Below are 57,671 nucleotides of genomic sequence, written 5' to 3' on the forward strand. Positions count from 1 at the left end.
TAATCGGATCCAATGAGTAACATAAAAAATATTTCTATTATCGGCGCTCGTGAACACAATCTTCAAAATGTCAGCATAGAATTACCACGAAACAAATTAATCGTCATAACTGGTGTTTCTGGGTCAGGGAAATCTTCTCTCGCTTTTGATACAATTCATGCCGAAGGACAAAGACGTTATGTAGAAAGTCTCTCTACATATGCACGACAATTTTTAGGAAACATCAAAAAACCAGATGTAGAACAAATCAATGGGTTGTCTCCTACTATATCTATTGAACAAAAAAATACATCTCACAATCCTCGTTCTACCGTTGGCACTATAACTGAAATACATGATTATTTGCGGTTACTCTTTGCACGCATAGGCATACCTTACTCTCCCACAACAGGACTACCTATAGAGAGCCAAACTGTTAGCCAAATGACAGATCGTATTCTTTCGTTCAAACAAGGAACGCGCATGCACTTACTGGCTCCTATAGTACAAAATCGCAAAGGAGAATTTAAAAAAGAACTCGCAGAAAATACTCAAAAAAGGATTTCAAAGAATACAAGTTGATGGCATAGTTTATCATATATCAGATGTCCCTGACCTTGATAAGAAATATAAACACAATATTGAGGTTGTTGTAGACCGTATTGTCGTTCATGAAAATATCCGAGAAAGAATCTTCAATAGCCTTAAAACTTGCTTACAACTAACGAATGGCTTAGCTATTGCCACCAATGTTGATTTTACTCCTGCTGATGATAGAACAACACCCGTAGAACCATCTAATAACCATTGTCAGAACATTGTTTTTTCTGAAAATCTTGCATGTCCTGTCTCAGGATTTAGCATTGCAGAAATAGAACCTCGTATTTTTTCTTTCAATAATCCAGCAGGCGCTTGTTACCATTGCGATGGGTTAGGAATAAAACAAAACATCGATGAAAAACTGGTCATACCCAATCCAAAATTAGCGTTAAATAATGGCGCTATCGCTCCTTGGCCCAATCCTTTATCCGAATATTATATAAACACTCTTACTTCTCTGGGGAAAGAGTTAGGATTTTCCATTCACGATAGTTGGGATAATCTTTCTGATGAAAACCAAAAAATACTTCTTTATGGAACAAAGAATAATAAAATTAGTCCATCTCGCAATCAGAAATTTTCCTCTACCAGTGTATCTTTCAGAGGGATAATTCCAAAATTAGAAAAACGTTGGAATGAAACGGATTCTGCGATTCTTCAAGAAATGATTCAACGGTATATGTCTTCATCTCCTTGTATAAATTGTCATGGATATCGTCTTAAAAATGAATCACTTGCAGTCAAAATTTCTGGCAAACATATCGGAGAAATTGCCGATATGTCGATTAAAAACGCACAAATATGGTTTGAGCAACTCCCAACCCGAATCACCCCAAAAGCCAACAAAATATCAGAATCTATTCTGAAGGAAATTCAAAAAAGAATTCATTTTCTCGTAGAAATAGGACTTGGTTATTTAACCTTATCACGTAACTCTAACATGTTATCAAACGGAGAAAGTCAACGCATACGCCTCGCATCCCAAATAGGATCTGGATTAACAGGCGTGCTTTATGTATTAGACGAACCCTCTATAGGGTTACACCAACGCGATAATAGCAAATTGATTAATACCCTCAAACATCTTCGCGATACGGGAAATACGGTCATTGTAGTAGAACATGATGAAGAAACCATGCTCGCTGCTGATCATATTGTAGATATAGGACCAGAAGCTGGCGTTAAAGGAGGAAAAATCATAGCAGAAGGATCTCCTTCTCAAATTATGGCACATCCGACTTCTTTAACTGGAAAGTATATGTCTGGTAAAATGAGTATCAAAATACCAGAAAAAAGACGCAAGCGTGATATAAACCGTATGATTCATGTTATCAATGCACGAAGCAATAACTTGAAAAATATTACAGCATCTATTCCCCTTGGATTATTTACCGCCATTACTGGAATATCTGGAGGAGGAAAATCTACTTTTCTGATCTCTACCCTATACAAAGCAGCAGCCCGCTGTATTATGGGATCTAAATATCATCCCGGAACATATGACCGTATCGATGGACTTGAGTATATTGATAAAGTTGTTAGCATAAATCAATGTCCGATTGGCCATACACCTCGTTCTAATCCCGCAACTTATGTTGGAGCATTCACACCAATTCGTGATTGGTTTAGTAATCTCCCCGAATCAAAAGAGTGCGGATATAAATCTGGATGCTTTTCTTTTAACGTCAAAGGAGGAAGATGTGAGGTTTGCGAAGGAAATGGCGTCATAAAAATTGCAATGCACTTCCTTCCAGACGTATACATCACATGTGATGTATGCCAAGGACAGCGCTATAATCCCGAAACATTAAAAATACACTATAAAGATAAATCAATTGCTGATATTCTCTCTATGACCGTTGAAGAATGTTTGGATTTTTTTACGAATATTCCAGCGATACGTAATAAATTAAAGAGCCTTAAAGAAGTAGGTCTCGGATATATTAAAATTGGACAATCAGCAAATACGCTATCTGGAGGAGAATCGCAACGCGTAAAACTTGCTAAAGAACTATCCAAACAAGCTACAGGAAATACCCTGTACATATTAGATGAACCAACGACCGGACTTCATTATCATGACATAGCAAAACTATTGGATATTTTGCATACACTCGTTGAAAGAGGAAATTCAGTTGTTGTAATTGAACATAATCTAGAGGTCATAAAAACAGCTGATTGGATTTTAGATTTTGGACCAGAAGGAGGAGATAATGGTGGAAAAATCATCGCATCTGGAACTCCAGAAGAAATTACCAAAGAACCCCTCTCCTATACGGGAAAATTTCTCCAATCCATCTTAAATAATAAGTGATTATGAGAATAATAGTTTACTGTCACTAAAGATAATGATACCCGAAAATGCGCATAGGGAATATCCACGGTATTATAACATAATAGCAAAAAACACAAAATATAAACCATTTGGATTTTAGATTTTGGACCAGAAGGAAGAGATAGTGGAAAAATCATCGCATCTGGAACTCCAGAAGAAATTACCAAAGAACCCCTCTCCTATACGGGAAAATTTCTCCAATCCATCTTAAATAATAAGTGATTATGAGAATAATAGTTTACTGTCATTAAAAATAATGATACCCGAAAAATGCGCATAGGGAATATCCGCGGTATTGTAACATAATAGCAAAAAACACAAAATATAAACCATTTAAAAAATGCGATCAAAAAGGATATAATCTAGAAAATTTAAAATATACCAATTTAAAATATACCAAAGATTATTTACCCATAGCATGAGAAAAAAGGAGAGTATAAAATGGTTGATGAGGCAGCTACCATCATCCAAAAGATTGAACAAGAAAAAACGAAGTTTATCGACTTGCGTTTTACCGATTTGCAAGGAAAGTTTCTCCATATATCAATCAGCACCCCCTTATTCAATGAGGATACACTTTTGAATGGAATCATCTTAGATAGTTCTTCTATTCCTGGATGGGATTCTCAACATCTCAAATTACTCCTCATTCCTGACATGAAAACAATGCACATAGATCCATTCTATGCGCAATCAACAATAGCCTTTATTTGTAACGTCTACGATCCTGTAAGCCTTAAACCTTATAACCGTGATCCCCGCTATACTGCACAAAAAGCCATAGACTATCTCCAGTTAGTAGGTATAGGCGATACATTACTACTCGGCATAACTGCCGAGTTTTTTATATTTGATAGCGCTCATTGTACAATGTCACCTATCAAATCAGGATTTTCATTGGAATCCACAGAGTTGTCAAAAAATGAAACTAATAAAGGATATATACCCAATACAAAAAGCGGCTATACACTTTCCCCAGAAGATAAATCACATGATTTGCGATCTGAAATTGTAAGCGCTTTAAATAACATAGACGTTCAAATCACAAAATATCAAAACCAAGCACATGATGCTCAGCATTCATTTAGCTTACAATTAGAATCACTATTACAGGCTTCTGATAATCTTCAAAAATATAAGTATTCTGTTCATCAAGTCGCCAATTCATATTGTAAAACTGCTACTTTCATGCCAAAACCTCTCGCTTATCATAATGGTTCAAGCATGTATTTAAATATGTCAATTCATAAAGGAGGTAAAGAAGTTTTTGCAGGCAATCAATACGAAGGACTATCAGAAACATGCCTTTATTATCTAGGAGGCATCATCAAACATGCAAAAGCCTTAAACGCCTTCACAAATCCTTCCACTAATTCCTATAAACGTTTACTTTCTGATCACCAATCTCCCATAAAACTTTCTTATTCAATGCATAACAATGCATCTTCTTGTCGTATTCCATTGAACAATCAATTAGAACACAAAAATATCGAAATAAGATTTGCTGATCCTAGCGCCAATCCTTACCTTGCTTCCACAGCCATCCTCATGGCAGGATTAGATGGAATTGCCAAAAAAATTCATCCTGGAAAAAATTTTGATGAACTCTCTTTAAAAGAACAAATGAAAGTACCGAAAATATCCTCTTCTCTACGCGAATCCTTAAAAAATCTCAATAGTGATAGGGAGTTCCTAAAAGTAGGAAATGTTTTTGACGACGATCAAATTGATGCATTTATCAATTTAAAAAACAATGAAGTATTAAGGCTAGAACAAACACCTTGTCCTATTGAATTTGAAATGTATTATTCAATATAAAAACAACTTGTTGCAAACTATACTTAATATTTATTATTAGGCCATTTAACTTTATTTTGCCTGATATGAGAACGAACTCCTTGTTTTTTACCGCAGTTGATCTTCGAATCCTATCTGATAAAATTTATTGTAATTCATTTAATCACCCTAATCTTGAGCGTTTATTTTATAGGTTTATTTAGGGTAATACGCACTTTTTCATCATTAAATTCGTATTGATTTTTCCACACCTCCCTTCAACACCTCTTATTTCTATCATCATTAATAGCTTTATTCCCTTAGAAAATCTCTGTATTTACAATATCTTTCTCATAATTACCCCCTGATATATTTTAATACATGCTCTTATCACTTGACTAATTTAAAGTAACGAAACTTAAAAAAAAACGATCTATCGTTTACCATCTACCACATAAAAAAAAGCATCTCCTTAATACCGATATCTTCATGTCTTCAAATACAATGAACGAACTCAACAAAGATACAATATTTCAATGATTGATTATAATTTTTTTGATAAGGATTGAGGTCTTAAAATTAAAGGCCTGTTATAGTAAATTATACTTCAATAAAATTATTTTATACAAAATATTTATTTTAAACAAAATAACAATAAATACAAAAACAATATTAAAGTAAATCAAAAATATAAAATACATTTTTTATTATCTTATAAAGTATAGGCTATAAAAAATAATTTGAAATATACTATTCTATACAAGATATATATTTAAAATATATTATCAATAAAAATTATTAAAATAAATTTTAAGGTGAAAAATGAAGAATAAATTTAATAAAATTGCCATTTTATCAACAACATCAATATTAGCAACAACATCAATATTAGCTAGTTGTGGCTCATCTGAAAGTGAGAATGCTCAAAAAGGTATAGAAAACATCCAAGAACTCACTACCCAAATTGCAAACAATCCAACTCCAGACACAGGTAATAATGAACCTGCAAATCCAGCACCAGACAAAGGTAATAATGAACCTGCAAATCCAGCACCAGAACAAGAAAACAATGAACCTGCAAATCCAGCTCTAGAACAAGGAAACAATGAACCTGCAAATCCATCTCTAGAACAAGAAAACAATGAACCTGCACCAGCTCTAGAACAAGACATATCTGGTGCTGTTACAGCTAATGGGCCAATTGCGGGGCCAGTTGATCCGATAACAACCGATCCTATTGATCCTGATATTAAGCAATATTATGGTTCAAATGATTATACTGCTCCTGATATTAAGCAATATTATGGTTCAAATGATTATACTGCTCCTGATATTGAGCAATATTATGATTCAAATGATTATATTGCTACTGATGTTAAGCGATATTATGTTTCAGATGATTACATTGCCACTGATATTGAGCAATTAGCTGATTATGCTGATATTTAACCAACTTATTTCCCATATCTCAATCTAGTTGATAATATCAAACTTCTTTAAAAGTATAAATGATTTTTTTAAAAGTATAACTTATGAAATACTTCATAAGTTACTAAATTATACAAAAAATATATTTAAAAATATATTATTAGCAAAAATTATTAAAATAAATTTTAAGGTGAAAAATGAAGAATAAATTTAATAAAATTGCCATGCTATCAACAACATCAATATTAGCAACAACATCAATATTAGCTAGTTGCAGCTTATTTGAAAGCGAGAATAATCAAAAAGTTATAGAAAAAATCGAACTATCTAATAAACAAACTGAAAATAACTCACCTACGCCACCAAATACTAATACTCCGCAAAATACTAATACTCCACCAAATACTAATACTACGCAAAATACACCTACAAATGATAATGTAAAAGTTGCCGATACAAATGATAATGCAGAAGTTACCGCTACAAATGATAATGTAAAAGTTGCCGATACAAATGATAATGCAAAAGTTAACGAGCCAGTTGATTTTTTAGCTACAAAAGTGAATAATACTAATTATACGGCAGTTACCGCGCCAATTGATATTCCAGCCGCAGAAGTGAACAATATTAATAATGATCGATTCGCTACTCCAGATAATACTGCGAAAGTTGCCGCGCCAGTTGATTTTCTATCTGCAGAAGTGAAAAATACTATTATAGAAAAAGAAAAAATCAACCTATTTAACAACCAAACTGTAAATAATTCACACACGCCGCCAACTACTAATACTCCACCAACTACACATACAAAGGAAAATTCAACACCAACTAAAAAAATAGATAACACTGAACCAGCCACAGAAGTGAATGATGAAGATAAAATTTTGCTTACCAAGGTGCTTTATCCTTCAACAAGCAAAACTAATCCCAACTATAAAATTAAAACAGAAGTATTGAGAAAACATGATTTACCTAAAGGCACCAGTATTATTAGTTTTAATAAAGTGATAAATAAACTCATATTTCGCAGATCTAAGGTTACCAAGCAAGATGCTGGAATAATAAATGTGGTCAATAAATTTATAGATTAAGAATAATTCTCTAATCCTTTCTCTTCTACACAATTTTATCTATATACTAAAATGCGACAATCCCTTGTGTAGAAGAGAATTATTCAAGTCATTCGTTATTCATACCTTTTCACACTCTATCAAACAAATACAGATGCGCAATAATCCAAAAAACAAACACAACTTCATATCCCTATTTTTAAATATTAACACGCATGCTTGCATACCATCAAAGAATACGGAAATAATTTTTTGATAATTGCTTACAACCAATATTTTTTTCTCTATCTATCTCATTTAGAAAACTTATTGAGAAAAAGATTCCCCCACCTTATTGGCGCAGAGTGGAAAAAATGGATTAAAACAATAATTGCAATAAATTCTAAATCTCATGAATATTGATAGATAATCAAAAAATAGGAATAGTCATGATCTTTAATAAAAGGAATAAACGATCAAAAAATAACGTATAAAACAAACACAACTTCATATCCCTATTTTTAAACATTAAAACGCATGCTTGCATGCCATCAAAGAATACGGAAATAATTTTTTGATAATTGCTTACAACCAATATTTTTTTCTCTATCTATCTCATTTAGAAAACTTATTGAGAAAAAGATTCCCCCACCTTATTGGCGCAGAGTGGAAAAAATGGATTAAAACAATAATTGCAATAAATTCTAAATCTCATGAATATTGATAGATAATCAAAAAATAGGAATAGTCACGATCTTTAATAAAAGGAATAAACGATCAAAAAATAACGTATAAAACAACCACAACGATAAATCATAATCAATGTATAAAAAAAGTTCCTGATCTTTATATATCAGAACCACAATTTAGTTTTACATAAATCTACGACACTTATTTAGCAAAAGTTTCTTACTACAAAAACTATGCTTTAGTACGATTAAGTTTTATCATTGGTTATATTTTCAAAGGAGTCTTCCAATTTATAAGTCACTATTAATAACGATCTTTTTAAGCGCTATATCCTAAGGTACCATTTTAGCTAACAGTGATACGAGTGTGGAAAAATCACTAGTATTAAAGTTCATATCCCTGAGAGAGCCAAATACAACAGAAACTAGACCTGCTGATCCTACACCTGTTAAACCTAATCCACCAGCCACAAAAAAACCAGTTAAACGTAAGATGGGTGACTATAGCCCACAAGAAATTCTCATGCTTTTTGGGCACATAAACAGCTAATTTAATTACATCCGCAGTTTTTTTATAATTACTTGATACATCTCTTCACTATGAGTATGAGTATGAGTATGAGTATGAGTATGAGTGATCTGCGGTTTAATTTTTTTATCTCTCTATAAGACTTAATTCAATATTTTTCATAAATATATTATATCACTAACTCTTAAATATCTGATGATACAATGTTTTTACACCTATCTTTCACACCAAAAATACGGTGTGATAATAGTATAATAATAAAATTATTTATATGAGCAGAGGATCAAATATTGACCAACCTGTACGAACAGCCAAAAGTTCTAGTGCCTTGGCCCCTAATAAAGAATTGCCAAAATTATTCAAACCGGGAGACCAAACAGCTATCGATGCCTTAGAAGGCACAATAGCAAGAATCCCTCCACCAACACCACTTTTCCCAGGGAAGCCAACACGATACGCAAAATCCCCAGAATTATCATAATGACCACATGTAAGCATTACTGCATTTACGCAACGGGACTGAAGAGGAGAAATTATATTTTTACTTGTTAAAGGATTGTATCCTCGACATGCAAGATATAAACCCGATTTTGCAAGCTGTAAACAGCTCATCATAAGAGAACACTGATAAAAATAAAACTTCAAAACATCTGAAATTTCGCATTTTATATTACCATATGAACGAATAAAATTCGCAAGCGCAAAATTACGATAGCCAGTTTCAATCTCTGAATTAGCTACAACAGAATCAATATAAACCGATGGATCATGCGCTATATCACGCACAAAATCCAAGAAACTATTTATTTCATGATCAACAGAACTATTTTCCAGAACCGCATCAGTCACCACTATAGCGCCAGCATTAACAAAAGGATTGCGGGGAATACCATTATCATGCTCAAGTTGCACTATTGAATCAAAGGAAGAGCCCGAAGGTTCTCTACCGACACGTTTCCAAATATCTTCATCAATCTTTTGCAAAGCTATCGTTAGCAGAAAAACTTTAGAAATACTTTGAATTGAAAAAGGAATTCCCGAGTCACCAGAAGAATAGACACTACCATCTTCTAAAGCGATAGACATACCAAAAAAACCAGGATTTACCTTAGCCAATTCGGGAATATAGTCTGCTACACGACCCTGACCAATTTGGTATTTTATATCCTCATAGATACCGTTGACAACTTTCCTCAAATTCAAATATGTATCTCCAAATATTCCATAATCAATATTTTAACGGGAATAAAATTCAATAACAAGATTAGGCTGCATAACAACAGGATATGGCACATCACTGAGAGACGAGGGAATCCTAACAAAAGTAGCAACCATTTTCTCGTGATCAGCTTTGATATATTCTGGAACATCACGTTCAGCAAGTTGTACGGACTCTAAAACAGAAACTAATTGCTTGGATTTTTCCTTTACCTCTATGACATCGCCTTCCTTACAGCAATATGATCCGATGTTAACAGAAACACCATTAACAAGAACATGACGGTGATTAACAAATTGACGCGCAGCAAAAATAGTAGGAACAAATTTAGAGCGATAAACTATAGTATCCAAGCGAGATTCTAAAAGTGAAATGAGATTATGAGAAGTATCTCCTTTACTGCGATCTGCCTTTTTAAAAATAGAACAAAATTGCTTTTCACTGATATCGCCATAATACTTTTTCATCTTCTGTTTGGCGCGCAATTGCAATCCAAAATAAGAAGGTTTTGACCTGCGACGTTGACCATGTAAACCAGGACCATATGAACGCGTATTGACTGGTGACTTTGGACGCCCCCATAAATTTTCACCTATACGACGATCAATCTTATGCTTAGACGACTCACGCTTACTCATCTTATTCCTTTCAAATTACCGTTCCCACATCCTCTATCCTCTAGAAGAACGACGGGAAACGCACCCTCCTCTAACTTTGTTCTACAAAATTTGACAGGTCATAAAAAACACACACACGCTGCAAAACCACGACCATGGGATCCGTTTTAATGAATAAAGTAATAGTATAAAAAAACCACACCATCACTCTTGATTCTGATATCTCTAAGCGTAATTACCATGAAGGTCAATCCTAAAAATACCACCTTGTTACTTATTGAATAGATTTTTAGTACAAAACCCATAATTTTATCTTCAAAAATCATTGTACCTCTATTAATGAAGAACTGCGAGTAGATTGTTCTCATTAAAATTAAAAAAATCAGTGGTATTATTTCAATAAAATATTAATATTTTAGACCAAATTCTTGCATTAAACTTCGCATGGACATATCTCGTTTTTCTGACAAGAAAAATACATGATCCTCAGATAATTCAATATGACGATCATTTATTTTTGGCAATATAGTGCGAGCACGAAGAGCGATTGAATCAGAATTATCCACCCACTCCACTAACCAAGGAGACACTCTTCGAAAAACATGGGTTATTAACGGATAATGTGTACAAGCCAGCACAATAACATCTGTTTTTTTGCCTTCTTTTTCAACAAAACATTTTTCTATTTCTCTTTTTATTTCGTCGTCTTTAATGTTTTCCCCACAAGCATATCCCTCTATTTTAGAAGCGAGTGTTGTAGAAGAAACGAGATTAATTTGACATTTTGATGCATAAGTATCGATCAAATGACCAGTATATGCACGTCTCAGTGTCGCAGGCGTAGATAAAATAGAAACCAAACCACTTTGTGTAACCTCCACCGCTTTTTTAATATCAGGAACCGCACCAAGGAACGTCATGGATGGAAAGGTTGAGCGCAATTCATCTTTAATCAAAGTAAAAGCAGTATTACATGCTACTATTGATAATACGGGTCTATACTTATCTAGTATATCTGAAAAAATAAACATAAGACGTTTTTTCAACGCACGATCTTCCCAATTTCCATAAGGGAAACCAATATCATCAGCCACATAAATAAAATTATAGTCAGGCATTAAAAGACGTGTTTTCTGCAAAACAACAAGCCCGCCGATACCACTATCAAATATAAGAATACAATTATTAATTTTTTTTGTCACGAAGATAACTATGTTTTTATTCTGATGTTTCTGTTTTTTTAGGACACATAACACTCCCGCGCGGATACTTTCTAGAAAATCGATCTAATGCAGAAATAATTCCCCGCAACAAAAAAATCTCTTGTTGCATCAATTCAGCGCGAATGAATACGGAACGTAAATCATCTAACATCTTTTCTCTTTTCTCCACAGGACGAAAATACCCCCGTTCTTCCAAAGAATTTTCAAGGTAATCTAAAAAACTTAATAGTTCACCTTTTGTAGCAGGCTTATTATGCTCTTTTACAATCTTTTCTGATATTAATACACTATTTTCCATATATTCCCATACCATCAACAAAACGGCGTGGGAAATATTCAATGAAGAAAAAGCAGGATTGACTGGAAAACTAATAATGGCATTAGACAAAGAAATTTCCTCATTGGTCAATCCCCGACTCTCACGGCCAAAGATTATCCCTACATTTTGTTCAGAGGCAATCCTTTCATTCAATACGATGGCTGCTTCTTTGGGAGAAAAAACGGATTTAAAATTATTACGACTTCGAGCAGTTGTAGCATAGACAAAATGAAGGTCGGCTATTGCTTCTCTAAGACTGGAAAAAACACACACAGAATCTATTACACGATCTGCATTAGCCGAAGAAGAACGTGCTTTTTCATTCGGCCAGCCATCCCTAGGATTTACTAAACGTAATTGAGTCAAATTATAATTCCACATCGCACGAGCAACCATGCCGATATTTTCTCCTAACTGCGGATCTACCAGAACGATAACAGGACCTTTGGTATAATTTTGTAATCTAGGGGAACATTGCGTCATGAAATACCTTGTGTTGCCAGAAACGAGGTTTTGTAAATACCTAATATTTCTATATTTATCTTCCGTACATTATAGAAAACAACTACTAAATTTATAGATAACATTAAAATATTTTAACTTTTTAACAAAAAACTTATTTTTTCTATAGACAAAAAGAAATGCCTTTGATTCATTACAAGTGATTCGGAAAATATAATAATCCTTATTCTCATTTTTATAGACTAATTTACAGGGCAAATGTAATGGAAAATGTGCATAATATATCAGCAAATTGTGGCTTATATTATTCAATAACCCAACAAAAAATCCCCTTTTCTTTAAAAAATATATTCAAAAAATTGCATATATCGAGAATATTCTCTATTATTTCGTCATTTCATAAAACAATACCAATGGTCAGTATGGTATTTATTGTGTTGATAGCCATCACCAGTACTATCAAAGTTATAACAAGATATACACAACAAGAGAAGATGATTCATCAAACATCTCTTTTTCTTGAAGAAACCATAGAAACTATTTTTAAAAACAACAATATAAAATTCGATATAGCATTTCAACAAAAAGCAGAATCGATACTAGAACAACTTCCTATCAGACATATTTCCCCCAAAAGTTTTGTGCTTCTTGTCCAACCAAACGGGGTAGTTTTTGCATCATCTAAAAAACAATCCCCTCATATAGGCAAAAGAATAGAAGAAGTTATTCCTGGATTTAATCATGTGAACAATATGGTTAAAAAAACGCAAAATTTAGAAATTACTCTTTCTCAACAACCATATCATGTGTCATCAATACATCATCTTCATAATGATGGATTGATTCTGATTGCCAATTCTAAATTACCCTTATTACGTTTTTGGAGAGAAGAAGTAACATTAGAATTAATGTTTTTTTCCAGTATTTCAGCAGTTATTTTACTTGTCCTCTTTAATTATTACAAACAAGCAAAAAACACCAAAGATAGTAATAATCTTTTATTCGATTCCAGTACATACGTTGAAACAGCTTTATCGCGTGGGAGATGTGGAATATGGAATTTTAATTTTGATGAGAAGAAATTTTACTTGTCACAGTCTATGCATGAAATTTTTGGAATTCCTTGTGAAAATCAACCTTTATCATTTCGTGCAATAGCACGCCTCATTCATGGTAATGATACAACAATTTATGATATAGCGCGATCAATAATCAAAAATCGTATCACACAGTTAGATCAGATATTTCACATGCGACATTCTAGCGGAGCTGACATCTGGATAAAAGTGCGAGCTCAAGTGATGCGCACAATATCAGGAAGCATTAATATTATTGGCATAGCAATAGATATTACAGAACAATATTACTTAGAAAAACGTTTTGCAGAAGCAGATAAACGATTATCAAAAGCGATAGAGTGTACTTCTGAAGCCTTTGTTTTATGGGATAAAGATGATCGACTTGTTATGTGTAATGTTCATTATCAAAAAGCTTATGGATTACCTGATCACGTTATTTTCCCTGGCAATTCCCGTTCAATTATTCAAGAGGCCCAAATTCATCCTATTATTGAATATCACACTTCCGATCCCACACGTTCGCAAGATATCAGCAAAGAAATCAAACTGGCCGATTCAAGATGGTTACAGATTAACGAATGGCGCACAAAAGACGGCGACACCATTGCAGTTGGAACGGACATCACAAAGCTTAAACGCAGTCAAAAGAAATTGCGAGAATCTGAACGTCGCCTCAAGGCAACTATTAATGATTTGTCTACATCACGTCAAATATTGGAACGTCAAAAAACCGAACTTTCAATAGCTAACACCAAATATCAAGTTGAAAAAGAACGTGCTGAAATAGCCAATAAGGCTAAATCAGAATTTCTAGCTAAAATGTCTCATGAATTACGAACTCCTCTTAATGCTATTCTCGGTTTTTCTGAAATTATCAAAAGAGAAATATTTGGAGAACTAGGATCTGTTAAATACTATGAATATGCAAAAGATATTCATGATAGTGGGCAACACCTGCTGAATCTAATAAACGATATTCTGGAAATGTCTAAAATAGAAACAGAGCAAATTCCAATCGAAAAACAAAACACCAATTTAATGCCTATAATTGATGGAATCCTTCAGTTGATTTCTCCTTTAGCACAAAATAAAAATATCAAAATTGAAAAGAATATATCTCCAGAACTATTTTTTCATGCTGATAAACGAATAATAAAGAAGATTCTTATCCCTATTATTTCTAACTCAATTAAATTCACCAATGATGGTGGAAAAATGATTATTCGAGCCTCTCAGATAGATCAACGTATGATCATAACCATAGCTGATACAGGTATTGGTATCCCTAAATCAGCTTTAGAAAGAATCGGACAACCTTTTGAACAATTAAACAATCAACATGATAAAAGCCTAGGAGGATCTGGACTTGGGTTATCTATATCATACGCTTTAACTCATCTCCATGGAGGAAGATTGAAAATTATTTCTCAGGAAGGAAAAGGAACAATCGTAACAATTTGCATGCCACAACAAAACAATCATGCGTTGATTGCTTAAGCCTTCCCATTCTTTCCTCAATATATTTCATAGTTTTTTGACCACTTGATAATAATTTACTATACTTTTCTTTGTCTTTATTAGATATTGTAATTTCTTTGTCTTTATTAGATATTGTAATTTGGAATGTCGCAAAAAATATTAAATATTCACCATAGGAAAAATTTCGTGAAAAAAATAAAAGTTACAAAACCTGTTGTCAGCTTAGATGGTGATGAGATGACAAGAATTATATGGAAATTAATCCAAGAAAAACTCATCAATCCTTATCTTGACATTAAAATTGAATATTTTGATCTTTCTATTCAAAATAGAGATATGACAGATGATCAGGTGACTGTTGACGCTGCCAATGCAATAAAAAATTGTGGCGTTGGTATTAAATGTGCAACCATTACAGCCGATCGTGCACGCGTCAAAGAATTTAATTTAAAAGAGATGTGGAAATCACCAAATGGTACTATCCGCAATATTCTTGGCGGCATTATCTTTCGAGAACCAATTATTTGCAATAACGTCCCACGGCTTGTTCCTGGATGGAAAAAACCAATTATCATTGGACGACATGCTTTTGGAGATCAATATCGTGCAACAGATTTTCAATTTCCCGGAAAAGGAAAATTGATTTTAAAATTTGTCGGCAATGATGGTCAAACAATTGAAAAAGAAGTTTATAATTCTCCTGGAAGTGGCATTGCTATGGCAATGTATAATCTAGACGATTCAATACGAAACTTTGCACGTGCTGCAATGCAGTACGCATTATCCCGTCAACTCCCATTATACCTCTCCACAAAAGATACCATTCTCAAATCTTATGATGGACGATTTAAAAGTATTTTCGATGAAATATTTGAAAATGAGTTTAAAAACAAATTTGATGAACTCAATATTACATATGCACATCGTCTCATTGATGATATGGTTGCTTCATCCATAAAATGGTCTGGAGGTTATGTCTGGGCTTGCAAGAATTATGATGGTGATGTGCAATCAGATATAATAGCACAAGGATTTGGATCTCTTGGCCTGATGACTTCAGTTTTAGTCACAGCCGATGGAAAAACGATGGAAACTGAAGCCGCCCATGGAACAGTAACAAGACATTATCGTCAATATCAACAAGGTAAGGAAACATCAACTAATTCAATCGCTTCTATTTTTGCTTGGACACGCGGTTTGCTTCACCGAGCTAAACTCGACGACAATATTGACCTGAAAAATTTTGCTGAAAGTTTAGAGCATGTATGCGTTAAAACAGTAGAAGACGGCTTTATGACAAAGGATTTAGCTTTACTTATCGGCCCTCAACAAGATTGGTTATCTACTACTGATTTTATTGAAAAAATAAGCAGCAATCTTCGAGACAAATTACAGATAGAGAGTTAATCGTTATTATAAAAAATTGTCATCATTAATCTCATTCAATTCCTTTGAAGGATTATGGCTATATGACAGAGCAGCTTGAATAAAACTAGTAAAAAGTGGATGGGGATCCAAAGGACGACTCTTCAATTCAGGATGATACTGAACTCCTATAAACCAAGGATGATTTGTATATTCTACAACTTCTGGAAGATTCTGATCTATAGAAAATCCCGAGAATTTCAAACCACAATCTTCTAATTTTTCTTGATAGTTTAAATTAACTTCATAACGGTGTCGATGACGCTCTGAAATTACATTAACGCCATATATCTTTGAAATTAAGGTTTTCTCTTTCAAAGAAACATCATATGCTCCCAATCTCATTGTTGCTCCTAAATCGTCCGATACCAAACGCTTTTCCCGCTTATCTCCTTTGATCCATTCACGCATAAGCGCAACAACCGGCTCTCCTGCATCAGAAAATTCAGTAGAACAAGCATTTGATATTCCTATAAGATTACGCGCAACCTCAATAACAGCCATTTGCATACCAAAACAAATACCTAAAAAGGGTATTTTATTCTCACGAGCAAATCTTATAGCAACAATTTTTCCTTCAGAACCACGTTTATCAAATCCTCCTGGAATAATAATTCCATGAACACCATACAAATGTTTTACAGGATCTTCTTTTTCCAACACCTCCGCGTCAACCCACGATAATTGCACTTTTGTATAACTACTAACGCCACCATGACGCAGTGCTTCTATCAAAGATCTATAAGCATCCTTAAGATGAATATACTTTCCAACAATCGCAACTTTCACCTCATGTTTAAACAACGAAGTACTATCACAAAAACTCTTCCAATTATCTATTTGAGGAGGTTGAACATTTTCAATGCCAAAAGAACTTAAAACGACACTATCCATTCCTGCACGGTGATATGTAAGAGGTACTTTATAGATATCATCAACATCAAGCGCTTGGATCACTGCCGAAATTGGTACGTTACAAAACAACGAAAGCTTCCGCCGTTCCATCTCAGGGATATCACGATCAACACGTATTAATAAAATATCTGGATGTACACCAAGAGCTTGTAATTCTTTAACAGAATGTTGAATAGGTTTGGTTTTCAGTTCACCAGAAGACTTGATATACGGCATAAGAGTCAAATGAATATATAAAGCTTTACTACCATGATATAATAAATCATTTCCAAGCTGACGAATAGCCTCTACAAAAGGCATCGCCTCGATATCACCAACAGTTCCACCAATCTCACAAATAACGAAATCAACGTCTTCATTTCCTCTAGTAATAAACTCTTTTATCTCATTTGTAACATGAGGAATAACTTGCACAGTTGCACCGAGATAATATCCCCGACGCTCTTTTTCAATGACATTCTTATAAATCCGTCCAGTAGTAATATTATCTGTTTTGGTAGAACAAACACCCATGAAACGTTCATAATGGCCAAGATCTAAATCAGCTTCAGCACCATCATCAGTAACAAAAACCTCACCATGTTGCATCGGACTCATTGTTCCAGGATCAGCATTAAGATAAGGATCAAGCTTACGCACTCGAACTTTATATTGACGAGCCTGCAATAATGCACCCAACGAAGCTGCTGCCACTCCCTTCCCTAAAGAAGAAACCACTCCACCAGTGATAAAAATATATCTAACCACAAATACTCCTTAAAATATACCTCATCCCATCTCCCTTATCATAAATACAAATCCATGTTTATCTAACTATATCAAAATACGCAATTTAATCTACTTTTTACTAGAGGAAGAATTATTTGGAGGCACAGCAGAGGAAAGAGATTTTTTAGATTTAGAAGAAGATTTTGTATGAGAATTAGCATCAGAAGAATTATCAACCACTTGTTTATGATAATTAGCATCAGAAGAATTATCAACCACTTGATTCTTTGTCAAATCAATCAAAGATTGATTCAAAGCTTCCTTATTTTTTAAAGAAAAATATCGCGATGTTATTCCCAATGCAAGAGAAGTTGCAAAGAAGAAGAAGGCAATAATTGCAGTAAAACGCCATAACGAATGCGCAGAACTGCGAACCGACGTAAAATTAGAAGAAGAAGAAGAAGAGCCAAAAGCGCTACTATCAGACGACTGGATCAAAATTACGGAAACCAAGATAAAAACCACAATCAAGTGCGCAACTATAAGAAATATCTGCATTAAAATTTTCCATTCATAAAGTTTAAAAAAAGCCCCTATGTTGTCTATAATGATACATTTTTAAAGAAATAATCAACGTATCCGCGCTCAAAAATTTCAATAATTTTTAAAAATGATTCATCTTGAAGACTAGCCCCACCAACTAACAACCCATCTATATTTTCAATCAATGAAAAATCTTTTACATTTGCAATGCTCACTGACCCTCCATACAAGATGCGCATCTTCTGCCCTTCTTCAGGGAAACGATCTAACAGAACACGACGCACAAAAGAATGAGTTTTATCAAGCTCGGCAATAGAAGGGAAATTACCTGTGCCGATAGCCCAAACGGGCTCATAGGCAACAATCGGCCGAGAGGATTTAAAATCATCCGGGAAACTACAATCTAATTGCCTCTGTAAAACCTCAAAGGTCTTACCAGAACGATATTCCTCGCCTGTTTCACCGATGCATATTATTGGATCCAATCCTGCATTACAAGCAGATTTTACCTTACATTGCACAATTTTACTGCTTTCTTGATGACCTATACGCCGTTCAGAATGCCCTAAAATTACACATTGAGCACCACAATCCGCTAACATACTCGCCGAAATATCCCCTGTGTATGCACCAAATTCATTCATATGACAATCTTGTGCACCAATGATCAGAGAATATTTGTCACAAAGACGCGAAGCTGCATCCATTAGGGTTGCTGGCGGACATATAACAACATCTATATGACAACTATTTATTTCAATTCCTTGCGCAATTTTCTCTATTTTTTCAAGAGATGCCCGCAACCCGTTCATTTTCCAATTTCCGACTACAAGTGGCCGAATGCTTTTTTTTATCATCATACCCTATAAAAAAACATGAACTGGTTCAGTTTCACAATACTCTCACGACTTTGCATAATAGCATATTTTAAATATTTTACTCAATTTATCGTATAAAGATATCCACTTAAAGACAGTTAAAATATAAAAGAATTTACTTGATACAATGATACCTAGTCTGTTCAAATTAATATTTTTAATAAAATCATTTTTCGTATTGATATTTTCAGCGCTATCTTCCAATAAATTATTGCATTATTGTAAAGAACGACTAGAATGTCCGATGTATAACCTTTTATAGGGAGATCAATGAAGGAAATGAATAATCATCTTTGGATAGCAGTTGATGTATTCGTAATAGTAGCTACAGTTATAACATGTTTTTTTATGAACAAACAGTTTTCTTGGTGGCTTAGAATATTTTTACCTTTTCTACTAATAATCATCATGATAGTTCACATCGCTTGTCTTATCGGATATATGAGGATTTTTGCATTTCCTCCTTTTTAGTAATGTTTGAATAATTTTTTTATGCAAAGATCACGTTTTGATGAAAAGGAATAATTTCATTTTAAGAGCGTCATAATGTGCGGTGGTATGAAGTGTGTCTTCTTTTTAGTTCGCAAAAAAATTAATGAGAAGTGTTGTAAGATAATTAAGGAGATTGTCATAAAAATGCGAACTCATATCCTTTTTACTTTATTACCGATTTTTTCCTTTATATCTGTAGCTTCTTGTAGTTCTATAAAAAGAATCGGTGTTGATAATAGTCTAACAGAGCAAGTAATGAATATAGAAGGCTATTGGGAAGATGATAACGGAATTATCTCTTTATTTCAAAAAGATGGAACATTCAAAACCATCTCTACAGATGGATCTAATAGTGTTCTAGCAATCGGTTCCTATCGCATTAAATCTGCTCAAGAAATCGAGATGAAATTTACATCTTTAATCCGCAATACTTCAGAAAATATTCAATGTAACTTGTTAGATCCAGATAAAATCAACTGTATCTCAAAAAATCAGACACAGTTCTATCTACGACGCACACATCTAACAGAAGCACCCACCTCTAAACCACAGGGAGATATCCCTGCTACTCCTAGTGAACCCACCCCACCTACTTCACCATCAGTCATTGTTTATAAATAAATAGGAATAGTATAGAGTTTTATTTTAACATATAATCAGCACAATATTTTTTATGACGATATTTTATACGTCGTGTAACATTGACAAGATAAAGTGCTAACTTATACGTTATCGATAAAAATAACTATGTATCAAGAAACGTAAACAATGAAAATATCATCCTCTGCCCCACAAAATCATCCTAAAATTAAATTTGGTAAAATTGGTATTTTGATAGTCAACCTTGGAACGCCGGATGGTTATGATTTCTTTTCCCTTCGTCGTTATTTGAGGGAATTTCTCCTTGATAAGCGTGTTATAGAAATATCATCTTGGATATGGCGGCCAATTCTCTTTGGATACATCCTCAATTTTCGTCCTCACAAAATAAGACATGGCTATGCTAAAATTTGGAATACTTCAAAAGACGAGAGTATACTTCGAACTCATACGCGTGATCAAGCCAATGACCTAGCCAAAAGATTAAAAAACATCCCTCATGTAATTGTTGATTGGGCTATGCGATACGGCAAACCATCAATCAACGAAACCATCAATCGGCTCAAAAAAGAAGGCTGTGATCGTCTCCTTATATTCCCTTTATACCCACAATATTCGGCAGCTACAACAGCAACTGTACAAGATAAAGTTTTCCAAAAACTAATGAAAATGCGTTGGATGCCTGCTTTAAGAACAACCCCCCCTTATTATGACGATCAAAGTTATATTAGTGCACTAGCCAATTCCGTAAGTGAACATTTTGAATCTCTCAAGTGGGATCCTGAAATGCTTCTGGTTTCATTTCATCAAATGCCCGTTTCGTATCTTGTAAAAGGAGATCCATATGGTTGTCACTGCTATAAAACCGCACGCCTTCTTAAAGAGGCTTTAGGTTGGCCAGACGATCGTTTTAAAATATGTTTCCAGTCACGTTTTGGAAAAGTTAAATGCCTAGAACCTTATACGGATAAAACAGTTGAAGAACTAGCACGTAATGGAGTGAAGCGCATGGCGGTTATCACTCCTGGATTTTCTTCAGATTGCCTTGAAACAAGTTATGAAATTGCACATGAAGCAGAAGAAATCTTTATCAACTGTGGTGGAGAGCAATTTACGCAGGTTCCCTGCCTTAATAGCAGCAATTTAGGTATGGATCTTTTAGAAAAAATAACACGCCGCGAATTAATGGGTTGGATTTGATAGTCATCTGCAGATCATTTATTTTATAACAATTATCCCATCCCTAATCTAATGCAAATACAGAAATAGATCTTATTTGTTTTTCATAACCAGGCATAATTACAAAAATATGTCCTACAGGAATCGAAGAACGAATTACTTAACTGGTCAATCTTCCGGAAAAGATTCAAACAGATCCGTCCCTGCAGATCATCTTGTTTATTATAAAATAGGAATTTCATGCGAATGAACATAATCCTTTTATGACCGTGAATATCAGGAACCTCTTTAATATTCTTTTTTATTCAATGTATTTTCAAAAACATTGCAATACGTATTGAAACGTATTGCAATAATCCTACTTTATTAGTGAGAACATTAGATTCTTGTATTGTTATAGTATTATCCTTTGTAAGTATAACTTTTATTGTTATAGTATTATCCTTTGTAAGTATAAAAAGAGGTTTTGGGATGAACAAGCTTGATTTCAGTGATGTCATCATCGGGGAAAATCCTGTATTCACCAGAGAAGATGCTGAAATACTCTTGTTTTATCATCTTTATCCAGTTGTGCAGTATTTGTTGCCTAACGGGACAAGGGAAAATGGCAAATACAAAACCTCTGATCTTCAAGGCGGTAAAGGCAATAGCTTAAATGTTGAGTTAGACGGTGATAATCGTGGTCTTTGGCATGATTTTGCTACAGGTGATAAAGGAGATATTTTTGATCTTTGGGCAATCAGTAAAGGCTTGGATGTTAAAACAGATTTCCCCAAAGTTTTACAATCAATTGCTCAATGGTTTGGGAAAGATTTTAAAGTAAATCATAACAATGTTATTCATCGCAAAGAATGGATTTACACAGATGCTCAAGGCAATCCCATTGTTAGGATATCACGCCGAGACATCGATGGTAAAAAAACATATCTTCCTTTTGATTTTACGACACAGAATACGGGTATGCCCTCAACTAATCGTCCTTTGTACAATCAAGTTGAATTGTTAAAATCCAAAAAGATTTTTGTCGTTGAAGGGGAAAAATGCGCTGAGGCTTTGATCAAAAGTGGATTTATGGCAACAACAGCAATGCAAGGAGCTAACACTGATCCTGCGAAAACCGATTGGACACCATTACGAGACAAACAAATCTGTATTTGGCCAGACAATGATGAAGTAGGTTTTAAATACGCTGAAAAACTAAACAATTTTCTTATAGATTCACAGATACCGAAGTCTGTTGCATTGCTCAATATCCCAAAAGACAAACCTCCTAAATGGGATGCCTATGATGCGATTGTTGAAGGTGTTGATATACTGGAATTCCTTCGCACTTGCCCGAAAGAAAAGAAAGATTGCAAGTCTGTTATTTTGGGTTTACCCTTCGAAGATATTAAGAATGATAAAACACCTAAACCACTCGATATTATTTCCTCAGGTTTTTTGGTTCAAGGGGGTCTTGCTGTTTTGGCTGGAGCACCTAAAGTCGGGAAAAGCCATTTTTTATTTTCTCTATTATCTCATTTCGCAGCAGGAATTCCTTTTTTAGGTTTGAAGCCTGCTCATCCCTTAAAGGTCTGTTACATACAAGCAGAAAACGACTTTTTTAATATACGTGATCGATCGCAACAAATAGCTAATAACCTCACACGCGAGCAACTAGCCCTTGTTGATAAAAATCTTGTTGTAACTCCTCATCGTATGGAGAAGAGGTTTAACGAACAGGTCGTTAATGAGTTTGCTCATAATGCAAACAAATTTCAAAAAGGACAAACAGATCTCATTGCTGTTGACCCTTTGTATTTTGTATTTGATGCTGGAGATAAAAAAGGTGGAGAAAATGACAACGATGCCATGTATTTCTTTCTCACAGAGCGAATTAAAGTTCTATTGAACAAAATTAATCCAAAAGCAGGTCTAATTCTTGTCCATCATACTAAAAAGATGCGTAAAAAAAACGTTGAAGAAAACCCTTTTGATGCACTTGCTGGGGCAAGTGGTCTAAGACGCTATTATAGTTCAGCAATGGTTTTGTTCAGGCCAGATGAAAATGTCAATGACATAGAAATTTTTTTGAGTCTAGAGATGGTGAAAGAATACCGAAGAAAAATGCTTATATAGATGTTAAAACAGGAGAATGGAAGGAAACCCCATCTACCAGTATACGATTGACGAATCAAGCTTATAGGCAAAATGCAGAACGAGATCGCAAACAAAATGTTATCTTGGAGATCATTCGATCGGAAGCCTTAAAAGGAAAGGTTTATAGCGCTCGCCAATTTAGAGAAGTCTTCGAAGGTGAAGCAGGACTGGGTAGTGAATCTTCTATTCAAAGAATATTAAAAGTCTTGATGACCCAAGGACGCATCAAGATATTTAAAAATATCAAAGACTATAGCCTCCCTACTCGTCGCAGTTTTAAGGGATTCATGTGTGTCAAGGACATGAACTTACTAATTGATAATGATAAATTAGTGCGAGTTACCCCAACAGATTATAAATGTAAACAAACAGGGAAAATTCTACCAGTAGAAAACTCTGATGTTTGGGTAGAACATGATTAAGCACTAATAAAAATGATAAGGAAAGGAAAAAAACTATGATTCTAAGTAAATATGATTTAAATAAAATAGCAGATGTTTCCATTAAAAAAAATGTGATGATTGAAATCTCTAAAGATGGGCAATGCATTCGAATATACCCAGAATTCGACTCAAATAAAAATGAAGAACCGGACTATATCCTTTAAATGATAAAACGTAGATATCCATATTTATCCCATGAAACTACAAGGCATGGGAAAAAAGTATGGTATTTCAAAAAAGATGGTAAACGTATAAGGTTACCTAATGTTTACGGCACAAGAGAATTTACGGAAGCGTATGCTGATGCTCTTGCAGGACGGATTAGGCCTAAAGGGAATCATGGAAGTGAAAAAACTCTTAAGTAGCTCATTGAACAATATAGATTAAGCGGTCATTTCCTATCTTTATGTCATAGAACTAGAAACGCAAGGGATAGTATTTTTTATCATATTATCAAGAACTCAGGTGATATTCCTTTTGCTCATATAACTCGAAGACATATACAAAGTGCTGTAGATCGCAGATCAAATAAGCCATCAGTGGCTATATCATTCTTAAAAGCCATATCTCCCATGTTTAAATGGGCAGAGACATGCGAGTTGATCAAAAAGAATCCCGTAATCGGAGTGCAACGCCCTTCTATGCAAACAAAAGGATCGCATACGTGGACAATAGAACAAGTAGAAGTTTATCGCAAACATCATCCCATTGATACCATGGCGAGGCTGGCTTTAGAGCTTATGTTGTTTCTGGGCTTAAGGCGATCCGATGTCATAAGAATAGGCAAAGAGCATGTTAAAGATAATGTTTTATCAATTCGTACACAGAAAACAGGAAAGATGGTTCATGTTCCTATTTTCGAATCTTTACAAAAATGTCTGGATGCGGTCGGCAAGGACCACAATACTTTTTTAACAACTACCCTTGGTAAAAAATTATCCTCTTCATGTTCTTTCGGTCACTGGTTTAGAGGTAGATGTAAAGAACCAGGATTACCTGATGAATGCAGAGCTCATGGGCTACGAAAAACAGTAGCAACACTGGCCGCAATGCAGGAGCTAGTCCTCACGAACTCATGGCTATGTATGGATGGTCGAAGGCCGATATGGCTGAGTTATATACAAGAGAAGTTAACATAAAGAAACTAGCCTACAAGACCGCTAAAATGATCGCGGATTCCGTATAAAAAGTAAGACAAAAAGTTTTCTAAGCTATTGATTCTTCATGATTATGATTTGATCTTATTTTTACATAAGCTATTGATTTTACTATAGTTTATTAGTCTTGTTTGTGAAAACGATAATAATAACATTTATGCCGAAAAATTTAGAATATAATTCTAGTTCATTTCTTTGCTTGCAAAAATCAGTTGACATATTTCATATGTCTGAATCTTCAAAAGAAGATACAATATATTTTTATCGTTTTTACATGAGATATTCTGGAAACAATATTGCAATGTTATCCACAAACTATCCGCAAGTTATTCACAGATTATCCACAGATTATCCGGGAGTTATTCACAAATTATCCACATCTTAAATCAACGAGAAAACACCCGATCAACTATGACAATAGTTTCTCATATCCCAGAACACCATCAACTGATACTTGAGATATTCTGGAAACAATATTGCAATGTTATCTACAAACTATCCGCAAGTTATTCACAGATTATCCACAGATTATCCGGGAGTTATTCACAAATTATCCACATCTTAAATCAACGAGAAAACACCCGATCAACTATGACAATAGTTTCTCATATCCAAGAATACCCTCAACTGATTCTTGAGATATTATGGAAACAATATTGCAATGTTATCTACAAATTATCCGCAAGTTATTCACAGATTATCCACAGATTATCCGGGAGTTATTCACAAATTATCCACATCTTAAATAAACGAGAAAACACCCGATCAACTATGACAATAGTTTCTCATATCCCAGAATACCCTCAACTGATTCTTGAGATATTATGGAAACAATATTGCAATGTTTCCACAAACTATCCGCAAGTTATTCACAGATTATCCACAGATTATCCGGGAGTTATTCACAAATTATCCACATCTTAAATCAACGAGAAAACACCCGATCAACTATGACAATAGTTTCTCATATTCCAGAATACTATCAACTGATTCTACAGAAAATCCCGTACTCCGCACAGAAAAAGGGAAAAAACGTTCAACAGCATGTTCAAGCGCCCCATCTTTAAGATTGCACTCTTCTTCAAATTCTCCTGTAAGACGCAGATTTTTAAAGGGCTCTAAACACTCTGGCCTGACCCAAAACATCGTTCCATTAAAGAAATCCAAATCCATGTTCTCAGTAAAAAAACCCGCTCTTCTAACAAGATTTATAACTCTCTGATATACCATGCTTCTTTTTGTCAAAATAGAATATTTCTTATATCGTCTATATCTTCCAGAACCAATCATACCAATGCTAGGATTTTGTTCAAATTTATTGATAATTCGCATAGCAATATCAGAAAATCCTAAAAGATCAAAAAACAACCAGCGTCTCCAAATAATTCCTTCGATAGGATGATAACCATCTCTTGCCGATTTTTTGCCATGAATCTTACAAATATAGTCATAACCATCCAAAACCCCTTTTTCTAATAAATGTAAAAAAGGAAGAACATCTCTCCCTTTGTTTTCCATGACATAGATTTTGGCTAAAGGAAAATATTTTAAAACATCTCGTTCAAAATCCTTGTTGTTTTTAACTACGGTAATAAATAAAGTAAAATCGAAATTTATTTTTAGTAAAATAGAAGCAATTTCAGTCCACGTATCTTGATAATAACAATGTACAACTATTGCTATTTTGGACTTGATTTTAACCTTATGTTTATCTGGTAGAGATGGTAAATGATTCCATCCCTCAAATAATTCTTTCACATATAAGAATTTGTGACCATCAAACGGCATACCTCTCTTAGCCATAAAACGATTAAGTCGCAAAAAAGCCTTTGTATCCTTTTTAGAACCATAAAAAAATATCCGAAAATGAGGAAAAGATAACCGACTATATTTTGAAAAAATAAAAAAAGACTTCAACCAAAAAATAAATGAGTCGAATACTTTTAATTCTTCAAGAATAACATCTTTACTGGTAATATTTTGTTTTGCAGATAAATCCCATAATATATAGTAACCAGAAGTATTCGCTGGTATATAAAAGTAATTCACATTACCTTTCTCTTCCACATCAAGACGACACAGCAGATTTTCCGTTTTTTCAAGTTTTCTTTTTAAGAGAAATGCCCTTCGTCTTATCAACAAATCAAACCTCTCATTTTGACCATACACATATTTTACTCTATTAACGAATGCCCATAAATTTATGAGTTTGTATGCTGACACGCCATTTTGGATTTTTCAAACAGTAAGCAATTGCCGAATTTGTATTCTCTTCTAAAAAAGGACCATCCATAGGCTGTAAAGAAAATCTTTCGAACTCAAATCCTATATAATTTTCCGGCAAAGAATCTACCTGAGGAAATACTAATTTCAATTCTTGACCCTTTTTAATTTTTAAATCACAACCCGCTTTAGGGCTCACACAGATCCAATCAATCCCTTGAGGAGGTTCAATCGTTCCGTTGGTCTCAACAGCAATCTCAAAATTACGCTTATTTAACGCCTGAATCAGGGGTACATCTACTTGCAACAAGGGCTCACCACCTGTCAATACACAGTAACGTTCTTGGTTATCTCCCACAATCCACTGTTCTGCAATCAAATCAGCCAATTGTTCAACACCATAACGACCACCTTTAGTGCCGTCCATTCCAACAAAATCAGTATCACAAAAACGACATTTTGCAGACGAGCGATCTTTCTCTCTTCCTGACCATAAATTACAACCAGAAAAGCGACAAAAAACAGCAACACGTCCTGCATGTGCTCCTTCACCCTGAAGAGTAAGGAAAATTTCTTTAATAGAGTATAATTTCATCGCTCCACATTATATAGCCAAATATGTGTCAAAATCAATATTATTAAACGTGCTCTATAATACTAAAAACCACCATTATACTATGTTTTTTGTGATTTTTAATACAGAAAAATGAGATAAGTAATCATATTTATTCTATTCAAAACACATTGAAGCGGAGCGATGACCAGAATAAGTGCAAAGCCATCACACTTATTAGTTTCATAACCAGGAACAACTACTGTTGCAATGATCCTCCTACAATTGATCCAGAAACAAAGAGATCATTAAACAAACAAAAATAAAAATTCCTACATAATCAGCATGCTTAAAAAACATATCACACTGTCTAGGACAAGAAAAGTCTAAGGTAATAATCCGCTTAATAGTAAGTAATAATGCGATAAATAAACCAATCCAAGCAACGAAATTCACTTGCACGAGATAAAAAGCAACCGCAAAACAAAGAATAAATATTCCATATAAAACAAAAAGCCATATTTTAGTTTGATCGGCAAATAACCTTGCTGTAGAATTTATGCCTATCTTCTCATCATATTTCTTGTCTTGATGCGCATAAACAGTATCAAAATAAACAACCCAAAAAATAGTTGCTATAAAAAGCCAAAAAGCCGGCCATGAAAGACTTGCATGTAAAGCACCCCATCCAAACAAAACCCCTCCTGCAAAACCAATTCCTAACACCACCTGTGGACAAGGAATAAAACGCTTAGAAAAAGGATATAACAAAGAAATAGGTAATATCATACATCCCATAAAAATGGTAAAACAATTGAATTGAATAAGTAATAAAAAAGAAATTAAAAGCTGTAAAATTCCAAAAACATATGCCTGAAAACGGCTACATTGTCCTGAAGGCAAAGGTCTCGTCCGCGTCCGCGCAACATGCGCATCAATATCATGATCAACGAGATCGTTCCATGTACATGCAGCACCACGGAAAATAATAGCTCCGACAATATAGATAAATAAATACCAAAAAATTTCTTTCCAAGACAATATTCCCGCTCTCATTAAAGGATAAGAAGCAAGTGCCGTAGACCACAAAACAGGCAAAATAACTAAATGCCATCCTGTTGGGAAATGCCACCGTGCTAAATGTACATAAGGAGCAATTGCCGAACTCATGGCATAATTACGAAAAGATTTAAAGGATTTAAACATGGTAATACATCCTCTTTAATATTCACTTTTAGCCTGTACAAAATAGACAACACCTACTCTGTCACGAGATAAAAAACATCATAAATCAACTAATTACACCTTATAAGAAAAATCAGTTTTACGGTAGTAAAATATTAATAATATCTTAACATAATAGGATTTTGTTATTATACTATTTAGTATATAGTTTACATGATCGTTGAGAGATCAAGACAATATTCCCGCTCTCATTAAAGGATAAAAAGCAAGTGCCGTAAACCACAAAACAGGCAAAATAACTAAATGCCATCCTGTTGGGAAATGCCACCGTGCTAAATGTACATAAGGAGCAATTGCCGAACTCATGGCATAATTACGAAAAGATTTAAAGGATTTAAAGGATTTAAACATGGTAATACATCCTCTTTAATATTCACTTTTAGCCTATACAAAATAGACAACACCTACTCTGTCACGAGATAAAAAACATCATAAATCAACCAATTACACCTTATAAGAAAAATCAGTTTTACGGTAGTAAAATATTAATAATATCTTAACATAATAGGATTTTGTTATTATACTATCATAGTATATAGTTTACATGATCGTTCGAGAAATCATGAATCGTGTTTATAAAAGGATCTAGAATTGAAAGTCCTATTAATTGGTTCTGGCGGGAGAGAACATGCACTTGCATGGAAAATATCTCAGTCATCTTTATTATCAGAATTATGGTCTATCCCAGGAAATCCAGGCATTGCGCAACATGCACAATGTGTTACCATTGATATACAAGATCATTCTGCAATAGTTTGTTTTTGCCAGGAAAAAAAAATTGATCTTGTAGTTGTCGGACCAGAGTTACCATTAGTAAATGGCATATGTGATACATTAAATGCCGCTGGTTTTAAAGTCTTTGGGCCTTCTCAAAAAGCATCACAACTTGAGTCTTCTAAATATTTTACCAAGAAATTCTGCACAAAATATAGCATTCCTACTGCTGCATACCATCATTTTTCTGATCCAATCATAGCAAAACAATATATACAAAAACAAAGCATGCCTATTGTTGTTAAAGCCGATGGACTCTGTGCTGGAAAAGGAGTAACCATCGCAACAACAATAGATGAGGCTATTACAGCCGTTGACCAATGCTTTCAAAAAAGAAATTCAACTGTAGTCATTGAAGAATATCTTGATGGTTTTGAAGTGAGTTTCTTTGCTATCTGTGATGGGAAAACCGCCATTCCTTTTACAACAGCAAGAGATCATAAACGCATCTATGATGGCGATATTGGCCCTAATACCGGTGGAATGGGAGCATGCTCTCCAGCGTTAGGAATATCTAACGAAATTTATTGTACTATCATACAAAACATCATCCAACCAACAATCGAAGGTATGCAAAAAGAAGGAACTCCTTTTCAAGGCGTTTTATTCGCAGGGATGATGATCACTAAAAAAGGACCCTACTTAATTGAGTATAATGTGCGTTTTGGTGATCCCGAATGTCAAGCAATGATGATGCGCTTGAAAAGCGACATCTTAGAAATTTTTAATGCTTGTATCCATGGAAATTTGCACAATACCCACATAGATTGGAAAACAGAATATGCACTTACAGTCGTTGTTGCAACGAAGGGTTATCCTGAAAGTTTTCCTAAAGATACCATCATTCGAAAAATACCTCAAAATACAGAAAACACACAATTATTCCATGCATGTACAGCAATAAAAGATAATTGCCTCATAGCTAATGGCGGCAGAGTCTTAGGACCTACCGCACTAGGAAAAACAATACCCGAAGCTCGAGAACGAGCCTATAATATGTTAGACGATATTGACTGGGAACATAGTTTCTGGCGTAAAGATATAGGTTTACAAAAAAAAGAAACGTGAAAATTACAAGTAATCACTGATCTTTATTATTTCCCCCATAAAAAAAACGCCCAATAAATCCTCTCATGTTGAACATGAAATAACTAAAACGGTTGATGCAATAATCTATTGCTTTACCTATTACACGAAAATATCCTAAAAAACGAGACAACATCATGAAATCGCTTGAATGCCCTAAAAAAAACCCAATGATTCTCATCGCCACTGCCCAAATACACATCTGATTGATATCCTTATATAATAAAAGTTCTATTCTTTTCTCTCACTATAATCTTTTATTTTTAATAGAATTCATCACATTACTTTTCACTATACTTTCTTATTTTCTCTTTAAACAACCATTAACAGAACTCATCATTTTCTCAAAGGTACATCCACTAAGATCTTTTGAAACACGAGAAGTGAAAAATACTCTTTTTGCTATTTTTGTTGATTTTTTTATATGACCTTATTATACAATTCTCTCACCCTATCCACTAACAATTAATAAAATCAATTTTTTACTTAAAAATCTTTTCCCTCTCATCAAAATATTTTCACCCATCTCGTTGGTGAATAATATAATTTATTAATGAATAGAAAAAATACACAAATACTTTTTTCTTGTATAAATCCGCTAAATGTAGAAAAGTTTTTTTGACTTTTTTAGCAAAACAGATGATTATTTTACCAAGCGCAGGACTACACAAGATAACTTATAATATATCAACAAAGGTTCTCTTATAACAAACACCTTTTTTGGAATATATTCATATTGAATCTGAGAAGGAAATAAAATGACGTTTCTATCTTTAGGAGATAAAGCTCCTCAATTCACATTACGTAGCAATGATGAAAAAGAAATCAACCTTCTGGAACTCAAAGGTTCAAAGGTCGTTCTTTATTTCTATCCAAAAGATAATACCAGCGGGTGCACGGCTGAAGCTTTAGATTTTAGTAAATGGAAATCTGAATTCGATAAAGAATCAACTATCGTTATTGGTATCTCCCCAGATTCTATCGAAAGTCACAAAAAATTTCATCAAAAAAATAATCTCTCTATTATTCTTTTGTCTGATGAATCGAAAGAAACGCTACAAGCGTACGATGTTTGGAAAGAAAAAAGTATGTTTGGCAAAAAATATATGGGAGTAGTAAGGACAACTTTTCTCATCAATGAAAAAGGAATAATTGTCAAAATATGGAATCCCGTAAAACTTAAAAATCATGCGCAAAGTGTTTTAAAAATGGTAGAATCCTTAAAACAGAAATAAAAAAATAATAAGCATTCCATCAATGAGGAATAGTTTTATGAAAAAAATTATTCCTCTAACAGGAACAAATATTCTCTATTTTTCCTATACTTTATTTAAGCAAAATCGTCCTCTTAAAATATACATCATATACTTATTAATATTATAGTAACTTTTATTTAATACCCTATTACTGTGTGTGTTCATAACTACCTAATTGCACTGTCTTCTATTATTATCAAAAGATTGCGAAATTAATTCAATTATATAAAAACAGTAAATGATCAATCATGTAGGAATGGTCGTGAATGCATCGTTGTATTTAAGATTAATCTAAAGCAATGATTCTACAAGAAGTTATTTTAAAAATGCAATATATCAATATATTTCTCTGTGAAAAATGAATTTTGTTACAAGTTTGCCTAGGTGGACAGAAAAAAATGAATAGCATATTAAAAAAAGATTTTGATGACATCTCTGTCATATCTTTACCGTTTTCAGATGATAACATAACAGTTGACGAAGAGTATCTAGAAAAGTTAGTAGTCGAATCTTTAGATCGTAGTTTAAGATGTAACTATAAAAGTAAGTAGAAACACCAAATTTATAACCTATAAGTTATTCACATATTAACAAAAAAAGTTATATAATTTATGTACTAGATAGCAATTGTATCTCAATGCTATTATTTTCTCTTTGCCTCAAAAGAGAGAGATATAATGCAAAATAAATGATTAAAGTCACTATAACCCTTAATAAATACGGTGTTGCACTGTTTTTTTCTTCACAGTAATCACAGATTTTTAAGGGAACATATTTCCGAATAATAAAATATTTAATTTGTTTACCTATACCCTTCCAATTCATTTTGATATTTTTCTGTATTTCTTTCTGCGAGTATCCTCATATTAACTGATGAGATTAAATAAAAATGACAATACTCTCTCGGGAGATAGTGACTCCAATATGTTTTGAATACGACAAATAATCTCACCGCTATTGAACCGTAGAAATTGTTTATCTCCTGATTATTTTCTTCACAAGAGTGATTTAACGGATAATTAGAAAGAATATATATATGGAAAATACAACATACGAAAAAAGACAATATAATTTTTTCTGAATTGTATGCGCTAACAATGGATCAACGATTGAGAAAAAACACGAATTCACATTTATATCAATAAGTTAACTGTCCAATATTGAACAAAATACGTGCAATTACAGTGGATTTGACAGCCTTTTATTGAACCGTAGAAATTGTTTATCTCCTGATTATTTTCTTTACAAAATTGATTTAACGGATAATTAGAAAGAATATATATATGGAAAATACAACATACGAAAAAAGACAATATAATTTTTTCTGAATTGTATGCGCTAACAATGGATCACGATTCGAGAAAAAACACGAATTCACATTTATATTCAATAAGTTAACTGTCCAATATTGAACAAAATACGTGCAATTACAGTGGATTTGACAGCCTTTTATTGAACCGTAGAAATTGTTTATCTCCTGATTATTTTCTTTACAAAATTGATTTAACGGATAATTAGAAAGAATATATGTATGGTTTAGCAATACAATTTTTGACTGCAATGCGGTATTTATTTAGATGGGCACATCAGAATGGGTACATATCAACCAACCCTTGTATTGGCATTGAAAAACCTCGTTATAAAACTGATGGCTTTAAACCGTGGACAATAGAAGACATGCAAAAGTTCAAACTTTACTGGGAAGAAGGGACACTTCCACATCTTGCTTTTGATTTTCTATTATACACGGGATTATAAGTGTCCGACGCTTGTCTAGCAGGATATCAGCATTTAAAAGGTGATATCTTTTCTATCCAAACCCAGAAAGTAGGAACAATTGTAAGCATTGAACTTCCTAAAAGTTTGATGAGACTTCTTGAGATTACTCCAACTGGCAAAGATACGTTTTTTATTAATGAAGAAAAAGAGAAAATGGACGCTCAACAATTTAGTCGTTGGTTTATCGGGAGAGCTAAAAAGCAGGAATTGAGAAATCTGCTCATAGGGTTCGTAAGCTTTCTGCCACTATCTCGGCAGAAGCTGGAGCGACAGAGCATGAGTTAATGGCCACATACGGTTGGAAATCAATGTCACAAGCAGAAACGTATACGAGAGGTCAGATAGAGCACTTTTAGGTATTAAAAATTCTCGGTTAATATCTTCAGTTATAAGATCTAATGGAGCCGAATCTTAAAAATGATAGTTAGGGAAAGAAAAATATTGTTATATCATATGCTTAATATATATTATATGCCAAGTGAGAATTTTATTTTAAAATATAATAATTGCCACAGATGTATTCTGATGCTTGTAAAAGGAAAACGCCTAAAAAATAAAAATCACAATACTGCAAAAATAATCATGCAATAGGAGAACTAAACTTCATCCCATCATAAGCTGGAACAACACACGCAGGCGTACTTTTTAGAACCATATCATAATCTAAATCAACATGCATATGCGTCAATATAGCATTTTTAGGATTGATAAGACTAATCTTTTTCAAAGATTCTGACAAAGAAAAGTGACTACTATGCAAACCATTTTTCAGAGCATCAATGATCAAAAAATCTAAATTCTGCAATTTTTCCAAACTATCTTCTGGAAATGAACTGACATCAGTACAGTACGCAACATTTCCAAAACGAAAACCTAGAGAAGAAATTCTCCCATGCTGTTGCAATAGAGGAATAGCCTCAATAGTCCCTCCCTCACCCTTTACACATATAGGAGGAAGAGTATCCTCTATAATTATAGGATTGGTAATAGGTGGATAATCACTATTATCAAGAGACTGAAAACAATATTTAAAAGATTCAAAAAGACGATCCATACAATCCACAGAAGCATAGACATCAATCGGGCGTTTTTGCTTAAGAAAATATCCCCTAAGCCCATCTATTCCATGGATATGATCTGCATGTGCATGTGTATATAACACAGCATCAATAGATAAAACATTTTCTCGCAACATCTGCGTGTAAAAATCAGGACCAGTATCAACGATAACGGTTGTACTCTCTCCTCGTTCTGATACTCTAGATACTTTCAACGACGAACGAGTACGGCGATTTTTTGGATTGTTAGGATCACAAGATCCCCAATCACCTGTAATACGAGGCACACCTGGAGAAGCAGAACATCCAAGAATGGTAAAATTATAACAATCACTCATGAACAAGTACACCCAGAAATTTTTGAAAATAACCTCAAGGCATTTTCAGTTGTTTTTTCCATTAAATATTCGTAAGACACACCCTTTTCCTTCGCAAGGACTTTTGCTGTATTCACAACATAAGAAGGTTCACAACGTTTCCCTCGACACGGAACAGGAACAATATAAGGAGAATCCGTTTCAACAAGAACTCGATCCATCGGAATACCTTTCGCGATGGATCTCAAAGAATCGTATTTATGAAAAGTAATCATACCCGTAAAAGATATATATCCTCCTAATTCCAAGCAAATATCCGCTAATTTCTGACCTGAAGAAAAACAATGTATCACAAAAGGGAAAGACCCTTTCTTCATTTCTTCCTGCAAGATAGCAGCCATATCTTCATCTGCAAGACGACTATGTATTACCAAAGGTATACCAGTAATACGAGCGGCTTCTATATGACGTAAAAAAACGATCTTTTGCTCTTCTATCGTATGAGCATTATGATAACGATCTAAACCCGTTTCACCAATAGCAACAACTTTGGGATGCGAAGCGAGACACACCAATTCATCCACTAGGACTTCATTCTCCTCATGAGCATGACAAGGATGCGTTCCAATAGAACAAAAAATTGATTCAGGATAATCCTCACATAGCTTAATTAAAGTCACAAAATCCTTTACTTTAATTGCAATAGCAATCATCTTTAAAACATTAGCTTGATGGGCTCGCATAATAACATCATGACGATCTTCATCAAAATCAGATAAAAGCAAATGACAGTGTGTATCAATCAGCATAAAAAACCACTATATAAAACGAGGGAAAATAGAAGAAAATTTCTTTTCTAACATAATTCCTGATTTTAATCTATGATCTAACGACTTAAAACAACGATTTTCTTCCGCAACCAATAAAATATTGAAAATTTTGTTTGCTAAGTTAGGGATAAAAGCCTGCAATAAAATTGCAAGTTGGCGTATAACTTCTACCGTCACATATAAAACCGTAGATGCGCGTTTAGGATCTGTTTTTCTCAAATCCCATGGTTTTTGTGCATCAAAATATCGATCTACTTCTGAAACAAGAGAGATCACTTGTGCCAATGCCTTATGAAGCAACTGATTGTTCATATGATCACGAATTTCTGGAAGATTTTTAGAACAAATAGATAGTATATTATTATCACATTCGGAAAAATCACCAGGAATAGGAATTTCCCCATCATAGTCTTTTAAAATCATAGAAACGGAACGACTAACGAGATTGCCTATACCATTCGCTAGATCTGAATTCGCACGTTTCTTCACGCTTTCATTGTCATAAAAACCATCTTTTCCACAAGATATTTCTCGCACAAGGAAATATCGCAAAGCATCAATACCAAATTCTTCTATCACTTCTATAGGATCAATAACATTACCCAATGATTTAGATATCTTAGTACCTTTATTAAGAATGAATCCATGCGCAAAAATTTTTCTAGGCAACGGCAAATTTGCAGACAAGAGAAAACATGGCCAATAAACAGCATGAAAACGCACAATGTCCTTCCCTATAACATGCAAATCAGCAGGCCAAAATTTTGCTTTCTTTCCATCTGAATCATCTAAAAGCCCTGTTACGGTCAAGTAATTAGTCAGAGCATCAATCCAAACGTACATAATATACCGTGGATCATCAGGAATCTTTATTCCCCAATCAAAATTTTTACGAGAAAGAGAAAGATCTTTTAATCCTGATTTTACAAAAGAAATAACTTCGTTCCGTCTTTCTAAAGGTAAGATAAATTCTGGATGCGAATCATAATAAGCAAGAAGCCTCTCTTGATAAGCGGACAAACGGAAAAAATACCCCTCTTCCTCCGTCCACTGAACAGGATTATTATTAACATTATAATGCTGACCGTCTTCTCCTTTATAAACCTCATCTTCACTGTAATACGCTTCATCCCGCAGAGAATACCAGCCTGAATAAGATCCCTTATAAATATCACCTTGATCTAATATTTTTTTCCATAATATCTGACATGTATCATGATGACGTTTTTCTGTTGTACGAATAAAATCATCGTATGAAATGTTCAAAACATCAGCCATATCATGGAAAATACGACTATTTTTATCAACAAAAATTTTTGTTTCTAAACCATTTTGTTGCGCCGCTTTGGCAATTTTTTGTCCATGCTCATCGGTTCCTGTCGTAAATAAAACATCTAAACCATCCAAACGATAAAAACGCGCCATGACATCTGCTATTATCATCTCATAAGCGTGTCCAATATGTGGTTGAGCATTCGGATATGCTATAGCTGTACTGATATATAACTTTTCACGATTTTTTACCATTTATCATATCCCTTAAATTGGATGATCCACATCGGATTTTCATAATCCACTAAGCATAAATCAAATAGCATAAAAATCACGGTAGTAAAAATCACTACACATTCTTGCTTTTGAAAGAAGATAAAAGATCATCTGTCTTCGATCTAAATTATAGATAGAAAAGTCATTTATTTTCTTTTTTAGAGAAAAATAAATTTGCGCAATTCGATCTGCCTCTTCTATTTTACCAGATGTAGCAGACATTTTAGCAGTTTTACTCATCTCTTTCAATACAAATTCTATAAGAAAATCAACATATATTTTTTTATCTTGAGACAATAATTCATCAACAATTTTTTGCATTTTCTGTGACGCGAATTTTTCTTGGGGAGTGCGCATTAAATCATTATAAGAAACAATGATTTTATCACAACCATAATGCAAAATTTTTAGTGCTTTAGAAACGCTACCATAGGAGGCAATCTTGATAAGATCTCTTTTTGACTGCCAATCTGCAATCTTCAATTGCTCAAGAACTTTGTATAAATTATTATCATCAAGAGAATGAAACTTTACAGATAAACAACGGGAGCGAATAGTTGGCAAAAGCATTGAAGAAGAATGATATATAAGGATAAACAACACTTTTTTAGGAGGCTCTTCCAAAGATTTGAGCAAAGCATGAGAAGCATTGTTATTCATTCCATCGACAGGATCAATCATGATAACACGCCAATGACCTGTATTTGCGGTCAGAGACAAAAAATACCGAATACGCCGAATTTCATCAACGGTAATAACTGTGCGCGATTTTCCTGTTTTGGCATTTAATGGATACGACAAATACAAAAAATCTTGCAATGTATGAGATGCCATTTTTTTAATAAAAGGAGAACGGGGATCAAGACTACAAATCTGAGAAGGAGCATTTTTAAAATCAGGATTTTGCAAAACATGGCCTGCGTAACGAAATCCTAAAGTCGCCTTACCGATGCCCTCTTCTCCTTCAAAAAGCAAAGCATGATGCATCCGTCCAGAACGATAATATTGTGACAAGAAGTTTTCTATGTCTTCGTGACCAAATAATTTATGATGATTATATATGGGATCAAAATCTTGGTATATCACGGCTCAATATCTCTTTTACATGATATAGGTAAAAAACGTTTTTGAACCAATTTCCATACAATGTCCAAAATGTTATCTGCGACGTGTTGAAAAGAACGATTTGCATCAACAATATGACATCGCTCTGGTTGATTATAAGCGATATCCAAAAAAATCTGACGTCTTTTCTTATGAATCATCACATCCTCTTTTTCGAAATGATCAAGACCATCACTTGGAGATGAAGAATATCTATTCTGAACACGTTCGAGTCCAATATCTACGGGAAGATCGAGAATAATCGTACAATCTGGCATAATTCCTTGAACAGAAAGTTGATGTAAAGAATCCAATAATAAATTCTGAGAATTATCTCGCTCTCCTTGATAAGCATAAAATGAATCCAAAAAACGATCACATAATACAATCTTACCTTCTGCAAGAGCAGGACGAATGACATTTTCCACATGATCTAGACGAGCAGCAGCAAATACGATAGCTTCCGCTGAAGAACCAAATTCATCGACTCCAAAAGATAATAAAACATGTCGTGCAGCTTCGGCTGCTGGCGTTCCTCCAGGCTCACGTGTCACTTGAACGTTATAATTATGTTGTTGAAGAAAACGCTGGAGATGCAAAATATGAGTGGTCTTCCCTCCTCCTTCAATGCCTTCAAAACTTATAAATAATCCTGGATTCAAAGTTTTTTTGACCTCATCAAAAATAACGATGGTATATAAAATATTTTATGATCTCATATCATCAAGTAACAAAGAAACATTTCATTTTTAAAAACCATACAATGTTTTTAATTTTTATACAAATCCCCCACTCAAGTCCGACAAGGCATAATCTCATTACCACCATTTTATGATATGATTAAACTTTTTCCCGTAAAACACACATATTTACTGTCGTAAGTTGTAAGATTTGAAAAAGATAATCAAAATGGACACAAACATATCTCATTCATGAATATTTTATCTATTACTCAACTCAAAAATACACATATTTGGGTGTTATTTTTAATCTATACAAAATAATACATTATTTTTCACATACATAAAATACGTATAGATTTTTTGAACATAAAAAGAAAAATTCATCGGACAGAAACACTTTCGCAAATTAATGTCCGAGGACACAATGAAATTTAAGACGATACTTATTCCAACTTTAATAATGCTTTTATCTGGTTGTGCAGATAAAAAAGAAAATATTGAGGATTTACTCAATGAATTGAAAAAGCAGGCAGAAGCATATGAAAATGAAATCGAAAATCAGATAAGAAAATTAGAATATGATGCTGATTTCATGGTTTATATGATCACTCTACTTGCAGGACGCAACAAAGAGAGAGCTAAAAATATCCTTAATCTAAATGACGAAGTAACAAAAAATGCAAGTAATGAAAGTGACAAAATAGGTACTTTCAAGGATCTATATGCTAAACACGGTAATATAGTTAATGAACGTGATAAAATACTTACTCAAGTCAATAAAATCATGTACGACAATGCGCAAATGGTACCAATCGCTGGCTTTTACTATTTGATGAATGATTTGCAATCGACAATAGATAGTCAATTCGAAATAAATCGTAGAGAAACGACGAACGCCTCTAAATTAATCGATGATATTAACGACCCGCAAGATAATATAGACATATTGACCCAATCCTCCATCAATAACATGACTTCAAAGTTGAAGAAATTAAAAGAAGAAAACGGTGACGATTGATTGTTTGTTTATATATTTAAATCACTCATGTCATTAATATGCCGTTTTTTAATATACGAAAAATGATGATATATTCGCCGGTTAAGTCACCATAATTATAAAACAACAATATATTTTAATAAAAATATTTTTAAAAAATAGAGGATAAAATGCAATTTAAAAAAATAATTATTACATCTTTTGCAATACTTTTATCTGCTTGTGCAGAGGATCAAACAGCAAGGTTTAAAGCTATAGAGGATTATCTCGGGGAATTTAAAAAAATTGTGGATAACAAAAACGTCTCTACGGATCATCAAATGGAAGAATTAGATAGTAGGATCATAGCTCTAAATACTGCCATAGCGAACTTAAAAAAAGAAAACAATACAACAAACCAAGATGTAAAGGGTAAAATAAAGGGATTAGAAGATGAAATAAATGTCTTATCAGGTCAGTTCGGTAAATTCTTAAAGAATGCTACCGAATTTAACGGTGCATTAACAGATTCTTTTTCAAAACTGGCAGAATTAAATGGTTCTCTTCTCGTAAATAAGGTTGCTAACGCAAATAAGGTTGCTAACGCAAATAATGATGCTATCGCAAAGAGTATTGCTAACACAAAGAATGTTGTTCCCGCAAATAATGTTGTTACCGAAAATAATGTTGTTCCCGCAAATAATGACACTACTGAAAAGAATGTTGTTCCCGAAAATAATGTTGTTCCCGCAAATAATGACACTACTGAAAATAATGTTGTTCCCGAAAATAATGTTGATATCGAAAATAGTGACGCTATCGAAAATAGTGATGCTATCGAAAATAGTGACCTTAACGAAAAGAATGTTGTTATCAAATATAGTGATGCTAAAGGGATGACAGTAAATTAAAAAATTGAGAAAATAACGTTAAATAATCACAAGATCGCATCATTCAACTTATAAAATATAATAAGAATATTACAGCGATCTTGTGGCAAATTATAATAATATAGAATTATCCTCCATTATCATTTTAATCAATCATTTTATTAATGACATTACTTTATCTACATCAAATAACGATGTTTTTTCAATAAAATTATCTATATATAACAATAATATATTTCACTTAAATGTCTGAGGAAACAATGCAATTGAAGAAGATTATTATTCCAACCTTCATAATACTTTTATCTGGTTGTGCAGAAGAAAAAACTATGAATGATATCAATGAATTTATATCCAACATAGAAAAGCACACAAAATTTCGCATAGATAGTTTAAACAGTAAAAACGACTTAATTAATAATGAAATCAGACGAATTACCATATACAATACCAATAACGGTAAGTTTATGCGTAAATTGTACGAGAAAATGCAAGAATATACAAAGATTCTAACAAATAGTATACAGACTTTAACAGATGATTACCAAACAATCTATTCTCACGCCAAAGAATTGAACGAAGATAAAATCACGATTGATACAGTCAATAAATTTATAACATTCGGGAACGATATGGAGAGTTATACCGAATTTATGGAAAGCACAAGAAAATTTAAGCCAGAGCGTAACACAGCAGATGATCTCATCAATAATACGTATAGTAGCGCAGAAACAGCAAAAGTAGGCTCTCGATGGTCAAAGATAGTATAAAATTTAAAAATCAGTTGAACGATTCTCTAAATGAAATCGATGAAGAACAGAAAAAGTCTACTGCTCGGTCAAACAGTAACGGTATAAATTAATAGTAGTGGTTGCTTGTGACTATCACTCACCGCGCAATTCAGCAAAAATATGGAAGAAAATTTTCGGCAACCTATCAAAGTTAATGAATTCTCCTCGACCATCATTTTGCTATAACCTCAGTCACTAATTTAATTGAGATATTATTCCTTATCTAACTTCCAACTAATTATAAATTTTTTTATTAAGTCATATTTTATTACATTTGATCCGAGGACACAATGAAATTAAAGACAATAACTATTCTAACTTTCATAATACTTTTATCTGGTTGCGAAGAAAAAGAAAAAATAACTGCAGATATGATCAACAAAATAAAAATAAAAATAAAAAAGTATAATGAACTTACGAAGGCTAACATAATAACTTCAACAAATAAAGCTGTATTAAATAAGGATCAACTAGATGTACTTATCGAAAAAGAAAGTGACCATGGTGTGTTGATCCATGGATTGCAAGATCTAGAATCAGCAAATCAAAAAAATATCCAAAATCTGCTAAAAGATTTAAACAATATAGATAAAGCCATGAAAGAAGCAGTTAATCCTGTGGAAAAAGTAAATAAATCTTTAAGGGAACTAATAACTGATTTTAACAAAAAATTCGATGATAGAAATAATAGAATCAATAAGTTTAAGGAAGACTTAGACAATGATATAATGAAGGTAGCAAAGGCAGCTACGAATCGAAATACAATAAAAGATGCAATGGCTTCTGTTAAAGTTAATCTCAACGATTTATTTAAAGAACTACCAGATGTAATAGATAAGGCAAAGCAGAAAACAACACCCGATATAAACAGTATTACTAAAAATACTTTTGACCCCAAATTAAAGGGTGATATAATGGATCATCTAAAGGATAATATAAAGATTATAAAATCTGCATTTGAGAATTACAATACAGCAACAAGTGCGATGGATTCTGATCCAAAGGATACCACAGATTTATCAAATAAGAATGATAAGGAAACAACAAACGGCACAAACAGTATTACTCCAAACAATTTTGACCCCAAATTAAACGGCAATGAAAATAGTGTAGTTTCCAAAAGTGCAGAGCGAAAGACAGTATACGGAACTTGGTTGGGATACTAATGGTAAGGAAACAACAACCGTTACAAACAGTATTACTCCAGTTTTATAAAATAACAATTTATTGAATAAAAATATTTTCAAAAAGTAATATATATCGAGAGTATAATGAATTTAAAACAATAATTATTCCAGCTTTCATAATGCTTTTATTTGGTTGTGTAGATAATAAAGAACAATCAGAAAATACAATCAAAGAAACGCGAAAACAACTGGAAAAATAAATTCAATCGAGAGGATTTTTCAATCCTTTAGAATATACACATGAAAACAGATGGCGTAAATAAGATTTGGAGTTCATATACGAGATCATGGTTAGACAGATAGAGATGAAACATAACTCATCAGGATCAGCAAATTACGATTTGCCACAACCGTTAAAACAAAAAAAATGACGCATGATAGTGCTTAAAAAAAAAGCATCACCTTATAAATTTAAATAATAAAAGTTAATCCTAAAAATATGGGAGGAAATAATTAGTTAAATAATTAAAGACATAGTGAGTGAATGTCAGTCACTATGTCATATATATGTTTTTAATAACGAAAAAATTGTTTGTCCATTGTGAAAATATTTACTATATAAAGGTACGTAACTTACTTTTTTATACTCTTAACTGTAAACATAGTCGTAGTTCGAAAAATTATATAATTAACAACCTTAATAATTGCACTGAAATAATATGATGGACGATAATATTGACCTTTTTTCAACATTACCAAAAAAAAATCAGGATTCGTCTGAGCAGTTTAAAAAAACCGCCGACAAACCTGAACCTTTAATGCCCAAAAATCAAAATAACGCTGACAACTATGATGCTTCTTCGATCCGTATCTTAGAAGGACTAGAACCAGTTCGTATGCGCCCAGGGATGTATATTGGTGGCACAGATGAAAAGGCGTTGCATCACCTTTTTTCAGAAGTCGTTGATAATGCAATGGATGAAGTGATTGCAGGCTATGCAAACCTTATTGAAGTATCACTTGATGATAGTGGATTTTTAACAGTAACAGATAATGGTCGTGGTATTCCTGTAGAAAATCATCCAAAATTTCCCAACAAATCCACACTTGAAATTATCCTGACTACATTACACGCTGGAGGAAAATTTGACAGCTCGGCTTATGAGGTATCCGGTGGATTACATGGCGTAGGAATATCAGTCGTTAATGCTCTCTCAGACGAATTGCATGTGACAGTCATGAGAAACAATACAATTTTTTCACAAAAATTTTCTTGTGGCATCCCATTAGGATCTCTTGAAAATAAAGGAACAGTGCGAAACAAACGTGGGACTACTATAAAGTTTCGTCCTGATCCAAAAATCTTTGGAGATAATGCCCGCTTCGATCCTGTTCGACTTCTCAAGATGACGCAATCCAAGGCTTACCTATCGGGTCGTGTAAAAACATGTTGGTCTTGCGACAAAACAATAGCGGAAAAGTACAATATTCCGGAAAAAACAGAATTCTATTTTCCTGGTGGATTAAAAACATATCTCCAACAAAAATTAGAGAATCGCCATTTAATTTCCTCAGAAATTTTTACAGGGAAAACAGAAAAAAAGGGCAATCATCCTGGAAAAGTTGAATGGGCCATTGCTTGGTGTGAAGAGGATCCTGAAATCACTTCTTATTGTAATACAATCCTCACAGATGAAGGAGGAACGCATGAAACAGGACTGCGGCTTGCACTTACCCGAGGCATAAGAAAATATGCTGAACTTACTCAGAATAAGAGAGCTTCCTCTATTATTAGCGATGATCTCATGATTTCTGTTGTTGGGATTATGTCAATATTTATTCGAGAACCTGAGTTTTCAGGACAAACTAAAACAAAACTTGTATCACTAGACGCACAGCGTACTGTAGAAAACGCACTACGCGATCCTTTTGATCATTATTTAGTTCAAAATCCAGTTGAATCGACAAAATTATTAGAATGGATAATTGAACGGTCTGAAGAGCGTCTAAGAAAACGCAAACAACGAGAAGTCAATCGCAAAACAGCGATCCGCAAACTTCGCCTGCCAGGGAAATTAGCAGATTGTTCTCAAAATACAGCTAAAGGTACGGAACTCTTCATTGTAGAAGGAGATTCAGCAGGTGGCTCAGCAAAACAAGCGAGAAATCGCCAAAACCAAGCAATCCTACCATTGCGTGGAAAAATTCTTAACGTTGCCAGCGCTGGATCAGACAAAATTCGAACTAATCAGCAAATTATGGATCTCATTCAAGCTTTGGGATGTCGTACAAGATCACAGTATCGAGAAGAAGATCTCCGATACGAAAAAAGTTATTATCATGACAGATGCCGATGTTGATGGTGCTCATATTGCCTCTCTCCTATTGACTTTTTTCTACCAAGAAATGTATGATCTCATTGAACAAAAACATCTTTTCTTAATTTGCCCTCCTCTTTTTAGAATTACTCAAGGAACGAAGTTAGTATATGCGCGTGACGAGGAACACAAGAAAGAAATTCTTAAAGAATTTAAGGAAAAAGGAAAAGGAAAGATAGAAATAAGTCGTTTTAAAGGACTAGGAGAGATGTTAGCTTCTCAGTTAAAAGAAACAGCAATGGACACTAAAAAACGCACCCTTCTCCGTATAGAAATTAATAAAGATGCAAATTCTTTAGGAGAAACCCAACAATCAATTAATAGACTTATGGGCACTAAAGCGGATGAGCGCTTTAAATTTATTCAAGAAAGAGCAAGCTTTGCAGAATAGAGCAGATGCGTGATGAAAAATAGCAAAAATGAAACTTGAAAATTTTGCGCTTTATTTCCTATCATCGTTTTTAAAGAATATTTACATGTTGGGGAGACTAGCATATAAGAATTATTCTCAACATCTCAATATTATACGATATTCAGTACATCATTAGATATTAGATTAGAATTGCCAAAGGATCTACTCATGAGAGAGACAATCTTAAACCCTCAAGGAATAACACGCTGGATGATTATTTTTATAATCTTAGCAGCTCTATATTTTATCAAAGGATTTTTTGCTCCCGTCCTCGCAGCCCTTATTATTGGTTTTACGACCTGGCCATTGTATAATATATTTATACCAAAAGAAGAAAAATCTTCTACTTTATTAGCAGCATTTGCTACCATATTAGTTGCTTTTTCTTTTATTATTCCTCTTTTGGCTTTATCTTATTATGGAATGCTAGAAATAAAAGTATTAGCATCGCAAATTGCCTTGACAAGTGAAAATGATATTCCTGTTCCTAGTTGGTTATCTAACATCCCTAATAGCGGATGGTCCGTAAAATTATGGAAAGATAATCTTTCTAATCCTCAATGCCTCAAAGTGCTTGTTAAAAATTTTTTAGAAGCAAACATTACTAATTATATCAAACAATTTGTATCTTTTTTCAGCGTTATTCTTTTAGATTATTGTTTATCGGCTGTTTTTATGCTCATAGCATTATTCTTTTTTTATCGTGATGGATTACCTATATCTCGGCAATTAGATTCTTTGGGAGAACATCTTTTCTCCTCATACTGGAAAAAATTCTCGAGAATTATTCCTAAAGTAATTCGATCAACTTTTTTAGGCATGACAATTATTGCTCTTGGAGAAGGATTAATATTAGGAACTGCATATTGGATGGCGGGCGTTCCTTCACATAATGCGTTAGGAATTATCACTGCTTTGATGGCTATGATTCCAGGTGGAGCACCGATTGCATTTACAGTTGTATCAATCTACCTTCTCATAAAAGGTAATATTATTAATGCTATTCTTCTCTTCTCATGGGGGGCAATTGAATTATTTATCGTTGATAAAACACTCAGACCATTTCTTGTTGGAGGACCTATTAAACTACCATTTCTTCCTACTTTTTTTGGCTTAGTTGGAGGCGTGAAAACCATGGGTCTATTAGGACTATTCATTGGGCCAGTACTAATGGCTCTGGTCTCGGTAATGTGGAAAGAATCTATTATCGCAATTAAAGAAAAAAATATGAAAAAACAAAGTAACGAAACTTAAGCTAGAAGCATTCTTTTACTTATTATCAATATCATGTCATTAAAAAATATTTTTATTTTGATGACATGATCAATTTTTACAATCAATACGATAATTTATATACCTAAATTGCGTAACAACGTATTGCAAAAATATAAAAAATCTATTGATCGTTATTTTCTTTTTATGCTGCTGCAATCAACGAAGAGGATCTATTTGCTATTGAACGAACATATCTTCTCTTCACTTCTAAATGTATTCTCTCAATCATTTCCAACAATTCTGCGACAGATCCACCACTTAAATTCATTTTTTCAATGCGTTTTAATAATTTTTCCGCTATAATACTAGGTTCCACCAAAATCGCACCAACAGCTAGTTCACGCCAAACAATTGTTGCTTCAACAAAAATATCACTAATATCAGGAGCGATTCCTACTAATTCATACAGGGAACGAATAACATGAAACCCACCTGTTGAAAGGATAGAATGGACTCGATCCGTACTGTATTCTGTAATATTTGCAAGAATAACTACGACAAAATCAATTGCTCCAATCATAATAGCATAAATTAAAAGAGCTGGCGTCAATTGTCCATCTTCTTGTAAAAGATCAACTAATTCGCATAAATCTTGCATATTATGCACATTAGACATATTATGCACATTAGATACTATATCTAATATCCCTACCCTCATATTTTCTTCAGCGATAATTTTAATACGACGGGAAGAAAGGGCTTTTTGCACTATTTTTGACTCACACAACACATCACACACACTTTTCATCAAGAGATATTTAGCTTTCAATGAAAGGTCCGTTCGCAATGATAAAAGATTTCTAACACGTGCATTATAATAAAAACGTTTCACTATCTGCGTTAATAAGGATCTAGATAAAATAACTGATTTGTTTTCTAGCAGAGCTATAACATGATCTGCACATCCGTTTTCTACTAAATTTTCTGCTACTACATGTGATAACTTATACCGCGAAGCGATAAAAATAGATATCATCTTATTTCCTCGACCAATAAGATCAATAAGATCCTTATCATTGAGAACAGGAGAATGAAGAATCACAGTTCCTGACACATCAGGATGATCTTCACTAAGAGCAAGAACGACATGCCTTGGCACAGTATCAGACAGTGCTATCGCGCGTGCTAAAGATAAACGTACCATTGAAGAAGGATCATCAAGTAGATGCGTCATTGCTAAAACTAAAGAAGATTTTTCCTGATCTAACAGCTCTTCCATACACCAAGTTCTACCCAAAATACGAGCAATACTCATTCTTTCTTGTAATTTGGCTGTTCTAGACCATTTTATAAATGATTTTATACTCACAGGTAATCCTAAAAATAAATTAACTTTAACTACAACGCCGCTCTATAACACTGATCAAAATGTATCCTGGAAAAGTTAATTGTTAGTTCGCATTTTTCATAATAACTGCCATCATAACAAACAATATCACATCACATCTTATGTAAAAAATACACTACCAAATCTTTTATATAAACACATAAAAAGGGAAAAATAATGTTGCCAATGGTTGTAAAAATTTTGATAAATAAAAAAAATATTGCCTAAAATTAATAAAAAAAAAGATTTTATTCAAAATATTATAGATAACAATAAAATATAAAGAATACCTTGCAACACTAAACGAAAACGAAGTGAAGAGCAATTAAGAATATATGGTTTGGTGTTTAGCCATCCCATAATCAACATAAAGATTTAAACTCTGTGGTGCTATAGAGCAGCTTTATGAATGCGATATTCTTTAGATGCTATTGAAAGCCTGAAGGCTCTATAAGACGAATTCTTGCGGTCTAGCAGAAGCGGAGATTGAGAATCCCAATAATTGCAAGCAATTAGTAATTATAAGAAGCAATTTGCTCGATCTCATAGGAAAAACAAGAGTTAACAACTAGGCAACAAGAAGTAGCATAATAAGGAGAGAGCACAATTATGAGTAACATAGAAGAAATAATACGAAAGAGTAATCTAGAAGAACAAATACAACAGGCTGTAAGAGACATAGAATTTTTTGCTTGCTTTGAACATGTTGGGTTTCTTTTTCTCGTCTACAATCATCTTAATGAATGCGATCTTCGTTTAGATGCTATTGAGGATTCTGAAAACGTTATAAAAAACATTATAGATAGTATTGAGGTGTCTAAAAAAGCTATAATATACACTATAAAGCTAATTATTAGGGATCTATGGGAAGTGGAGATTGATTATAACCCTATTTTACATGAATTGTCCTATACAAGAATATATTTGCTTAGTCTCATAGGAAAAGAAGAACAAAATCTAATACCTGCTCAACAAATAATAGAATACGCCTTAAGGGTAACTGGTTCACCTAAGCCTGATACGAATAAACTAAAGAAAACGTATCTAGCGATTAAGAATATATGGTTTGGTGTTTAGCCTTCACATGTTCAATATAACAATTTAAACTTTAGGAGGTTTTTATGTCTAATAATCAAAGAGGAAGTAGTATTTCCTAAGATTTATGAAAAATACAATCAAGACGCAATTGACATTCAAAATTAGTTTTTACATTATATTAAATTACAATATAAGCTATTGATTATAGCTAGTGTTCTTTGGCTATCTCTCCTTTATTGGCGAGTTTTTAGGCTATTTGTCTTGTATCTTCCTATTATTCCTGCTGTTTGGCTGTTTCTCATAAACATTAAGCCTCCTTACGAAGCTGAAAAGCGGTAGTATATGATAGATGAATCTTTGAAATCTACAATGTGGAAATTCTATATGGAATGTGGAAATTCTATATAGGAGTTAAAGTCTACCTCATAGATGAGAATGAGATAGATGAGAGGAAGCTAAAAGATCATTTGTCGATATAGTAGGCGACAAAAAAGAGGTTGAGAAATATAATATATCTTATCTTTTCGTGATGTGGAAAATTATCAAGTTTTGCCTTGGGAAGATCGTAAAGAGATATTAAAACATAGAGTTAAAGATCAGCTTGTTTGGGATAGAATTAAATCGGAATTAAACATTAATCAGCTAAATAAGTGGCATTATTGTAGATATACGGTTCTTATACTTTTATTGATTGTGTTAGGTCTTTTAAAGGCGCATTTAATATTGGCATTGGCACATTCTCAACTATCATTCCTACAAATTTAGTAGCTATCTCGGGCTGGATTATCATGAAAAAATTCAATGATTTATCAATATCATATAACCATTGAACTTCCTGAAGATTTGATGAGACTTATTGAGATTACTTCAACTGGCAAAGATACGTTTTTTGTTAATGAAGCAAAAGAGAAAATGGACGCTCAACAATTTAGTCGTTGGTTTATCGGGAGAACTAAAAAAGCAGGAATTGAGAAATCTGCTCATGGGGTTCGTAAGCTTTCTGCCACTATTTCGGCAGAAGCTGGAGCGACAATGCATGAGTTAATGGCCACATACGGTTGGAAATCAATGTCACAAGCGGAAACGTATACGAAAGGTGCAGATAGAAAACGTTTAGGTATTAAAAATTCTCGGTTGATATCTTCAGTTATAAAAATCTAATGGAGCCAAACCTTAAAAATGATGGTTCGTCTAAAAAATATATATTGTTATATCATATGCTTAATATATATTATATGCCAATCAATAACATCATATAAGTTATACATAGAATGTGTAATTTCCTTTTATCAATACTAAATATATCACGCTATAATAAATCATCTAATAAATAGCCATGGGGATTTTTTATGTTCATCGTTGCTGGCCTTGGGAATCCTGGAAAAGAGTACTGTGCAAACCGTCATAACATTGGTTTTATATGTATTGATCGAATCCATGAATTTAATTCTTTCTCTTCTTGGAGGAAAAAATTTTCTGCTGAAATATCTGAGGGAAAAATCGATGGTTTAAGCACCATGCTGATAAAGCCGCAAACCTTTATGAATTTATCTGGAAAATCTCTCATAGAAGCGATTAATTTTTATAAAGTTTCTCTTGAAAACTGCCTAATTATTCACGATGAATTGGATCTGGACTTTGGAAAATTACGTCTAAAAACTGGTGGGAGCGATGCTGGACATAACGGTTTAAAGTCGATTAGTGAAAAATGCGGGAAAAATTATAAACGCCTTCGCATTGGAATTGGTCGTCCTTTGAATAAAGAACATGTGAGCAAATATGTTTTGGATGATTTTTCTCCCATCGAAAAATCATTTTTATCACCTATACTCGATAATATTGCCCGGCACCTTCCCCTACTCACTAAAGGTGATAAAAAAGAAGATGATTTGTTTTTAAACAATATTTTGAAGGTTGAAAAATAAAATCCCCAAATAATTGATTAATCTAGATCTAAGGATTGATTTTTAAATCATATTTTCCCAGTATACATACTTATTTTTCGAGTTTTCTGTGCGAGCAATAGAGTAAGTTCAGAAGAAATAAAACTTACACTTGACTTGAAATTTAGGCTTTGCTTCATACAAGAAAGATATTTTGCAAAAGGAAAAAATTTTATGGGTTTTAAATGTGGTATAATAGGTCTGCCTAATGTTGGCAAGTCAACACTTTTTAATGCGTTAACACGTACAGCATCGGCTCAAGCGGCTAATTATCCTTTTTGCACGATTGAACCCAATTCTGGTGAAGTCGCTGTTCCCGATCCTAGAATGCATAAATTAGCTGAAATTGCCAAATCAAAAGAGTTAGTTCCTACACGTATGTCTTTTGTTGATATTGCTGGAATAGTACGTGGTGCATCAAAAGGAGAAGGATTAGGCAATCAGTTTCTTGCTAATATTCGTGAAGTTGATGCCATTGTTCATGTACTGCGTTGTTTTGAAGACGAAGATATTATTCATGTCGACGGTCGCATTGATCCTATTAATGATATAGAAACAATAGAAACAGAATTAATGCTCTCTGATATTGAAAGACTAGAACGTCTTTTTGCAAAGAACAAAAAACTTACGTCTAACGATATACTTTTGATGCAATCCATTATTTCTTCATCTTTACGGCTGTTAGAAGAAGGAAAACCTGTTCGGAGTTTATTACAATCACTTGATTCCGATGCAATACCTATTTTTAAAAGTCTCAATCTTCTTACTGAAAAACCGCTCCTTTATGTTTGTAACGTTTCAGAAAATGATTGTAAAACAGGCAATATCTATACGGAAAAAATTCAAAAATTAGCATCGCAACAAAATGCCGAAATGATTATAATATCTGCATCTATTGAATCTGAAATATCGCAACTTCCAGAAGAAGAACGCAGCTTATTTATGGAAGAATTGGGCATTTCTCTATCAGGACTTGAATTACTTATCCAATCTGGATATCGACTCCTTGATTTGATAACGTATTTTACAGTTGGCCCCAAAGAAACCCGCGCTTGGACAATTCCTCAAGGCACCAATGCTCAAAAAGCAGCAGGTGTTATACACACTGATTTTGAAAAAGGATTCATACGTGCTCTCACGATTTCCTATGAAGACTACATATCAATGGGTGGAGAAAATGCAGCAAAAGAAGCTGGAAAAGCAAGGAATGAAGGAGCAGAATATATTGTAAGAGATGGTGATATAATGCATTTTCGTTTTAACGTATAAATTTCAAAGTTATAGCGATAAATTGATTTTTCCTCTTCCCTTTAAGCCAACCAAAAAGGAATTGCAGTATCTGCAATCAATATATGGAGCTGTTTCCTGGAACCAATCCAATGCACATCTAATCCAATAAAAATGTACAATATACTTGATCCGTCACTTCCATCAGGCCCACAATATTATTGAAAAAATATACTGTGTTACGGGAAATAGCAGAAAAAATTTACAAATGTTCTTGCAATATCTTGTTATCCTGATAATGACGTTGATTTACTAAAATTAATAGAAGAAAATATTAAACTAAATAAAAAATCAATCTCTAGAGAAGCAACCCAGATATTACTTGAACACTTGGGAGGAGATCGTGTCGCTTCTCGAAATGAAATACAAAAACTATTATCTTATTGTTCCGAAGATGATTTAATAACAGAACAACATGTAAAAGATATAATTTGCGATACTCATGTATTATATATTGAAGAAATTATTAATGCTACTTTACAAGGGAAAACGTATCACGCACTTATGCTAGCTGATTTTTTTTCACATCAAAAATGTCGTCAAATGCTCTACTAAATGGCTTTTTACAAAAATTTCAATTGCTAGATAAAATTCATATAGAAAAAGAATGCTCTAAAATGTGGTTCCCATCAGCTACGCGTTTCCGCCTCACCTTAGGGGCCGGCTAACCCTGCTCAGATTAACTTTAAGCAGGAACCCCTGGTCTTTGCGAGAGGGTTTCTCACCCTCTTTATCGTTACTCATATCAACATTCTCACTTCCGATACCTCCAGAGGCTCTCACAAGTCCTCCTTCATCAGCTTACGGAACGCTCCGCTACCACTTGCAAACTTATAAAGTAAAACAAATCCTCATCTTCGGTGCATGGCTTTAGCCCCGTTACATTTTCGGCGCAAAAATCCTTACCTAGACCAGTGAGCTGTTACGCTTTCTTTAAATGATGGCTGCTTCTAAGCCAACATCCTGGTTGTTTTGGGATTTCCACATCCTTTCCAACTTAGCCATGACTTCGGGACCTTAAATGGAGGTCAGGGTTGTTGCCCTCTCCACAATGGACGTTAGCACCCACTGTGTGTCTGCCAACTAATACTCTCTCCAAAGACTGATACGTAAATGATATCTGAAAATAAAATTTAGAAGAAAGTTAATCGGTTAATGATGGGTAACTCATGTGGCATAAAACATGCTATGATTGCCATCATATAAAGAAATATATGTTTTTCTTTCTTAGTAGCATTAAGTAATCCTTCAAAATGATATCAAAAATATAAAGACAATAATTTTTGTCATGACTATCAAAGATAACTCTTGAGAGATTTTTTTAATCGTTTTATAGATAACAATAACTGATCTTATATATCTGTAATAGGTATATCAATTCTTGTAATGATCTATGGGAGAAAATATGCTGGCACATAAAGTAGCTTTTCTAACAGCTGGTGGCATTGCTCCGTGTTTGTCTTCGGGTATTGGCATGCTGATTAACCGTTATAATGAAATTCTTCCAGAAGCAGAGTTGATTTGTTATCGCTCTGGATACCAAGGACTACTTTTAGATGACAAAATTGTCATTACGCCAAATATGCGACAGCATGCAGATAAATTACTCTCTTATGGGGGATCTCCTATAGGCAATAGCCGCGTAAAACTCACGAATATTTCTGATTGTGTTAAACGAGGATTGATTAAAAAAAATGAAGATCCACTAGAGGTATCCGCTCGTCATCTTATGAAAAGTGGCGTTACTATTCTTCATACAATAGGAGGAGATGATACAAATACAACATCTTGCGATCTTCTCCGTTATCTTAAAGAAAAGAATTATAACATTACTGTTGTTGGATTACCGAAAACAATAGACAATGACATTGTTCCAATAAAACAATCTTTGGGCGCTTTAACGGCTGCCAAGGTGAGTGCACGTTTTTTTGATAATATTTCCAATGAACGTAGCGCAACACCTAAAAGTCTTATTATACACGAAGTCATGGGAAGAAATTGTGGCTGGCTAACAGCCTATTCTGCGCATTGTTACTTGAATATGATTCGAGATAGAAACTATGTTGATGGATTTGTTTTTTCTTCTGATTTTAAAGCGATAGATGGTATCTATATACCTGAAATGTTGTTCAATATTGAAAGAGAAATTGAACGTCTCAGCAAAGTGATGGAAAAAAAAGGATCCGTTGCTATTTTTGTATCTGAAGGTGCTTGTCGTGATGCTATAGTGGAAAGCCATCTATCATCTGGCAAGAAAATTCAGAGAGATTCTTTTGACCATATTCTTCTTGATAAAATTAATGTTGGCTCTTGGTTTTCCGATCAATTTGCGAATATGATAAAAGCAGATCGTTCAATTGTACAAAAATCAGGATATTTTGCTAGATCTGCAGCTTCTGAAGAGGAAGACTTAGAGCTTATAAGAAAAATGGTTTTCCTTGCGGTTGATAGTGCGATTTCTGGTTTATCTGGTGTTACAGGGGAAGATGAACGAGAAAATAATCTTTTACGAATCATTAAATTTGAAGATATACGTGGTGGCAAAGTTTTTGATATAAATACGCCTTGGTTTTCCGAAATACTACAACATACGGGACAAAAATGCTAAACAAGTGTTTGATATCTCTTCACAAAAATTAATCTCTTCCATAAGTAAGTTATAGCTCTATTTCTTATAAATAAATTTTTCTATCATCATTTATTATTGCTACCTTTAGTCATTTTTTATATTTTTGCATGGATTTTTTTAATAATATTATTTTGAGAAATTACAAATGAAAAGAAAATCGTTATACGCTAGCCTTCTCTATCATTTACGGTGGGCGTTTCTTATCACAATCATAGGAATTTTACTAAGTATTGCAATTGGATGGCAAATTACTAATACGTTATCTGGAACAATTTCAACAGTATATCTCTGTATAATACTAGGAATAGTAGAGATTTCTCTTTCTTGTGACAACGCTATTCTCAACGCGAAAACTCTAAAAAAAATGTGCCCTGTTTGGCAAAAAAGATTCCTAAGTTGGGGAATATTAATAGCCGTATTTGGGATGCGCATTATATTCCCTATTATGATTGTTTGTCTTATAGCAAAAATTAGTCCCATTGAGGCAATCAATCTAGCAGTATATTCACCTACAGATTACTTAAGAATTATTTCTGAATCTCATGTACCTATTTCAGGATTTGGGGGTACATTTTTAATGATGGTTAGTCTTACGTTTTTTTTAAATAGCAAAAAAAACATTCACTGGATTCATTTATTAGAAAATTCTATGTCGCATCTTACTAAAATTAAAGGGATAAAGATTTTTCTTGTTTTATCATTTGTTTCTGGAATTTCATGCATATTACCTAGAAACGAGATGTACCCGTTCATATTATCTTCTATCCTTGCATTGATAATTTTTTATGGCATTAACTTTTTAGAGAACGTATTATCAACTAATCATTCTCCCACAAATTATGTAAAAGGAAGATATGGATTAAACTTATTTTTATATCTTGAAATAGTTGATGCCAGCCTCTCGTTTGATGGCATTATAAGCTCCTTTGCCATTACTAAGAATTTTTTCATTATAATCATCGGGCTAACAATTGGTGCTGTATATGTCCGCTCTATGACACTTATAATTCTCAAGGAAAATATCCTAAACAAGTATAAGTACCTTGAACATGGATCATATTATTCTATATTTATACTTTCTATAATTATGTTTTTACAAACAATAATAAATATTCCAGAAGTTTTCACGGGTACAAGTAGTGCACTCTTAATTTTATTATCAATCTACTCTTCGACAAAGAATAATGTTAATTATTCAATCAGCAAAAGATAATATCGGTATTTAAAAAAATATTATCAAATAAATTTTTATAACTATTTTTATTCAAGAATATATAAAAAATTTGTTGCTCATTTGACTTTTTGTCCTGCCTTAGGATTTTCCAAAGCGATGGATTGAGCATTAATCTTTACCTATTAAAATTTCAATTGATCATGCTTTGTATATTTTTTTACTTCATATGTTCTGCTATTATTTTATACAAAGAAAATACAAAACATAGTAAAAACGAAATATTCCACAACAAGAAACAAATGGATCATTATTTAATTTGTTTCGGAAAAGTAAAAAATATATCTCTTAATGTAATGGATAATGTACCAAACTTTTTTGATAGATGGAACAAATATTGTTTATGATAAATATACCAAGAAGATATCTTTGAGATCTTCTTCCTTATCTCTATAGATCTTACACAAAAAACCTAAAATGGATAACAAGATAATCCTCTTTATCACTGAAATTGTTAAAATTTTTCCTTATTATTGAATGAGTTATTGCATCCAATACCAAACCTAGCAACTATATTCCTATAATTTCCATATTTCCCGTCTAATTCTGAAATAATAACAGAAATGATCCAAGAAAATAAAATTATTTGGTCAAAAATAAATACATCAAAACTATACATAAGAAAAGTTACCGCAAAAGAATATTATCT

Annotated in this window: 46 protein-coding genes, 2 pseudogenes and 2 other annotated features; of the genes and pseudogenes, 29 read left to right on the forward strand and 19 right to left on the reverse strand. The window is 33.4% G+C overall.

Going from position 1 to position 57,671, the window contains the following annotated elements; all coding sequences use genetic code 11:
- Positions 1 to 12: 12 nt before the first annotated feature.
- The 4 genes and pseudogenes from uvrA to G293_RS00290 all read left to right on the forward strand — a co-directional run bounded on the left by uvrA (position 13) and on the right by G293_RS00290 (position 7,209).
- Positions 13 to 2,893 (forward strand): annotated as a pseudogene (uvrA, locus tag G293_RS00275) (excinuclease ABC subunit UvrA).
- 462 nt (positions 2,894 to 3,355) lie between these two features.
- Positions 3,356 to 4,732 (forward strand): type I glutamate--ammonia ligase, encoded by a 1,377-nt coding sequence (glnA, locus tag G293_RS00280; protein ID WP_047263815.1) that lies wholly within the window; start codon positions 3,356 to 3,358, stop codon positions 4,730 to 4,732.
- Between the two features lie 780 nt (positions 4,733 to 5,512).
- Positions 5,513 to 6,139: a hypothetical protein gene (locus tag G293_RS00285; RefSeq protein ID WP_047263816.1), complete on the forward strand. Its 627-nt coding sequence runs from the start codon at positions 5,513 to 5,515 to the stop codon at positions 6,137 to 6,139.
- A 176-nt stretch (positions 6,140 to 6,315) separates the two neighbouring features.
- Positions 6,316 to 7,209, forward strand: coding sequence for a hypothetical protein (locus tag G293_RS00290; RefSeq protein ID WP_047263817.1), 894 nt, complete (start codon positions 6,316 to 6,318; stop codon positions 7,207 to 7,209).
- Positions 7,210 to 8,189: 980 nt separating this feature from the next.
- Here G293_RS00290 and G293_RS05710 read toward each other — a convergent pair.
- The 5 genes from G293_RS05710 to G293_RS00315 all read right to left on the reverse strand — a co-directional run bounded on the left by G293_RS05710 (position 8,190) and on the right by G293_RS00315 (position 12,246).
- Positions 8,190 to 8,327 (reverse strand): hypothetical protein, encoded by a 138-nt coding sequence (locus G293_RS05710; RefSeq protein WP_158402209.1) that lies wholly within the window; start codon positions 8,325 to 8,327, stop codon positions 8,190 to 8,192.
- Positions 8,328 to 8,652: 325 nt separating this feature from the next.
- Positions 8,653 to 9,588 carry a glutaminase gene (locus G293_RS00300; RefSeq protein ID WP_047263819.1) on the reverse strand — a complete coding sequence of 312 codons (936 nt, stop codon included), beginning with the start codon at positions 9,586 to 9,588 and terminating at the stop codon, positions 8,653 to 8,655.
- 33 nt (positions 9,589 to 9,621) lie between these two features.
- Positions 9,622 to 10,242, reverse strand: a complete 621-nt coding sequence (rpsD, locus tag G293_RS00305) for a 30S ribosomal protein S4 (protein WP_047263820.1) — start codon at positions 10,240 to 10,242, stop codon at positions 9,622 to 9,624.
- 386 nt (positions 10,243 to 10,628) lie between these two features.
- On the reverse strand, positions 10,629 to 11,423 hold the full coding sequence (gene murI / locus G293_RS00310; protein WP_047263821.1) for a glutamate racemase: 795 nt from the start codon (positions 11,421 to 11,423) through the stop codon (positions 10,629 to 10,631).
- 16 nt (positions 11,424 to 11,439) lie between these two features.
- On the reverse strand, positions 11,440 to 12,246 hold the full coding sequence (locus G293_RS00315; protein ID WP_047263822.1) for an RNA methyltransferase: 807 nt from the start codon (positions 12,244 to 12,246) through the stop codon (positions 11,440 to 11,442).
- Between the two features lie 401 nt (positions 12,247 to 12,647).
- Between G293_RS00315 and G293_RS00320 the strand changes: the two genes are divergently transcribed.
- The gene (locus tag G293_RS00320) at positions 12,648 to 14,801 is read left to right on the forward strand and encodes a PAS domain-containing sensor histidine kinase (RefSeq protein ID WP_244464402.1); all 2,154 of its coding nucleotides are present in this window, start codon (positions 12,648 to 12,650) and stop codon (positions 14,799 to 14,801) included.
- Positions 14,802 to 14,969: 168 nt separating this feature from the next.
- Positions 14,970 to 16,190: an NADP-dependent isocitrate dehydrogenase gene (locus G293_RS00325; RefSeq protein WP_047263824.1), complete on the forward strand. Its 1,221-nt coding sequence runs from the start codon at positions 14,970 to 14,972 to the stop codon at positions 16,188 to 16,190.
- A gap of 6 nt (positions 16,191 to 16,196) precedes the next feature.
- Here G293_RS00325 and G293_RS00330 read toward each other — a convergent pair whose 3' ends face one another.
- The 3 genes from G293_RS00330 to tpiA all read right to left on the reverse strand — a co-directional run bounded on the left by G293_RS00330 (position 16,197) and on the right by tpiA (position 19,228).
- A complete protein-coding gene (locus tag G293_RS00330; RefSeq protein ID WP_047263825.1) occupies positions 16,197 to 17,870 on the reverse strand; it encodes a CTP synthase in 1,674 nt (557 codons plus the stop codon).
- Positions 17,871 to 17,960: 90 nt separating this feature from the next.
- Positions 17,961 to 18,389, reverse strand: coding sequence for a preprotein translocase subunit SecG (secG, locus tag G293_RS00335; protein WP_083965929.1), 429 nt, complete (start codon positions 18,387 to 18,389; stop codon positions 17,961 to 17,963).
- A gap of 44 nt (positions 18,390 to 18,433) precedes the next feature.
- On the reverse strand, positions 18,434 to 19,228 hold the full coding sequence (gene tpiA / locus G293_RS00340) for a triose-phosphate isomerase (protein ID WP_083965967.1): 795 nt from the start codon (positions 19,226 to 19,228) through the stop codon (positions 18,434 to 18,436).
- 294 nt (positions 19,229 to 19,522) lie between these two features.
- On the opposite strand from tpiA, the gene G293_RS00345 reads away from it, so the two are divergent.
- The 7 genes from G293_RS00345 (at position 19,523) to G293_RS05865 (ending at position 25,244) form a co-directional block, all read left to right on the forward strand.
- The gene (locus tag G293_RS00345) at positions 19,523 to 19,723 is read left to right on the forward strand and encodes a hypothetical protein (protein WP_244464404.1); all 201 of its coding nucleotides are present in this window, start codon (positions 19,523 to 19,525) and stop codon (positions 19,721 to 19,723) included.
- Between the two features lie 165 nt (positions 19,724 to 19,888).
- Entirely contained in the window at positions 19,889 to 20,365 is a 477-nt protein-coding gene (locus G293_RS00350) for an Omp10 family outer membrane lipoprotein (protein ID WP_102030474.1), read from the forward strand.
- A gap of 147 nt (positions 20,366 to 20,512) precedes the next feature.
- Positions 20,513 to 21,544 (forward strand): ferrochelatase, encoded by a 1,032-nt coding sequence (gene hemH, locus G293_RS00355; protein ID WP_047263827.1) that lies wholly within the window; start codon positions 20,513 to 20,515, stop codon positions 21,542 to 21,544.
- Positions 21,545 to 21,994: 450 nt separating this feature from the next.
- Positions 21,995 to 23,641 carry an AAA family ATPase gene (locus tag G293_RS00360; RefSeq protein ID WP_052774994.1) on the forward strand — a complete coding sequence of 549 codons (1,647 nt, stop codon included), beginning with the start codon at positions 21,995 to 21,997 and terminating at the stop codon, positions 23,639 to 23,641.
- Positions 23,642 to 23,688: 47 nt separating this feature from the next.
- A complete protein-coding gene (locus tag G293_RS05400; protein ID WP_052774995.1) occupies positions 23,689 to 24,084 on the forward strand; it encodes a hypothetical protein in 396 nt (131 codons plus the stop codon).
- A 185-nt stretch (positions 24,085 to 24,269) separates the two neighbouring features.
- The gene (locus G293_RS05860) at positions 24,270 to 24,470 is read left to right on the forward strand and encodes a hypothetical protein (RefSeq protein ID WP_244464406.1); all 201 of its coding nucleotides are present in this window, start codon (positions 24,270 to 24,272) and stop codon (positions 24,468 to 24,470) included.
- A 207-nt stretch (positions 24,471 to 24,677) separates the two neighbouring features.
- Positions 24,678 to 25,244 (forward strand): tyrosine-type recombinase/integrase, encoded by a 567-nt coding sequence (locus G293_RS05865; protein ID WP_244464408.1) that lies wholly within the window; start codon positions 24,678 to 24,680, stop codon positions 25,242 to 25,244.
- A 966-nt stretch (positions 25,245 to 26,210) separates the two neighbouring features.
- Here the strand turns inward: G293_RS05865 and G293_RS00375 are convergent.
- The 4 genes from G293_RS00375 to G293_RS00390 form a co-directional block, all read right to left on the reverse strand.
- Positions 26,211 to 27,431 (reverse strand): rhamnan synthesis F family protein, encoded by a 1,221-nt coding sequence (locus G293_RS00375; protein ID WP_244464409.1) that lies wholly within the window; start codon positions 27,429 to 27,431, stop codon positions 26,211 to 26,213.
- A 13-nt stretch (positions 27,432 to 27,444) separates the two neighbouring features.
- A complete protein-coding gene (gene queE, locus G293_RS00380) occupies positions 27,445 to 28,080 on the reverse strand; it encodes a 7-carboxy-7-deazaguanine synthase (protein ID WP_047263829.1) in 636 nt (211 codons plus the stop codon).
- A 237-nt stretch (positions 28,081 to 28,317) separates the two neighbouring features.
- Positions 28,318 to 29,244, reverse strand: a complete 927-nt coding sequence (ubiA, locus tag G293_RS00385; protein WP_047263830.1) for a 4-hydroxybenzoate octaprenyltransferase — start codon at positions 29,242 to 29,244, stop codon at positions 28,318 to 28,320.
- Between the two features lie 207 nt (positions 29,245 to 29,451).
- On the reverse strand, positions 29,452 to 29,634 hold the full coding sequence (locus tag G293_RS00390) for a hypothetical protein (RefSeq protein ID WP_047263831.1): 183 nt from the start codon (positions 29,632 to 29,634) through the stop codon (positions 29,452 to 29,454).
- A gap of 240 nt (positions 29,635 to 29,874) precedes the next feature.
- Between G293_RS00390 and purD the strand changes: the two genes are divergently transcribed.
- Complete coding sequence (gene purD, locus G293_RS00395; protein ID WP_047263832.1) at positions 29,875 to 31,125, forward strand: phosphoribosylamine--glycine ligase; 1,251 nt, start codon at positions 29,875 to 29,877, stop codon at positions 31,123 to 31,125.
- Between the two features lie 13 nt (positions 31,126 to 31,138).
- On the opposite strand, the gene G293_RS00400 is transcribed toward purD, so the two are convergent.
- Entirely contained in the window at positions 31,139 to 31,345 is a 207-nt protein-coding gene (locus G293_RS00400) for a hypothetical protein (RefSeq protein WP_047263833.1), read from the reverse strand.
- A 556-nt stretch (positions 31,346 to 31,901) separates the two neighbouring features.
- On the opposite strand from G293_RS00400, the gene bcp reads away from it, so the two are divergent.
- The 3 genes from bcp to G293_RS05410 all read left to right on the forward strand — a co-directional run bounded on the left by bcp (position 31,902) and on the right by G293_RS05410 (position 34,463).
- Positions 31,902 to 32,378, forward strand: a complete 477-nt coding sequence (gene bcp / locus G293_RS00405) for a thioredoxin-dependent thiol peroxidase (RefSeq protein ID WP_047263834.1) — start codon at positions 31,902 to 31,904, stop codon at positions 32,376 to 32,378.
- A gap of 419 nt (positions 32,379 to 32,797) precedes the next feature.
- Complete coding sequence (locus G293_RS00410; protein WP_244464410.1) at positions 32,798 to 32,950, forward strand: hypothetical protein; 153 nt, start codon at positions 32,798 to 32,800, stop codon at positions 32,948 to 32,950.
- A gap of 1,207 nt (positions 32,951 to 34,157) precedes the next feature.
- Positions 34,158 to 34,463 carry a hypothetical protein gene (locus G293_RS05410; protein ID WP_052774998.1) on the forward strand — a complete coding sequence of 102 codons (306 nt, stop codon included), beginning with the start codon at positions 34,158 to 34,160 and terminating at the stop codon, positions 34,461 to 34,463.
- Positions 34,464 to 34,758: 295 nt separating this feature from the next.
- On the opposite strand, the gene G293_RS00420 is transcribed toward G293_RS05410, so the two are convergent.
- Genes G293_RS00420 through tmk form a run of 5 tightly spaced genes read right to left on the reverse strand, consistent with a single transcriptional unit; the run spans position 34,759 to position 39,697 of the window.
- Complete coding sequence (locus G293_RS00420) at positions 34,759 to 35,574, reverse strand: MBL fold metallo-hydrolase (RefSeq protein ID WP_047263835.1); 816 nt, start codon at positions 35,572 to 35,574, stop codon at positions 34,759 to 34,761.
- Entirely contained in the window at positions 35,571 to 36,362 is a 792-nt protein-coding gene (locus tag G293_RS00425; RefSeq protein ID WP_047263836.1) for a TatD family hydrolase, read from the reverse strand. Before G293_RS00425 ends, G293_RS00420 begins: the two co-directional genes overlap by 4 nt.
- Positions 36,363 to 36,371: 9 nt before the next feature.
- Positions 36,372 to 37,910, reverse strand: a complete 1,539-nt coding sequence (gene metG, locus G293_RS00430) for a methionine--tRNA ligase (protein WP_047263837.1) — start codon at positions 37,908 to 37,910, stop codon at positions 36,372 to 36,374.
- A gap of 60 nt (positions 37,911 to 37,970) precedes the next feature.
- On the reverse strand, positions 37,971 to 39,017 hold the full coding sequence (locus tag G293_RS00435) for a DNA polymerase III subunit delta' (protein WP_047263838.1): 1,047 nt from the start codon (positions 39,015 to 39,017) through the stop codon (positions 37,971 to 37,973).
- Positions 39,014 to 39,697, reverse strand: a complete 684-nt coding sequence (gene tmk, locus G293_RS00440) for a dTMP kinase (RefSeq protein WP_047263839.1) — start codon at positions 39,695 to 39,697, stop codon at positions 39,014 to 39,016. The genes G293_RS00435 and tmk overlap by 4 nt, the downstream gene beginning before the upstream one ends.
- Before the next feature lie 445 nt (positions 39,698 to 40,142).
- On the opposite strand from tmk, the gene G293_RS00445 reads away from it, so the two are divergent.
- The 6 genes and pseudogenes from G293_RS00445 (at position 40,143) to G293_RS00470 (ending at position 47,546) form a co-directional block, all read left to right on the forward strand.
- Entirely contained in the window at positions 40,143 to 40,736 is a 594-nt protein-coding gene (locus G293_RS00445; protein ID WP_148407337.1) for a hypothetical protein, read from the forward strand.
- A 149-nt stretch (positions 40,737 to 40,885) separates the two neighbouring features.
- Positions 40,886 to 41,605: a hypothetical protein gene (locus tag G293_RS05415; protein WP_052774999.1), complete on the forward strand. Its 720-nt coding sequence runs from the start codon at positions 40,886 to 40,888 to the stop codon at positions 41,603 to 41,605.
- A gap of 239 nt (positions 41,606 to 41,844) precedes the next feature.
- A complete protein-coding gene (locus tag G293_RS00455; protein WP_047263841.1) occupies positions 41,845 to 42,354 on the forward strand; it encodes a hypothetical protein in 510 nt (169 codons plus the stop codon).
- A 311-nt stretch (positions 42,355 to 42,665) separates the two neighbouring features.
- Positions 42,666 to 43,541: a hypothetical protein gene (locus G293_RS00460; protein ID WP_047263842.1), complete on the forward strand. Its 876-nt coding sequence runs from the start codon at positions 42,666 to 42,668 to the stop codon at positions 43,539 to 43,541.
- 680 nt (positions 43,542 to 44,221) lie between these two features.
- Positions 44,222 to 46,271 (forward strand): annotated as a pseudogene (locus G293_RS00465) (DNA gyrase/topoisomerase IV subunit B).
- A 189-nt stretch (positions 46,272 to 46,460) separates the two neighbouring features.
- Complete coding sequence (locus G293_RS00470; protein ID WP_047263843.1) at positions 46,461 to 47,546, forward strand: AI-2E family transporter; 1,086 nt, start codon at positions 46,461 to 46,463, stop codon at positions 47,544 to 47,546.
- Between the two features lie 163 nt (positions 47,547 to 47,709).
- Here the strand turns inward: G293_RS00470 and G293_RS00475 are convergent, their stop codons facing one another.
- Entirely contained in the window at positions 47,710 to 48,876 is a 1,167-nt protein-coding gene (locus tag G293_RS00475; protein ID WP_047263844.1) for a DUF2336 domain-containing protein, read from the reverse strand.
- A gap of 627 nt (positions 48,877 to 49,503) precedes the next feature.
- On the opposite strand from G293_RS00475, the gene G293_RS00480 reads away from it, so the two are divergent.
- The 6 genes from G293_RS00480 (at position 49,504) to G293_RS00515 (ending at position 57,004) form a co-directional block, all read left to right on the forward strand.
- Positions 49,504 to 49,971: a hypothetical protein gene (locus G293_RS00480; protein ID WP_047263845.1), complete on the forward strand. Its 468-nt coding sequence runs from the start codon at positions 49,504 to 49,506 to the stop codon at positions 49,969 to 49,971.
- Between the two features lie 762 nt (positions 49,972 to 50,733).
- Complete coding sequence (locus G293_RS00490) at positions 50,734 to 51,093, forward strand: tyrosine-type recombinase/integrase (RefSeq protein ID WP_047263847.1); 360 nt, start codon at positions 50,734 to 50,736, stop codon at positions 51,091 to 51,093.
- Between the two features lie 188 nt (positions 51,094 to 51,281).
- Positions 51,282 to 51,857 carry an aminoacyl-tRNA hydrolase gene (gene pth, locus G293_RS00495; protein ID WP_047263848.1) on the forward strand — a complete coding sequence of 192 codons (576 nt, stop codon included), beginning with the start codon at positions 51,282 to 51,284 and terminating at the stop codon, positions 51,855 to 51,857.
- A 192-nt stretch (positions 51,858 to 52,049) separates the two neighbouring features.
- Entirely contained in the window at positions 52,050 to 53,144 is a 1,095-nt protein-coding gene (ychF, locus tag G293_RS00500) for a redox-regulated ATPase YchF (RefSeq protein WP_047263849.1), read from the forward strand.
- Between the two features lie 407 nt (positions 53,145 to 53,551).
- Positions 53,552 to 53,892: a sequence feature (23S ribosomal RNA rRNA prediction is too short), on the reverse strand.
- 25 nt (positions 53,893 to 53,917) lie between these two features.
- Positions 53,918 to 54,305: a sequence feature (23S ribosomal RNA rRNA prediction is too short), on the reverse strand.
- A gap of 262 nt (positions 54,306 to 54,567) precedes the next feature.
- A complete protein-coding gene (locus G293_RS00510; RefSeq protein WP_047264637.1) occupies positions 54,568 to 55,770 on the forward strand; it encodes a pyrophosphate--fructose-6-phosphate 1-phosphotransferase in 1,203 nt (400 codons plus the stop codon).
- Between the two features lie 166 nt (positions 55,771 to 55,936).
- Positions 55,937 to 57,004: a DUF475 domain-containing protein gene (locus G293_RS00515; RefSeq protein WP_047263850.1), complete on the forward strand. Its 1,068-nt coding sequence runs from the start codon at positions 55,937 to 55,939 to the stop codon at positions 57,002 to 57,004.
- Positions 57,005 to 57,671 lie beyond the last annotated feature (667 nt).

This window comes from Candidatus Liberibacter africanus PTSAPSY (assembly GCF_001021085.1).
Taxonomy (GTDB): Bacteria; Pseudomonadota; Alphaproteobacteria; order Rhizobiales; family Rhizobiaceae; genus Liberibacter; species Liberibacter africanus.

Bases quoted from the DNA above. Each gene is read 5' to 3' on its own strand.
- glnA (WP_047263815.1), top strand. From the start codon at position 3,356: ATGGTTGATGAGGCAGCTACCATCATCCAAAAGATTGAACAAGAAAAA.
- G293_RS00285 (WP_047263816.1), top strand. From the start codon at position 5,513: ATGAAGAATAAATTTAATAAAATTGCCATTTTATCAACAACATCAATA.
- G293_RS00290 (WP_047263817.1), top strand. From the start codon at position 6,316: ATGAAGAATAAATTTAATAAAATTGCCATGCTATCAACAACATCAATA.
- rpsD (WP_047263820.1), bottom strand. From the start codon at position 10,242: ATGAGTAAGCGTGAGTCGTCTAAGCATAAGATTGATCGTCGTATAGGT.
- G293_RS00315 (WP_047263822.1), bottom strand. From the start codon at position 12,246: ATGACGCAATGTTCCCCTAGATTACAAAATTATACCAAAGGTCCTGTT.
- G293_RS00320 (WP_244464402.1), top strand. From the start codon at position 12,648: ATGGTATTTATTGTGTTGATAGCCATCACCAGTACTATCAAAGTTATA.
- secG (WP_083965929.1), bottom strand. From the start codon at position 18,389: ATGCAGATATTTCTTATAGTTGCGCACTTGATTGTGGTTTTTATCTTG.
- G293_RS00345 (WP_244464404.1), top strand. From the start codon at position 19,523: ATGAAGGAAATGAATAATCATCTTTGGATAGCAGTTGATGTATTCGTA.
- G293_RS00350 (WP_102030474.1), top strand. From the start codon at position 19,889: ATGCGAACTCATATCCTTTTTACTTTATTACCGATTTTTTCCTTTATA.
- hemH (WP_047263827.1), top strand. From the start codon at position 20,513: ATGAAAATATCATCCTCTGCCCCACAAAATCATCCTAAAATTAAATTT.
- G293_RS00360 (WP_052774994.1), top strand. From the start codon at position 21,995: ATGAACAAGCTTGATTTCAGTGATGTCATCATCGGGGAAAATCCTGTA.
- G293_RS05860 (WP_244464406.1), top strand. From the start codon at position 24,270: ATGATAAAACGTAGATATCCATATTTATCCCATGAAACTACAAGGCAT.
- G293_RS05865 (WP_244464408.1), top strand. From the start codon at position 24,678: ATGTTTAAATGGGCAGAGACATGCGAGTTGATCAAAAAGAATCCCGTA.
- queE (WP_047263829.1), bottom strand. From the start codon at position 28,080: ATGAAATTATACTCTATTAAAGAAATTTTCCTTACTCTTCAGGGTGAA.
- ubiA (WP_047263830.1), bottom strand. From the start codon at position 29,244: ATGTTTAAATCCTTTAAATCTTTTCGTAATTATGCCATGAGTTCGGCA.
- G293_RS00390 (WP_047263831.1), bottom strand. From the start codon at position 29,634: ATGTTTAAATCCTTTAAATCCTTTAAATCTTTTCGTAATTATGCCATG.
- G293_RS00400 (WP_047263833.1), bottom strand. From the start codon at position 31,345: ATGTGTATTTGGGCAGTGGCGATGAGAATCATTGGGTTTTTTTTAGGG.
- bcp (WP_047263834.1), top strand. From the start codon at position 31,902: ATGACGTTTCTATCTTTAGGAGATAAAGCTCCTCAATTCACATTACGT.
- G293_RS00410 (WP_244464410.1), top strand. From the start codon at position 32,798: ATGAATAGCATATTAAAAAAAGATTTTGATGACATCTCTGTCATATCT.
- G293_RS00420 (WP_047263835.1), bottom strand. From the start codon at position 35,574: ATGAGTGATTGTTATAATTTTACCATTCTTGGATGTTCTGCTTCTCCA.
- G293_RS00425 (WP_047263836.1), bottom strand. From the start codon at position 36,362: ATGCTGATTGATACACACTGTCATTTGCTTTTATCTGATTTTGATGAA.
- metG (WP_047263837.1), bottom strand. From the start codon at position 37,910: ATGGTAAAAAATCGTGAAAAGTTATATATCAGTACAGCTATAGCATAT.
- G293_RS00445 (WP_148407337.1), top strand. From the start codon at position 40,143: ATGAAATTTAAGACGATACTTATTCCAACTTTAATAATGCTTTTATCT.
- G293_RS05415 (WP_052774999.1), top strand. From the start codon at position 40,886: ATGCAATTTAAAAAAATAATTATTACATCTTTTGCAATACTTTTATCT.
- G293_RS00455 (WP_047263841.1), top strand. From the start codon at position 41,845: ATGCAATTGAAGAAGATTATTATTCCAACCTTCATAATACTTTTATCT.
- G293_RS00460 (WP_047263842.1), top strand. From the start codon at position 42,666: ATGAAATTAAAGACAATAACTATTCTAACTTTCATAATACTTTTATCT.
- G293_RS00470 (WP_047263843.1), top strand. From the start codon at position 46,461: ATGAGAGAGACAATCTTAAACCCTCAAGGAATAACACGCTGGATGATT.
- G293_RS00480 (WP_047263845.1), top strand. From the start codon at position 49,504: ATGAGTAACATAGAAGAAATAATACGAAAGAGTAATCTAGAAGAACAA.
- G293_RS00490 (WP_047263847.1), top strand. From the start codon at position 50,734: ATGATTTATCAATATCATATAACCATTGAACTTCCTGAAGATTTGATG.
- pth (WP_047263848.1), top strand. From the start codon at position 51,282: ATGTTCATCGTTGCTGGCCTTGGGAATCCTGGAAAAGAGTACTGTGCA.
- ychF (WP_047263849.1), top strand. From the start codon at position 52,050: ATGGGTTTTAAATGTGGTATAATAGGTCTGCCTAATGTTGGCAAGTCA.
- G293_RS00510 (WP_047264637.1), top strand. From the start codon at position 54,568: ATGCTGGCACATAAAGTAGCTTTTCTAACAGCTGGTGGCATTGCTCCG.
- G293_RS00515 (WP_047263850.1), top strand. From the start codon at position 55,937: ATGAAAAGAAAATCGTTATACGCTAGCCTTCTCTATCATTTACGGTGG.